Origin of the sequence: Pseudomonas sp. rhizo66, assembly GCF_031931925.1 — a bacterium.
Lineage (GTDB): Bacteria > Pseudomonadota > Gammaproteobacteria > Pseudomonadales > Pseudomonadaceae > Aquipseudomonas.
In genome coordinates, this window is the sequence record NZ_JAUJWZ010000007.1 from 1 (window position 1) to 56668 (window position 56668).

The 56668-nt window shown below is 60.1% G+C and carries 51 protein-coding genes, 2 tRNA genes and 2 pseudogenes (1 of these 55 cut by a window edge); 22 read left to right on the forward strand and 33 right to left on the reverse strand.

What is annotated here, in order from left to right; translation table 11 throughout:
• Nucleotides 1-91 precede the first annotated feature (91 nt).
• From QZR14_RS10170 to QZR14_RS10180, 3 genes are read left to right on the forward strand one after another with little or no spacing between them, the layout of a single operon-like run.
• Nucleotides 92-751, forward strand: coding sequence for a paraquat-inducible protein A (locus tag QZR14_RS10170; protein WP_250606160.1), 660 nt, complete (start codon nucleotides 92-94; stop codon nucleotides 749-751).
• Nucleotides 738-1361 (forward strand): paraquat-inducible protein A, encoded by a 624-nt coding sequence (locus tag QZR14_RS10175; RefSeq protein WP_103520098.1) that lies wholly within the window; start codon nucleotides 738-740, stop codon nucleotides 1359-1361. Before QZR14_RS10170 ends, QZR14_RS10175 begins: the two co-directional genes overlap by 14 nt.
• Nucleotides 1354-3657: a PqiB family protein gene (locus QZR14_RS10180; RefSeq protein WP_311996478.1), complete on the forward strand. Its 2304-nt coding sequence runs from the start codon at nucleotides 1354-1356 to the stop codon at nucleotides 3655-3657. Before QZR14_RS10175 ends, QZR14_RS10180 begins: the two co-directional genes overlap by 8 nt.
• Nucleotides 3658-3865: 208 nt before the next feature.
• Here the strand turns inward: QZR14_RS10180 and mksF are convergent, their stop codons facing one another.
• Genes mksF through mksB form a run of 3 tightly spaced genes read right to left on the reverse strand, consistent with a single transcriptional unit; the run spans nucleotide 3866 to nucleotide 8671 of the window.
• Nucleotides 3866-6706 carry an Mks condensin complex protein MksF gene (mksF, locus tag QZR14_RS10185; RefSeq protein WP_311996479.1) on the reverse strand — a complete coding sequence of 947 codons (2841 nt, stop codon included), beginning with the start codon at nucleotides 6704-6706 and terminating at the stop codon, nucleotides 3866-3868.
• Nucleotides 6703-7404 carry an Mks condensin complex protein MksE gene (gene mksE / locus QZR14_RS10190; protein ID WP_166221109.1) on the reverse strand — a complete coding sequence of 234 codons (702 nt, stop codon included), beginning with the start codon at nucleotides 7402-7404 and terminating at the stop codon, nucleotides 6703-6705. Before mksE ends, mksF begins: the two co-directional genes overlap by 4 nt.
• The gene (mksB, locus tag QZR14_RS10195; protein WP_250606162.1) at nucleotides 7394-8671 is read right to left on the reverse strand and encodes an Mks condensin complex protein MksB; all 1278 of its coding nucleotides are present in this window, start codon (nucleotides 8669-8671) and stop codon (nucleotides 7394-7396) included. Before mksB ends, mksE begins: the two co-directional genes overlap by 11 nt.
• Nucleotides 8672-8889: 218 nt before the next feature.
• On the opposite strand from mksB, the gene QZR14_RS10200 reads away from it, so the two are divergent.
• Entirely contained in the window at nucleotides 8890-9639 is a 750-nt protein-coding gene (locus QZR14_RS10200; RefSeq protein ID WP_250606386.1) for an energy transducer TonB, read from the forward strand.
• Nucleotides 9632-10084, forward strand: a complete 453-nt coding sequence (gene rimI, locus QZR14_RS10205) for a ribosomal protein S18-alanine N-acetyltransferase (RefSeq protein ID WP_007978046.1) — start codon at nucleotides 9632-9634, stop codon at nucleotides 10082-10084. Before QZR14_RS10200 ends, rimI begins: the two co-directional genes overlap by 8 nt.
• A 114-nt stretch (nucleotides 10085-10198) precedes the next feature.
• On the opposite strand, the gene QZR14_RS10210 is transcribed toward rimI, so the two are convergent.
• Nucleotides 10199-10603, reverse strand: a complete 405-nt coding sequence (locus QZR14_RS10210) for a serine kinase/phosphatase (RefSeq protein WP_123589259.1) — start codon at nucleotides 10601-10603, stop codon at nucleotides 10199-10201.
• 141 nt (nucleotides 10604-10744) lie between these two features.
• Here QZR14_RS10210 and can point away from each other — a divergent pair, with 141 nt between their 5' ends.
• Nucleotides 10745-11389 (forward strand): carbonate dehydratase, encoded by a 645-nt coding sequence (can, locus tag QZR14_RS10215; RefSeq protein WP_003228196.1) that lies wholly within the window; start codon nucleotides 10745-10747, stop codon nucleotides 11387-11389.
• A gap of 9 nt (nucleotides 11390-11398) precedes the next feature.
• Here the strand turns inward: can and QZR14_RS10220 are convergent, their stop codons facing one another.
• The 6 genes from QZR14_RS10220 to QZR14_RS10245 all read right to left on the reverse strand — a co-directional run bounded on the left by QZR14_RS10220 (nucleotide 11399) and on the right by QZR14_RS10245 (nucleotide 20234).
• On the reverse strand, nucleotides 11399-11923 hold the full coding sequence (locus tag QZR14_RS10220) for an SET domain-containing protein-lysine N-methyltransferase (RefSeq protein WP_311996480.1): 525 nt from the start codon (nucleotides 11921-11923) through the stop codon (nucleotides 11399-11401).
• Between the two features lie 180 nt (nucleotides 11924-12103).
• On the reverse strand, nucleotides 12104-13276 hold the full coding sequence (locus tag QZR14_RS10225; protein ID WP_311996481.1) for a hypothetical protein: 1173 nt from the start codon (nucleotides 13274-13276) through the stop codon (nucleotides 12104-12106).
• Nucleotides 13277-13395: 119 nt separating this feature from the next.
• Nucleotides 13396-15090, reverse strand: a complete 1695-nt coding sequence (gene acpA, locus QZR14_RS10230; protein WP_311996482.1) for an acid phosphatase — start codon at nucleotides 15088-15090, stop codon at nucleotides 13396-13398.
• A 98-nt stretch (nucleotides 15091-15188) separates the two neighbouring features.
• Complete coding sequence (locus QZR14_RS10235; RefSeq protein WP_311996483.1) at nucleotides 15189-16916, reverse strand: J domain-containing protein; 1728 nt, start codon at nucleotides 16914-16916, stop codon at nucleotides 15189-15191.
• An 11-nt stretch (nucleotides 16917-16927) separates the two neighbouring features.
• A complete protein-coding gene (locus QZR14_RS10240; RefSeq protein WP_250606167.1) occupies nucleotides 16928-18625 on the reverse strand; it encodes a molecular chaperone HscC in 1698 nt (565 codons plus the stop codon).
• A gap of 190 nt (nucleotides 18626-18815) precedes the next feature.
• Nucleotides 18816-20234 (reverse strand): short-chain fatty acid transporter, encoded by a 1419-nt coding sequence (locus QZR14_RS10245; RefSeq protein ID WP_311996484.1) that lies wholly within the window; start codon nucleotides 20232-20234, stop codon nucleotides 18816-18818.
• A gap of 349 nt (nucleotides 20235-20583) precedes the next feature.
• Between QZR14_RS10245 and QZR14_RS10250 the strand changes: the two genes are divergently transcribed.
• The 5 genes and pseudogenes from QZR14_RS10250 (at nucleotide 20584) to QZR14_RS10265 (ending at nucleotide 24810) form a co-directional block, all read left to right on the forward strand.
• Nucleotides 20584-21897: an MFS transporter gene (locus tag QZR14_RS10250; RefSeq protein WP_250606169.1), complete on the forward strand. Its 1314-nt coding sequence runs from the start codon at nucleotides 20584-20586 to the stop codon at nucleotides 21895-21897.
• A gap of 206 nt (nucleotides 21898-22103) precedes the next feature.
• A pseudogene (locus QZR14_RS28045) lies at nucleotides 22104-22790 on the forward strand (PAS domain-containing protein); the annotation flags it as partial.
• Nucleotides 22791-22892: 102 nt separating this feature from the next.
• Nucleotides 22893-23330: pseudogene (locus QZR14_RS28050) on the forward strand (methyl-accepting chemotaxis protein); the annotation flags it as partial.
• Between the two features lie 175 nt (nucleotides 23331-23505).
• Nucleotides 23506-24105, forward strand: coding sequence for a flavin reductase family protein (locus QZR14_RS10260; RefSeq protein ID WP_311996486.1), 600 nt, complete (start codon nucleotides 23506-23508; stop codon nucleotides 24103-24105).
• A gap of 72 nt (nucleotides 24106-24177) precedes the next feature.
• Entirely contained in the window at nucleotides 24178-24810 is a 633-nt protein-coding gene (locus QZR14_RS10265) for a LysE family translocator (protein ID WP_311996487.1), read from the forward strand.
• An 81-nt stretch (nucleotides 24811-24891) separates the two neighbouring features.
• Here the strand turns inward: QZR14_RS10265 and ggt are convergent, their stop codons facing one another.
• Nucleotides 24892-26724, reverse strand: a complete 1833-nt coding sequence (gene ggt, locus QZR14_RS10270) for a gamma-glutamyltransferase (protein ID WP_311996488.1) — start codon at nucleotides 26722-26724, stop codon at nucleotides 24892-24894.
• A 274-nt stretch (nucleotides 26725-26998) separates the two neighbouring features.
• Between ggt and QZR14_RS10275 the strand changes: the two genes are divergently transcribed.
• The 3 genes from QZR14_RS10275 (at nucleotide 26999) to QZR14_RS10285 (ending at nucleotide 29165) form a co-directional block, all read left to right on the forward strand.
• Nucleotides 26999-28108, forward strand: a complete 1110-nt coding sequence (locus QZR14_RS10275; RefSeq protein WP_311996489.1) for a DUF2817 domain-containing protein — start codon at nucleotides 26999-27001, stop codon at nucleotides 28106-28108.
• Between the two features lie 360 nt (nucleotides 28109-28468).
• Nucleotides 28469-28861, forward strand: coding sequence for a helix-turn-helix domain-containing protein (locus QZR14_RS10280; protein WP_311996490.1), 393 nt, complete (start codon nucleotides 28469-28471; stop codon nucleotides 28859-28861).
• A gap of 79 nt (nucleotides 28862-28940) precedes the next feature.
• The gene (locus QZR14_RS10285) at nucleotides 28941-29165 is read left to right on the forward strand and encodes a SymE family type I addiction module toxin (RefSeq protein ID WP_250606176.1); all 225 of its coding nucleotides are present in this window, start codon (nucleotides 28941-28943) and stop codon (nucleotides 29163-29165) included.
• A gap of 68 nt (nucleotides 29166-29233) precedes the next feature.
• On the opposite strand, the gene QZR14_RS10290 is transcribed toward QZR14_RS10285, so the two are convergent.
• Nucleotides 29234-29310 (reverse strand) — tRNA-Met (locus QZR14_RS10290).
• A 115-nt stretch (nucleotides 29311-29425) separates the two neighbouring features.
• Entirely contained in the window at nucleotides 29426-31483 is a 2058-nt protein-coding gene (locus tag QZR14_RS10295; RefSeq protein WP_311996491.1) for a methyl-accepting chemotaxis protein, read from the reverse strand.
• A gap of 332 nt (nucleotides 31484-31815) precedes the next feature.
• Here QZR14_RS10295 and QZR14_RS10300 point away from each other — a divergent pair, with 332 nt between their 5' ends.
• Nucleotides 31816-33033 (forward strand): MFS transporter, encoded by a 1218-nt coding sequence (locus QZR14_RS10300; RefSeq protein WP_250606178.1) that lies wholly within the window; start codon nucleotides 31816-31818, stop codon nucleotides 33031-33033.
• Nucleotides 33034-33213: 180 nt separating this feature from the next.
• On the opposite strand, the gene ychF is transcribed toward QZR14_RS10300, so the two are convergent.
• The 8 genes from ychF to QZR14_RS10340 form a co-directional block, all read right to left on the reverse strand.
• Nucleotides 33214-34314: a redox-regulated ATPase YchF gene (ychF, locus tag QZR14_RS10305; RefSeq protein ID WP_103306068.1), complete on the reverse strand. Its 1101-nt coding sequence runs from the start codon at nucleotides 34312-34314 to the stop codon at nucleotides 33214-33216.
• Nucleotides 34315-34336: 22 nt separating this feature from the next.
• On the reverse strand, nucleotides 34337-34921 hold the full coding sequence (gene pth, locus QZR14_RS10310; RefSeq protein WP_007912902.1) for an aminoacyl-tRNA hydrolase: 585 nt from the start codon (nucleotides 34919-34921) through the stop codon (nucleotides 34337-34339).
• A gap of 171 nt (nucleotides 34922-35092) precedes the next feature.
• Complete coding sequence (locus tag QZR14_RS10315; protein ID WP_250606179.1) at nucleotides 35093-35695, reverse strand: 50S ribosomal protein L25/general stress protein Ctc; 603 nt, start codon at nucleotides 35693-35695, stop codon at nucleotides 35093-35095.
• A gap of 141 nt (nucleotides 35696-35836) precedes the next feature.
• A complete protein-coding gene (locus QZR14_RS10320) occupies nucleotides 35837-36778 on the reverse strand; it encodes a ribose-phosphate pyrophosphokinase (RefSeq protein WP_003171603.1) in 942 nt (313 codons plus the stop codon).
• A gap of 45 nt (nucleotides 36779-36823) precedes the next feature.
• A tRNA-Gln gene (locus tag QZR14_RS10325) sits at nucleotides 36824-36898 on the reverse strand.
• A gap of 36 nt (nucleotides 36899-36934) precedes the next feature.
• On the reverse strand, nucleotides 36935-37786 hold the full coding sequence (ispE, locus tag QZR14_RS10330) for a 4-(cytidine 5'-diphospho)-2-C-methyl-D-erythritol kinase (RefSeq protein ID WP_250606181.1): 852 nt from the start codon (nucleotides 37784-37786) through the stop codon (nucleotides 36935-36937).
• Between the two features lie 3 nt (nucleotides 37787-37789).
• The gene (gene lolB, locus QZR14_RS10335) at nucleotides 37790-38407 is read right to left on the reverse strand and encodes a lipoprotein insertase outer membrane protein LolB (RefSeq protein ID WP_250606182.1); all 618 of its coding nucleotides are present in this window, start codon (nucleotides 38405-38407) and stop codon (nucleotides 37790-37792) included.
• 3 nt (nucleotides 38408-38410) lie between these two features.
• Entirely contained in the window at nucleotides 38411-40135 is a 1725-nt protein-coding gene (locus QZR14_RS10340; RefSeq protein ID WP_250606183.1) for a tetratricopeptide repeat protein, read from the reverse strand.
• A gap of 182 nt (nucleotides 40136-40317) precedes the next feature.
• Between QZR14_RS10340 and hemA the strand changes: the two genes are divergently transcribed.
• The 6 genes from hemA (at nucleotide 40318) to QZR14_RS10370 (ending at nucleotide 45678) form a co-directional block, all read left to right on the forward strand.
• Nucleotides 40318-41604, forward strand: a complete 1287-nt coding sequence (hemA, locus tag QZR14_RS10345; protein WP_007951716.1) for a glutamyl-tRNA reductase — start codon at nucleotides 40318-40320, stop codon at nucleotides 41602-41604.
• Nucleotides 41601-42683 carry a peptide chain release factor 1 gene (gene prfA / locus QZR14_RS10350; RefSeq protein ID WP_250606184.1) on the forward strand — a complete coding sequence of 361 codons (1083 nt, stop codon included), beginning with the start codon at nucleotides 41601-41603 and terminating at the stop codon, nucleotides 42681-42683. Before hemA ends, prfA begins: the two co-directional genes overlap by 4 nt.
• Nucleotides 42684-43514: a peptide chain release factor N(5)-glutamine methyltransferase gene (prmC, locus tag QZR14_RS10355; RefSeq protein ID WP_311996492.1), complete on the forward strand. Its 831-nt coding sequence runs from the start codon at nucleotides 42684-42686 to the stop codon at nucleotides 43512-43514.
• Nucleotides 43508-44263 carry a molybdopterin-synthase adenylyltransferase MoeB gene (locus QZR14_RS10360; protein WP_150693135.1) on the forward strand — a complete coding sequence of 252 codons (756 nt, stop codon included), beginning with the start codon at nucleotides 43508-43510 and terminating at the stop codon, nucleotides 44261-44263. The genes prmC and QZR14_RS10360 overlap by 7 nt, the downstream gene beginning before the upstream one ends.
• On the forward strand, nucleotides 44256-45047 hold the full coding sequence (gene murI / locus QZR14_RS10365) for a glutamate racemase (RefSeq protein ID WP_250606186.1): 792 nt from the start codon (nucleotides 44256-44258) through the stop codon (nucleotides 45045-45047). The genes QZR14_RS10360 and murI overlap by 8 nt, the downstream gene beginning before the upstream one ends.
• Before the next feature lie 112 nt (nucleotides 45048-45159).
• Nucleotides 45160-45678 carry an acyloxyacyl hydrolase gene (locus tag QZR14_RS10370; protein WP_250606187.1) on the forward strand — a complete coding sequence of 173 codons (519 nt, stop codon included), beginning with the start codon at nucleotides 45160-45162 and terminating at the stop codon, nucleotides 45676-45678.
• A gap of 91 nt (nucleotides 45679-45769) precedes the next feature.
• On the opposite strand, the gene QZR14_RS10375 is transcribed toward QZR14_RS10370, so the two are convergent.
• From QZR14_RS10375 to QZR14_RS10430, 12 genes are all read right to left on the reverse strand, one after another.
• The gene (locus tag QZR14_RS10375) at nucleotides 45770-46075 is read right to left on the reverse strand and encodes a YkgJ family cysteine cluster protein (RefSeq protein ID WP_311996493.1); all 306 of its coding nucleotides are present in this window, start codon (nucleotides 46073-46075) and stop codon (nucleotides 45770-45772) included.
• A gap of 53 nt (nucleotides 46076-46128) precedes the next feature.
• Nucleotides 46129-46620 (reverse strand): DUF2878 domain-containing protein, encoded by a 492-nt coding sequence (locus tag QZR14_RS10380; protein WP_250606188.1) that lies wholly within the window; start codon nucleotides 46618-46620, stop codon nucleotides 46129-46131.
• Complete coding sequence (locus QZR14_RS10385) at nucleotides 46613-47878, reverse strand: SAM-dependent methyltransferase (protein ID WP_250606189.1); 1266 nt, start codon at nucleotides 47876-47878, stop codon at nucleotides 46613-46615. Before QZR14_RS10385 ends, QZR14_RS10380 begins: the two co-directional genes overlap by 8 nt.
• Nucleotides 47865-48680 carry a DUF1365 domain-containing protein gene (locus QZR14_RS10390; RefSeq protein WP_311996494.1) on the reverse strand — a complete coding sequence of 272 codons (816 nt, stop codon included), beginning with the start codon at nucleotides 48678-48680 and terminating at the stop codon, nucleotides 47865-47867. The genes QZR14_RS10385 and QZR14_RS10390 overlap by 14 nt, the downstream gene beginning before the upstream one ends.
• A complete protein-coding gene (locus QZR14_RS10395; protein WP_311996495.1) occupies nucleotides 48677-49924 on the reverse strand; it encodes an NAD(P)/FAD-dependent oxidoreductase in 1248 nt (415 codons plus the stop codon). Before QZR14_RS10395 ends, QZR14_RS10390 begins: the two co-directional genes overlap by 4 nt.
• Entirely contained in the window at nucleotides 49921-50703 is a 783-nt protein-coding gene (locus QZR14_RS10400; RefSeq protein ID WP_250606192.1) for an SDR family NAD(P)-dependent oxidoreductase, read from the reverse strand. The genes QZR14_RS10395 and QZR14_RS10400 overlap by 4 nt, the downstream gene beginning before the upstream one ends.
• Nucleotides 50700-51122, reverse strand: a complete 423-nt coding sequence (locus QZR14_RS10405; RefSeq protein WP_250606193.1) for a nuclear transport factor 2 family protein — start codon at nucleotides 51120-51122, stop codon at nucleotides 50700-50702. Before QZR14_RS10405 ends, QZR14_RS10400 begins: the two co-directional genes overlap by 4 nt.
• Complete coding sequence (gene phrB, locus QZR14_RS10410) at nucleotides 51115-52560, reverse strand: deoxyribodipyrimidine photo-lyase (protein WP_311996591.1); 1446 nt, start codon at nucleotides 52558-52560, stop codon at nucleotides 51115-51117. The genes QZR14_RS10405 and phrB overlap by 8 nt, the downstream gene beginning before the upstream one ends.
• Nucleotides 52561-52580: 20 nt before the next feature.
• Nucleotides 52581-53522, reverse strand: a complete 942-nt coding sequence (locus tag QZR14_RS10415) for a MerR family transcriptional regulator (RefSeq protein WP_250606194.1) — start codon at nucleotides 53520-53522, stop codon at nucleotides 52581-52583.
• Nucleotides 53522-54484 (reverse strand): YbgA family protein, encoded by a 963-nt coding sequence (locus tag QZR14_RS10420; protein WP_311996496.1) that lies wholly within the window; start codon nucleotides 54482-54484, stop codon nucleotides 53522-53524. The genes QZR14_RS10415 and QZR14_RS10420 overlap by 1 nt, the downstream gene beginning before the upstream one ends.
• A 213-nt stretch (nucleotides 54485-54697) precedes the next feature.
• Nucleotides 54698-54913 carry a TIGR02450 family Trp-rich protein gene (locus tag QZR14_RS10425; protein WP_250606196.1) on the reverse strand — a complete coding sequence of 72 codons (216 nt, stop codon included), beginning with the start codon at nucleotides 54911-54913 and terminating at the stop codon, nucleotides 54698-54700.
• Nucleotides 54910-55896 (reverse strand): NAD(P)/FAD-dependent oxidoreductase, encoded by a 987-nt coding sequence (locus QZR14_RS10430; protein ID WP_311996497.1) that lies wholly within the window; start codon nucleotides 55894-55896, stop codon nucleotides 54910-54912. Before QZR14_RS10430 ends, QZR14_RS10425 begins: the two co-directional genes overlap by 4 nt.
• 197 nt (nucleotides 55897-56093) lie before the next feature.
• Between QZR14_RS10430 and QZR14_RS10435 the strand changes: the two genes are divergently transcribed.
• On the forward strand, nucleotides 56094-56668 hold the 5' portion of the coding sequence (locus tag QZR14_RS10435; RefSeq protein WP_311996498.1) for a TIGR01777 family oxidoreductase. Its footprint extends 328 nt past the window's final position; the window shows 575 of its 903 coding nt (coding positions 1-575); its start codon is at nucleotides 56094-56096; its stop codon lies off the right edge, out of view.

Sequence of the window (56668 nt, forward strand, 5' to 3'; positions counted from 1 at the left end):
GTTTTTTACTCGCGACAGCGAACAAATTTGCACAGTTATTTTCGAATCAGAACACTAGAATAGCCCCACCTTATTCGGAGCCAGAGCCTTTATGTCAGAGTCGGTTGACGCCCCCGGGCTGTCAGATTTACCGCTGGAAGACTTGGTGGCCTGTCATGAGTGCGACCTGCTGATGCGCAAGCCACAACTTGCCCATGGCGAAAAAGCCCTCTGCCCGCGCTGCGGTTACGAGTTGTACGCCCATCGCCATAACGTGGTGCAGCGCAGCCTCGCCTTGGTGATCGCAGCATTATTGCTGTACATCCCGGCAAACTTTTTACCCATCATGCAACTCAATATCCTCGGGCAATCGTCACAGGATACGGTGTGGAGCGGCGTGTTAGGTCTATTCAACACCGACATGCAGGGCGTTTCGATCGTAGTTTTCCTGTGTAGCATGGCCATACCGCTGCTCAAGTTGCTGTGCCAGTTATTCGTGTTACTGACGATCCGCTTCGATATCGGCCGCAGTTACGGTTTGCTGCTCTATCGCATTTATCACCACCTCAAAGATTGGGGAATGCTTGAGGTCTACCTCATGGGCGTACTGGTGGCGATCGTCAAACTGGCGGACATGGCCGCCATCACCGTAGGCCTCGGTTTGGCGTGTTTTATCGGTTTGTTGTTGGTTCAGGTCTGGCTGGAAGTGGTGATGTCGCCACATCAGATCTGGCAGGCGTTATCAGGAGAAAACGCTCATGCGGGCGATTGATGCAGGCATTTTGATCTGTACCGAATGCCACGAACTGAACAAGCAGGACGCGGACACCGATGAGCAAACCTGCACCCGTTGCGGTGCGCTGGTTCATGCCCGGCGTCCGAATAGCCTCGTGCGCACTTGGGCACTGCTGATAACGGCAGCGATTATCTATATCCCGGCCAATGTCTTGCCGATCATGACTGTCAGTTCTTTGGGTCAGGGTGATCCGAGCACCATCATGTCCGGCGTGATCCAACTAGTGCAGCACGGCATGATTCCGATTGCCGCCGTGGTGTTTATCGCCAGTATTCTGGTGCCGACCTTCAAACTGGTGGGCATCGCGTTGCTGCTGTTTTCAGTGCAACGACGTCAGCCATTGTCCGCCCGTCAGCGCATCTGGATGTACCGTTTTATCGAGTTTATTGGCCGCTGGTCGATGCTCGATATTTTTGTGATCGCCATTCTCGTGGCGGTCGTCAACTTCGGCCGGCTTGCCAGTGTCGAAGCCAATCTTGGCGCCATCGCCTTCGCCAGTGTGGTGATTCTGACGATGCTCGCCGCAGTAACTTTCGATCCCCGACTGATTTGGGATAACACGGAGTCGGACGACGACCATGACTGATTTGCCCGTAGCGAAAACCCGACCGGCTTCGAACTGGTCTGCCATTTGGGTACTGCCTCTGATCGCGCTGATCATCGGTGGCTGGCTCGGCTGGCGTGCCTATTCCGAAACCGGTATCGAGATCCAGGTCCGCTTCGAGAGTGGCGAAGGCATCCAGGCCAATAAAACCGAGGTCATGTACAAAGGCATGCCGGTCGGTAAGGTCAAGGCGCTCAAGCTCGACGATGAAGGCAACTCCAAAGGCGTGATCGCCACCGTCGAGATGAATAAAGACGTCGAGCAATACCTCAAGACCAGCACGCGCTTCTGGCTGGTCAAACCGAGCGTGACCCTGGCCGGCATCACCGGTCTGGAAACTCTGGTTTCGGGTAACTACGTCGCTATCAGCCCTGGCGAAGGCGAGCCGACGCGCAAGTTCAAGGCGCTGGCCGAAGAGCCGCCGCTGTCGGACGCCAAACCCGGTCTGCACCTGACCATCAAGGCTGATCGTCTCGGTTCGCTGAACCGTGGCAGCCCGGTGTTCTACAAGCAGATCAAGGTTGGCCAGATCAAAAGCTACGTGCTGTCGGAAGATCAAAGCACCGTTGAACTCAAAGTCTTCATTGAGCCGACCTACGCCAAACTGGTGCGTAAACACACGCGTTTCTGGAATGCCAGCGGCATCAGCATCGACGCCAACCTGTCCGGCGTGAAAGTGCGCAGCGAATCGCTGGCCAGCATTGTCGCGGGCGGTATTGCCTTCGCCACGCCGGAGAACCGCAAGGACAGCCCGCCGACCGATCCAAGCCTGCCGTTTCGTCTTTATGAAGACTTCGATGCGGCCGCTGCCGGGATTCGCGTGAAGGTCAAACTCAGCGACTTCGAAGGCCTGCAGGCTGGCCGCACGCCGGTGATGTACAAAGGCATTCAGGTCGGCAACCTGAAAGCACTGAAAGTCGATCCGGATCTGAACAGCGCGACTGCCGAGTTGACGCTTGATCCTCTGGCCGAAGACTATCTGGTCGACGGCACCCAGTTCTGGGTGGTCAAACCGTCGATTTCTCTGGCTGGGATCACCGGCCTGGAAGCGTTGGTGAAAGGTAACTACATCGCCGTGCGCCCGGGTGACAAGGGCGCAGCGCCGAAACGCGAGTTCGAGGCACGGCCGAAAGCGCCGCCGCTGGATCTGCGTTCGCCGGGCCTGCACCTGGTGTTGTTCACCGACACGCTCGGTTCGATCGATGTCGGCAGCCCGATTCTGTACAAACAGGTCAAGGTCGGTTCGGTGCAGAGCTATCAGTTCTCCAAGACCCGCAAGCAATTGGTGATCGGCGTTCACATCGAGAAGGAATACGAAAACCTGGTCAACGCCTCGACGCGCTTCTGGAACGTCAGTGGTGTCACGCTGACCGGCGGTTTGACCGGCGGGATTCAAGTGAAGAGCGAGTCCCTGCAAACCCTGATGGCCGGCGGTATCGCTTTCGAAACACCGCAAGCCAAGGCACCGCTGCAGAAACGCATTCCGCGGTTCCGTCTGTTCGCCAATCATGATGACGCCAATCAAAAGGGCGCTGTGGTCACGATCAAAGTCGATCGCGCCGACGGCCTGCGCAGCGGCACACCGGTTCGCTTCAAGGGGCTGGATGTCGGCAAGATCGAAAGTGTCGATCTGACCGATGATCTGCAATCGGTCATCCTCACGGCGCGGATTACCGAAGTACCGGAGAAGATCGCGCGAATCGGCAGTCAGTTCTGGGTGGTCAAACCGGAGCTGGGCCTGATCAAGACAGAAAATCTGGAAACCCTGGTGACCGGAAAATACATAGAAGTGCAACCGGCAGCGAAGAACCTCGGCCCGCAGAAGAACTTTGTTGCCCTGGCCAATGCGCCGGAAGTGACCAAGCAAGAAGCGGGGCTGAGTCTGGTATTGAGCGCGGCCCGTCGCGGTTCGCTGAAACCGGGTGTGCCAGTGACTTACCGCGAAATCACCGTGGGCAAAGTCACCGGCTATGAACTGGGGCAGACCGCTGATCGCGTGTTGGTGCACATTCTGATCGAGCCGAAGTACGCGCCGTTGGTGCGCAGCGGCAGCCGTTTCTGGAACACCAGTGGCGTAGGGTTCGATATCGGTTTGTTCAACGGGCTGACCGTGCGAACCGAGTCGCTGGAGACGGCGATTCAGGGTGGGATTGCTTTCGCCACGCCGGATGGCGAGCGCATGGGTAACCCAGCGCGGGCTGAGCAGACGTTCCCGCTGTTCGACAAGTTTGAGGATGAGTGGCTGACGTGGGCGCCGAAGATTTCGCTCGGTAAATAACCTCCAGATTATTCGGTGTCTGAAAGGACGCCATCGCTGGCAAGCCAGCTCCCACAGTGGTCGGTGGTGCACACAAAATTTGTGTATGACATAAAACCCAGTGGGAGCAGCGATGAGGCCCGCAAAGTCAGCAAAAATCCCAAGCCATAAAAAAGGGCCGCGATCCCAGCAGATCGCGGCCCTTTTTATTGCCGTCAGTTAATACCGATCAAACCGCATCCAGCTCCGGCTCATCCGCTTCAACGTTCAGCGTCGCCTTCACCACATCATGGCGGCGGATGTACTTCCAGTCCGCCTCATCAATGTAGATCCCCGCCGGGCCGCTGCCGCCTTCCAGGTCGATCGCGACACTGGCGCAGACCTGCGGCTTCACACTCGCCAGAATCGGCACGAAGCCCAGTTGCAGACTGGTTTCCAGCAACGCGGCCTGGTTCTTCTCGTCGATGTCCGCCGCTTCATCGAGGTAGTACGGCAGACGTACGCGACCGGCCAGATCGCGATCCATCAAGTGCAGCAACAAATACATGTTGGTCAGCGCCTTGATGGTCATGGTCGTACCGTTGGACGCCGCGCCGTCGATGTCGGTGTGAATCACCGGTTGGCCGTTGACCTTGGTGATCTCGAACGCCAGCTCAAACAAGTCCTTGAGACCGAGCTGGTTGTGGTTTGCCGCCACCAGCCGCGCCAGGTATTCCTTGGCCTCTTCGTTCTTGTTGTCCTGCTCGGCGCTCTGGCTCAGGTCGAACACCGACAGGGTTTCGCCTTCTTCGTACTGACCGGCGCTGTGGATGATCTGGTCGATGTGCTTGAGCGCTTCCTTGTTCGGCGCGAGGACGATGCGGAAGCTCTGCAGGTTGGAGACCTGACGCTTGTTGATTTCGCGGTTGAACAGCGCCAATTGATGCTCGAGGCTATCGTAGTCGCTGCGGATGTTACGCAGGGTCCGGGCGATGTCGGTGACCGCCGCACGACGGGCCTTGCCCAGCGTCAGCGCTTCATCGGTACGGTGCGCGTAAGCGTTGATCAGCAACGACAGGCGGCGTTCCATATCGTCTTCGCTGTCGAACTTGGCCACGCCTTTCAGACGCACCTGCGCGTACAGCGCTTCAATCTGACCGTCGGCACGCAGCAGGCCCTGCCAGCTGTCCTGATAGTCGTTGAGCAGCGGCAGCAGGTTGTCCATGGAATCGTCGACCGGATCCATGAACGGCGTACCGAACGGCAGATCCGCCGGCAGCAACTGACGACGGCGCAGCGCGTCGTCGAGGGTGCGCTGTTTGGCTTCCATATCCGCGATCTGGCGGCCGACCAGTTGTAGCTTGGCGGACAGTTGCTGGACGCGCTCGGTGAACGCATCGCTGGAGCGCTTGAGTTCATCCTGAGCGGCTTCCATCTGCGCCAGTTGCTCGAGCTTGTCGCCTTCTTCGGCGCTCAGGGTCTGGGTGCGCCGGAAGTCTTCCAGGGCTTTCTGCGCGTCCAGCACCTGCTGGTACAGCGCTTCAGTCTGGGTTTTGCTCGCGGCGCGGTCAGCAGCAACGGCCTGTTGGGTCTTGAGCTGTTTCAGCTCTTTTTCCAGACGCTCTTTCTGGTCGCGCAGCGCAGCGCGGTCGGCCAAGGCCTGTAGCGCCGGTGGCTCGATGTGCGAGATGTCGATCGACAGGCCCGGCACTTCGAAGCGCTCGCCTTTGAAGCCATCGAGGATCAGCTCAACCGATTTGACCCACTCGCCTTCCTCGTCGAGGGTGATGCCGTGTTCGCCCAGCGGCAGGCTGAACAACGCGCTATTGAACAGGCGCATCAAACGCTCGACGTCCTGTTGCGAGAACTCTTCGCGCAGGCGGGCGTAGCTGTTGTTGTCGGCGTGATCGAGTTGCTGCTTCACCGACTTCAGGCGTTTTTCCAGGTCGCGCAGGCGCTCTTCCAGATCTTCGGCACTGAACTGGCGGGATTGTGCCAAGGCGCCGGCCAGTTCGTCGTGAGCGTCTTTGGCTGCGAGCAGTTGTTGCTCAAGCACTTTGACGTCATCGACCAGCGCGAAGCGGTTTTTCAATACCGACAACTCGCCGAGCCAGCGCTGGATGCCGGAAATTTCCCGCTCCAGGCGCATCAGTTCCTGAGTGCCACCGCGTTGATCATTTTGCAGATCGTCCTGCTCGCGACGGTAGTGCTCGGCCTGAATGGTCAGCTCTTCCTTGCGCGCATTGGCGTAGTCCGACCAGGTGCCGAGCAGCGAATCGAGCAGTGGCGACAGGCGATGCAGTTTGCCGCGCAGCACGTCGCGCTGTTTCACGCCATTGGCCAAGGCCTCAACCAACGGGCCGGCAGCGACCAGTGAGTTGTAGTCCTGCTCCATGCGGCGTACGTCGCGGAAGGCTTCTTCGCACGCGGCGATGTAATCGACGCTGCCGGAACGCAGGCTGTGCTCGAACGCATCGAGGAACAGCTGCTTGAGTTTGGCTGCCGTGATTTCGCGCATGTGCAGCAGGTTGATGAACAACGCGCGGAAGGTCTTCAGGCTCTGCTCGCTGGTGGAGCGCAGCGGGATCAGGGTCAGGTCCAGCGGGATCGACGTGTGACCGCCGACCAGCAAGCGACGCAGTTCGTCCGGCTTGAGTTCGTAGGCTTTCAGGCCTTCTTTCTCAAGGTTGCTGAACAGCTCTTTCTGACGCAGGCAGGTGTCGTTCTTCTGGTAATGCGCGAGATCGAGCTTGCCAGCGTAGGCAAAGAACTGGTGACCGAAACCACCGCCCGGGCCGCGACCGACCACGCCGATCACGTGCGGGCCGTGGGGCAGGTTCACTTCGACGAGGATGTAGCTGGTGTCGGAGGCGAAGTAGAAGCGCCGCGATTGTTCGAGGCTGTACTTGCCGAAGCTCATGTCCGACATGCGCGCCAGAATCGGGAACTGCAAGGCGTTGATCGACGCCGATTTACCGAGGTTGTTCGCGCCGTAGACCGACAGCGGTTCTTCCAGCGGGAACAGACCGAGGCTGTAACCGGCGGTGTTCAAAAGGGCAAAGCGGCGGATGCCGTAGCGTTCCTGGCTCATGCGTCGGACTCCTGTTCTTCGGCAATGGCGCGGGCCAGTGCGTCTTCTTCGCTCTCTTCTTCAAATTCGGAAAGATCGAGCGGGTCGTCGGTTTCGAGGAATTTGGCTTCGGCCGCTTCGTCGATCAGCACCGGTGCCGGCAGCGGCAGAACGCTGTGCACGCTGGCCGCCAGATCACGGTCCTGCTGCACCGACAGGCACACGTCGAGGAAACGGTGCATCGGCGGGAGGAAGCGGTACACGCCGTTTTCTTCACCGGCAAAACCGAGCTGGGTCATGCGGCGCATGATTTTTTCTTCCAGCTCTTCGACGGTCTGCACTTCGGCCTGGATGAACAGGTCGCGGTACTTCTCCAGCAGCGATGGCAACTCTTCGCGGCCGAGGCTGCCGCCATCGAGCACGGCGATCGGGTCGCGGCCCTGATCGGCCAGGTGCTCGACGAGGATGAAGGTGAACAGCGCCAGACGCTGGGCGGTCTTGTTCACCGCCGCAGCGGCCATGTCCGGCACGAAGTAGTAGAAACCACGGGTGTCGCAGACCAGTTCAAAACCCAGCGCCTTGAACAGCGTGCGGTACTGATCCTGGAAGTTCGACAGTTGCGCGTACAGCTCCGGGTCGCGGCGGCTGACGTGGTAACCCTTGAACAGCTCGCGGAAGATCGGCGCGAGTTGCGACAGTTCGGAAAGATCAAGATGCATTGGATGTGCTCGCGGAATTCTCGGCGGCGGTATCGCTGGCCGAGAGCAGGGCGAAGGAGCGCAGGCTGACCTGGTGCTCGTGAGTGTGGTATTCGCGGCGTTCCAGACGCTCACGCTTGAAGCGTTTTTCCCGCGACAGGCGCGAGAACCAGTAGAGCAATTCGTCGGTGGCGCCGTCCGGTTCCTGCTCCAGCAGCCAGGTCATCAGATCCGGCATCGGCAGGGCTTCTTCGCAACGGTCGACCATCTCGCGCACGGTGCGTGGCGCGCGCGGGGCTTCGCCTTTCTGGGTCTTGTGCGCCTTGGGGAAGCGCGCCGGTTTCGGCTCGAAACGCGCCAATGCATAGACGTAGGCTTCGACCTGACTGGCGCTGCCGAGGAAGGTGCTTTGCGGCCGGGTGAACAGCGGCATCGCCGCTTGCGGCACGGCATCGATGCCTTTACGCCGAATGGCGGCCAGAGCCAGCGCCGCGCCACGGGTCACGGCGTTGTGCCGGCGCGCTTCTTCACGCAGCGGCAGCAGCAGTTCGCGGGCGTGACGCAACGTCAGCTGGGCGCTGGTCTGCATTTCGAGGATGCGCGCGTGGGTGCGCAACAGCATGTCGTCATCGACCAGATGGCCGAGGCGCTGCTGTTCGCTGAGCATCTTCAGCAACACGGTTTCGACCTTGCGCACGCCTTGTTCGAAGGCGCCGTCGGCGTTCACCAGATCGATCATCGGCTCGACGTATTCGTCCCACGTCGCCAGTACTTCGGCGTAACGCTGACGCAATGGAATCTGCCGATCGCTGGTCTTCGCGCGCTCGGCCACGGCGACCAGGGCCTGTTCGTCGTTGTCGAGCTTCTTCAGCACGTCGCGCACGCGCATGTCGAGCAGACGCAACTGGCGGGCGAGGTCGTGGCCGTCGCGGACTTCGAAAGCGTCCTGAATGTAACCGGCCAGACGTTCGAGGTGACGCAGATAAGCTTCGATTTCCAGGCACAGGCCCAAGCGGTGTTCACGCCGCAGGTACGCGAGGAAATCGTGGATCTGTGCGTTCAGCTCGAAACGGTTCGGGCTTTTCGCCACCGGAATCAGGATATCGAGGCGAATCCACACGTCGAGCAGGCTGGTGATGTCCTGCGGCGTGCTGTCCAGTTGTTGGGCGGCCAGTTGCGAGCGCAGTTCGTTGAGGCTCAAAGTGCCTTGGTCGAAGTGCTCACACAGTGGCTCAAGCAGTGCCCAGTGTTCAGCGAGGGCGCGCAAGACGCGCTTGGGTTCGATCATCGGAATGCCCGGCTGGTTGGCAATGAAAAGCGGCGATTGTACTGCATCACGAAGGATGCGATTCACTCTCGGGACGGACTGTCGCTTTCTTTAGATCAAGTCTATCGATCAACAACGGGCGATCTTGAGCGAACGGCGGTAGAATCAGCGCACTTCAGTTATCCACAAGTGGCCGACCCTTGCTTATCGAGTCCCGCCGCCGCGCCTATTTGAACGCCATGCAGGTGGTCAACTGGCTGCCGCGCACCGAATTGCCCTTTGCCGCACCGTCACGGCCCGAGCTGCTGGACATGCCCGAGCCTGAGGTGGAGGCGCCGGTGGTGCCCGCGCCGCAGGCCGAAGCGCCGGTGCAAACGGTTGCCGCTCGTCCGGTCGAACGGCCGAAAATCGAAGTCCCGCGGCCGTCGCTGGCGAGCACCCGCAACGGTGCCAAACCGGTGGAAGTGGTTGACGACACACCGGTCGTCGCCAAACCGGCACCGGTGCCGCCGCCGCGTTTCGCCCTGCAACTGTTGCGCGCCGGGCGTTGCCTGCTGCTGGTCGAGTTACCCACAGGTGAAGCCTTCCAGAGCCGCGATCCGGCCTATCTGTTGCTCAAAGACATGCTGCGCGCCGCCGGTCTGCCGGATGCGCCGCAGATTGTCGGCGAGCCGGTGCGCTGGCCGTGGCTCAATCGCGGCACCATGGATCAAGGCCCGGAGGCGGCGCGCGATTTCGTCCAGGGTTTCCTTTCCGTGCAAATGGAAGCCGCGCCGTGCGCCTGCCTGTGGCTGATCGGTCTGCCGGCGGTGCGTTTTGCCGGTGAAGCGGACGCCGAAGCATTCAATCGTGAATTGCAGATCGAAGGTCTGGGCGCGGCCTGGGCCATTCCCGGTCTGGAATTGTTAATGGAAGAGCCACAGCGCAAGGCCGCTGTGTGGCAAGCCATGCGTCGGCTGATGGCGCGCTGGAAAGAATCGAATGAGTGACGCTGTATCGTTCCGCCCGATGACCGAGGCGGATCTGGAAACCGTGCTGAAAATCGAGTACGCCGCTTACAGCCACCCGTGGACCCGGGGGATTTTTCTCGACGGCCTGGGCAAATACCAGATCTGGCTGATGTTCGAAGGCCAGCAGCAGGTGGGGCACGGGGTGGTGCAGATCATTCTGGATGAGGCACACCTGCTCAACATTACCGTCAAACCGGAAAATCAGGGGCGTGGCCTGGGGCTGACGTTGCTGGAGCATCTGATGTCGATTGCCTACAAGGCTGACGCTCGGGAATGCTTTCTGGAAGTGCGTGACAGCAATACGGCGGCGTTCAAGTTATACGAGCGCTATGGCTTCAACGAGATTGGCCGGCGTCGGGATTATTATCCGGCGGTGGGCGGACGTGAAGATGCCGTGGTCATGGCTTGCACCCTGGTTGACTGATTAACTGCAGGAGCTGCCGAAGGCTGCGATCCTTTGATTTTGCTTCTGCTGTTACGAAACAAGATCAAAAGATCGCAGCCTTCGGCAGCTCCTACAGAGTTTCAGCTCAAGTGATCAGCGATTGCCATCCAGCGGATCGCGCCGCGCCAGTTCCGCCTCATCCAGCCCGTTGCCACCGCCAATATCATCTTCATCAACAATGCTCAGGTCCCAATCGGCCTGATTGCCTTCCCCGGCCTCTTCGGCATCCCGTGCGCCATCTTCATGAATCAGCGTTTCCGGGCTCAGGTCATCGTCGGTGGGTTCATGGTCGGCGGTCGATGCGCCGGTAAACCCGGCCTCGCGCACCCGCTCGTTCGGCATCAACTGCTCGCGTTCACGTTCCGGGATTTCATCACCGATTTTCGCGCTGGGTTCGTCTTCGTCGAAATCCAGCTCATGCACCGAACCCATGCGGTCTTCGTTATCATCGATCGGTTCCGGTTGCACCGCGTCAAAAGGGCGTCGTGAATCAGTCATGGCAAATCCTCATACTGTGGGCCTTACTAAGGTGGACTCATCGGGCACACGAGAATTCCCACGAAATCACTTGCGATTCTGGCGTGACCCCGACCGGCGGTCGTCTGTCAAAGCAGCGCATCTTTCTTGAGGCCTTACAGCATGCACGACTTACAAGACCTGATTGATAACAACGAGCGTTGGGCTGACGCGATCACCAAGGAAGACCCGGATTTCTTCGCCAAACTGGCGCGCCAGCAAACGCCGGAATATCTGTGGATCGGCTGTTCCGACGCACGCGTGCCGGCCAACGAGATCGTCGGCATGCTGCCGGGCGATCTGTTCGTGCACCGCAACGTCGCCAACGTGGTGCTGCACACCGACCTCAATTGCCTGTCGGTGATCCAGTACGCGGTCGATGTGCTCAAGGTTAAACACATTCTCGTCACCGGCCACTACGGCTGCGGCGGTGTGCGCGCGTCGATGCAGGATCGCCAGTTCGGCCTGATCGACGGCTGGCTGCGCTCGATCCGCGATCTGTACTACGAAAAGCGCGAAGAGCTGGCCAAGTTGCCGACCGAAGAAGAGCAGGTCGATCGTCTCTGCGAACTCAACGTGGTCCAGCAAGTGGCCAACGTCGCGCACACCAGCATCATCCAGAACGCCTGGCATCGCGGGCAGAGCCTGTCGATCCACGGCTGCATCTACGGCATCAAGGATGGCCGCTGGAAAAGCCTGAACACCACCATCAGCGGTTTCGAGCAATTGCCGCCGCAATACCGTTTGCGTCCGGTTGGCGCGTTGTAACGAACGCTTTCAACGCAAACCCGAGTGCCGCCAGCGCTGTAGAAAGTGGTAGCCCTCGATGCTGGGTGGTTCGTCGTAACCGGTGATCCACCCTCGGCAGCGTTTGGCCCCGCAGCCGCAGGCAAACTGATGCAGCAGTTTGTCTTCGGTGGCGGCGTAGTCCATGGTCAGCCGCTCCCCCCTGTGGATATCTTTCAACGCCCACAACCACAGCTCGCTCATGTCGAGGAATACGTTGGGGTCGCAGGCGTGTTCGATCAAGCCGCAAAAGCGCGGATCGTAAATATGGATGCCCGTCAGCATTTGTCGGGTCTGTCGGCAGCGATAGGGCAGTAGTTGTCCGGACACCCGGCACATCCGGCGACTTTGTAAAAACTCACGCCGCGCCGCGACCGCCACAGGGCTGCGGTGCGCATCGTGGATGATTTCGAAATCGGCCCTGGCAGGGAACCCCAGGCGCACGGGCAAACCGGCGAAGGGGTAAATACCTTCAGTATCGCGTGGCGCCGATTGCGTCATGGCATGGATGTTCATAACAGTCCTTGTCGCAAAGATTTTGCGACTTCCTTGGGGTGACGTCCTGTCATTGCTGCAACACGTCTATTTGGATCCAATCGTGTCGTATTAGGTATAGCCGGTCTACTGTCAGATCTGACAGGCGATTTAGACGCTTTCCCGCGTCAGCATTGGCTGACACGGGAGCGCTTCAAGCGATTACAGGTGCGGGGCGGGAACGGCGGTGGCAGGCAGCGGTGCCTGCAATTGCTTCAGTTGGGCCTTGATCGGGGTGGTCGCGCACTTGGCGACGGCCTGCTCCGGGGTCAGGTTGCGGATCGAGGTGTAGAACAATTCGCAGGTTTTGACTTTCTGCGTCACCTGCCACGTCTGCGTGCAACTGTTGAGGGTGGCCTGCGCATCGCTGCCCGGTTTGCTGCCCATGCCCGCTTGCCAGCAGGCCGCGCTCAAATCCTGACCCATGACTTTCAGACCCGCAGCATCAGCCTTGGCCTGTGCGTCGTCGCCGGTGTAGCTCTTCGGGTCAGCGGCGTACCAGATGTAACTCGGGTGGTTGGAACCCAGCACCGGCACGTTCACGCCTTCGCTCGGGCTGATGGTCGCCAGGCCCAGGACATTCACGGTGGGCCCGTATTGCTGCTTGATCCAGTTACGCACCGGCGCGCCAAACGCGACCATCGGCAGCGTTGCGCCGCTGGCGGTCTGACTGAACTGTTTGACCAGGGTGGTCTGGTAGTCCTTGAAGTAGTCATACACGCCTTCCAGATCACTGCCGGCGTTGGACGGTGCGGCGATCGGGGCGATGTCGATAATGGTCTGGAATGCCGGTGTCTCGGCGGCCGGGATGCCGTTGTCGGTGAGCAGCGTCGCCCAGCGATCGGTGGTGTTCGAACGCAGATAGTCCTGCGCCTGGGTCAGCGAGTAATCCGGCGGGAAGTGCAGCAACTCGACACTTTTGCGGTTTTCCAACGCCATGCCCAGCGGCAGAAACAGGTACCAGCTGTAAGCCCATTTGCCATCGGCATTGAGTTTGCTCGCACCGGTGTAGGCCAGATCTCCGGCGTCCAGCAGCGCCGACAGCGGTTTGTCGTAATCCTTTGGCACGCCAGTGATCTCAGCGTAGAGCTGGCCGTTGTCGGTCTTGACCAGCACTTTGGCATCGGCATAACCATCGCGTTGCACGCTCTGGCTGAGGTAATGGGCGACGGTCTGTTCCAGCGTCCAGTTGCGGAAGCAGATCACGCTGCAATTGTTGGGGTAAGCGAAGAGGCGGGTGACGCGTTCGGTGCTGCCCAGTTTCAGATCGACATCGGCGTGGGCGGCTGCGCTCAGTGTGAGCGCGGCGAGGGTGAGTCCTGCGAGTTTGAACATGCTCAGATCCTTTTCAGCGTGGGTTCCCCGCGTGTCGGGGGCGCCTCATAGTGGATCAGCCGCGTTTGACAGAGAAGCCATCATTGGCAGATTTTTGCGCAAACTCGCAGGGCTGGTTTTCAGGCCGGAAAATGCAGGGCATTGGTCAAATCGCCCATGGGTTGCTGGCCCCGGGCAACCATCGCCTCGTCGCGTTGTTTGAGACCGTCGAGGGTTTCCAGCTGGAAGACACGGGTGATCAAACGCAGGATCGACGCGGTGTCGTAGACCGTATGATCCACCGTACCCTTGCGCGCGAACGGCGACACCACCAGCGCCGGCACGCGTGAACCGGGCCCCCAACGGTCGCCCTTGGGCGGTGCGACGTGATCCCACCAGCCGCCGTTCTCGTCGACCGTGACGATCACCACCATGTTTTGCCACTGCCGACTTTCGCGCAGCACCTTCAGCGCACGCACGATATGCCGGTCACCGGAGGCCACATCGGCGTAACCGGCGTGCATGTTCAGGTTGCCTTGGGGTTTGTAGAAACTCACCGCCGGCAGCTTGCCCGCCTCGGCATCGGCGAAGAACTTGTTGGTGCTCGACTCATCCCCCAGCCCAGCATCGCGCAGGCGTTTATTGCGCTCGTCGGGGTTCTCCGGGCCTTGCTGCTTGAAGTAGTTGAACGGCTGATGGTGATATTGAAAGTTGGGGATTTTCGGAATGCCGGCGGAATCCTTGTATTGCTCCAGCGTCGCCTGCCACGCGCCGGCATACCACGCCCAATCAATGTGCTTTTTCGACAACTTGTCGCCGATGTGTTCGTGGGTCTGCGGCACCATCACGTTGGGCAGATCCGCTTTCGAATAAGCCGGGCGCTCAGGGTCGCGAATCCACGTCGGCCAGTAGGGCGGGGCGAGGGTGTTGACGCCGAAGCCGTCCGGGGTCAAAGCACTCGGGCCGAACTGTGGCGGGCCACTCATCGCGCTGGCCGGCGATTGCTCCAGCGGCTTGAGGCGCGGGTCGCTCGGATCATCGCTTTGCAGCGCGGCGATCTGCGATTTGGCCACGGAATTGGCGGCGTCAGGATAGAACGGCGCGGTGGCGCTGATCAGGTATTGGTGGTTGAGAAACGAGCCACCGAAAGCGCCCTGGAAGAAGTTGTCGCACAACACAAACTCCTGAGCGACGTCCCACAGACGCAGGGAATAACGGCTCTGCGCGTAGTGGCCCATGGTCAAGCCGCCGGAGTCGGCCCAGGCGACGAAGCCATCGTTCTTGCCGCCATTGATCTGCATCTGGTTCTGATAGAACACGTGCCACAAGTCGCGGGTGACCAGACCGAACGGCAAGTCCTCGCCATTCGGGCCTTTGAGGGCGAACGGTGCGTTGGGCAGGTTTTCCTGAAATTGCGTGGCGCTGGGGTAGGTCACGCCATCGAGGGTTTGCGGGCCGATCTGCAGGACGCCGCCCCAGACAGGCGGCAGGGTTTGCAGCAGCGAGCCGTCGCGATCGCGTTGTTGATAGTCGGCGGGCTTGAGCGCGGCCAGCGGCTGTTCGACACCGGGGAAATCACCGAACAGGTTATTGAAACTGCGGTTCTCGGCGTAGATCACCACCACGGTTTTCACTTGATCGCGCAGGGCCTTGTCCAGCTCGGCGGGCGTCAGAGGGCGCTCGGCCGGTTTGCCCGGTTGATCACCGGCGGTGCCACACCCGGCCAGTGTGGCACCGACACCGAGCACCGCGACGCCGCCGAGGAAGCGGCGGCGACTGGTGTCGGTAGGTTGATTGGATTCAGCTGCGTCAGTGCCGTCTGTGTCGTCTTTCATCGTTCAGCCCGTTTTGCTTAATTGTTTCAGTATGTTTCGGGCGGACGCTAGCAAGGCAATGTGACGGTTGGGTGACAGAGCGTTTTGTCGTTGCGCTCCTAGCCGGGCATGAACTGGGTGAGCGAAAAGCCGAGCCTGCCGGCCGCTGTCATGGCGGTCATGACCAGCAGAAAGAACAATTGCAGCGGACTGAAGTGCGCCCAGTGCAGCGCCGTCAGCCAAGGACGGCGCTGGCTCAGTTCCGGATCGAGCGAGCCGATACGGCGTTCGTGCACCAGCCCGATCAGGAGCGTGCCGACATAAGTGAGCGCCCCCAGCGGCCCGAGCAGCAGCGAAAACAGCAGCACCATCACCCCTTGCGGTACTCCGTGGCGTATCACCAGCCAGCGCGTGTCAGGGTTCCATTTGCGTGGAATCAGCCATTCGGTGAGCCACAGATCCGGCACGATGACATAGGACGTGAGCACCACCCACCAACTCAGGGCAAAGCGGAAAAACCAGACCGGCACACAGGCAAATATCATTGGAATGAAGATGAGGTGCATGGCTGTTTTTTCTTGCGAGGGCAGATGTTGCAGGAACAGCGCCAGGGCAATGGCCGCCCACACACGTACCCAGGTTTCGGCAGCGATGGGCCGTGGAAAAAAACGCCGCCAGTAAAAAACATCGGCGTAGGGCAAACGTGCGAGCAACTCGGGGAAGCGCCACGTGAGTTTTTCCGACAAGTCATGGCAGGCCTGCCATTCATTCTGGCCAAAGCCGTCGATGATCTTCTTCTGCTGCAAAGGCTTGAGCGGGTTGATCAACAGATGCGCCGCCTGAACGTCGGCCGCCCACGTGCGGTCACTTTCCGCCTTGGCGCGCAGATTGTCGTAGAAGCTTTCCTGGTCGCAGCGTTCGATCAAGGCGTCCCAGAGCCAGTCCGGCTGCGGGTGCAGGCCTTTGTTGTGATCCCAGCCGAACAACTGGCCGATGCGGTCGAACAGCGGCACGCTCCACTCAGTGTCATTGAGCAAGTGCAGCAGGTTTTGTTGCCACTGTTCACGGCGATCGAATACCTGCAGCCATGGCTGAGCACTGTAGCGCTTGAGCAAATTGAGGAATTCGCGCTCGCTGTGGCTTTCCAGCAGTGCCTGCAAGGCGTTTCGATAGTCGGACATCAGGCTCTCGGTAAGTCCGTCACGCTGACGATCATTCATCGGCACGTCTTGCCACGGCCCCAGCCATCCAAGGTTTTCGACGGCCCAGTGCAGCAGCGGGCTGCGCAGATGTGGCTGGTCAAAACACCGTTGCAGCAACAGCCTTTCGAACGCCCTGGCGCAGCCTTGCTGTTGCGCCTGATTCCAACGCTCGTCGAGGTTGTCTGGTGACAGGCCTTCGAGCAGTTGCTGCGCGGCTTGCGTTTCAACCGCGTGCGCATCTACATGAGTGTCCGCGGCCATGGGCTCGACACGTCGAACCTCGGCCCTTTCGGGCGGCACGAACGGCTCCGGGGCGGCCGGGCTGACGGGCAGAAACTCAGGGGCGGCAACATCCCACGAAGGGTTTTGCGGGTGGCTGTGTTTGTTTGCCAGCGCAGCATCGAACGCCAGTGCGGCAAAAGTGCTGGAGGCCGTGGCCACGGCGACGTCTTCTTCGTCCGCAGGCTCAGCGTTTTCAAGGCGCCACCGGGCAATCGCCAGCGCTTGTTCGTAGGCTTCGCGCAAGCGCTGGAAACCTTCGGCATCCTCATCGGGGCGGAAGGTTTTCAGCAGGCGCGCATAGGCGCGCTTGATGTCGCGGGCGTCGGCGTCATCGTGCAGGTGCAGCACCGACCAGCAATCCATGGCCAGGCTCCTTATTGCCACGGGGTGCGATCAAGTTCGTTCAGGCGGCGGCTCAAGTCGGTGCGCACTTCACGGATCTGGCGCTCGTCCTGAGAGTCGAGCGCGATCTGGAATTGCTTGGCCCAATCGCCCATCAGATCACGCAGATCGCCCAGGCTTTCCTGATAGAGACGCTCCAGACGGGCACTCAACAGCGTGTTGACCTGTTGCTCGCGCGGATGAATCTTCAGCTGCGCAAGGTTTGCCAGGCGCTGCTGGATCTCTTCGGGCGAGAGCACCCCCGGATTATTCTCGATGACCAGCGAATGCTGCTGCCCGGTCAGGGGGATTTTCACCTGCGCTTCGAGCAGGCCGTTGTTGTCGTAGGTGAAACGCACATCGAGGGCAACTTCACCGGCCTTGCGCTTCGGCACCTTGATGTCCAGCTCGCCGAGCGCCACGTTGTCTTTGACCAGGCGGCTTTCGCCCTGAAAGATCCGCACGACCACCTGTTCCTGATTGTCGTGCAGGGTGTACACGGTCTTGACCCGACTGACCGGGACGATGCTGTTGCGCTCGATGATCGGCAGGTAGTGGCCGCTCTCATAGTTGCGGCCGACCTGGGTGGAGGTCTCGATGCCCAGCGTGTAGGAGCAGACATCGGTCAGCACCACTTCTTCCAGCGCTGCGGCGCGAGCCTTGAGTGCCGCTTGAATCGCCGCGCCCTGGGCCACGACCTGATCGGGATCCAGAGTGATCGACGGAAAGCGGCCGAACAACCCGGCGGCAAGTTTGCGCACCAGCGGCATGCGCGTGGTGCCGCCGACCAACAGAATCTCGTCCAGATCGCTGACGCGGATGCGCGCATCGCGCAGGGCTCGTTCAATCGGCGCGCGCAGGCGCTCGAGCAGCGGCATGTACAGCGTCGCCAGCTGTTGCTGGGTGATGGTTTGCGTCCACTGCCGCTCACCGAGCTGCAAGCGGAATTCGGCGCTGTCGTCCTGACCCAGTGCCTTGCGCACACGCTCGGCCTCGCGACGCAGCGGCTGGATGACGCTGCTGCGCTCAGGGAAATCGGCGGCCGAGCGGTGCTGGCTGATGAAGTGCTCCAGCAGCACCGTGTCGAAGTCTTCGCCACCGAGGAAGTTGTCACCGGCGCTGGCGCGCACTTCCATGACCCCTTCGAACAGCTCCAGAATCGACACGTCAAACGTGCCACCACCGAGGTCGAAGACCAGGAACGAGGTTTCCTTGTCGCGCTGGTGCAGTCCATAGGCGAGGGCGGCGGCGGTCGGTTCGTTGATCAGCTTCTCGACCTTCAGCCCGGCCAGTTCGCCGGCGATGCGCGTGGCTTTGCGTTGCGCGTCGCTGAAGTAGGCCGGGACGCTGATCACAGCTTCGGTGACGGTTTCGCCGAACGCGCGCTCGACGTCTTCTTTCAGGCTTTTGAGCACCAGCGCAGACAGTTCTTCCGGGCGAAACGCCTTGTCGGCCAGATAAATTTCCGTGGCGCTGCCCATGTGGCGCTTGAACAGCGACGCGGTCAGGCGCGGATGCGTGTGCAGACGCTCGCGCGCCGCCTGACCCACCAGAATCCGGCCTTGATCATCCAGACCGACTACGCTCGGTGTCAGGAACTGGCCCAGGGCATTGGGCACCAACTCGGTGGCATCGCCACGCCAGACGGCGACCAGGCTGTTGGTGGTTCCCAGGTCAATCCCTACGATCATTGCAACGAACTCCCTTTGCGCTTGGTAAAAAATGGAAACATTTATGGGCGCGCAGAATATTACCGAGGGAGCGATGCGGTAAAGCAGGATGATGGCTCTGAGCCATTATTTGCGACAGGCAGCCCGACACAGGGCTGTTTCAGGAGAAAAGTGTGGGGCGCGGCCATCATGACTGCGCCCCCGCTTTGGGTTAAGGCATCACTGGCGGTGTATACGCCAGCGTCGTCCCCAACGCCCACAGCAACAGCAGCACCAGCGGCGTGTGCACCAGCAGTTGCACGAAAGAGAAACCGATCAGATCCCGTGCCTTCAACCCGAGTACGCCGAGCAGCGGCAGCATGTAGAACGGGTTGATCAGGTTCGGCAGCGCTTCGGCCGCGTTGTAGATCTGCACCGCCCAGCCGAGGTGGTATTGCAGATCATTGGCGACCTGCATCACGTACGGCGCCTCAATGATCCACTTGCCGCCACCGGACGGGATGAAGAAACCGAGAATTGCCGAATACACGCCCATCAACAGCGCATAAGTGTCGTGGGAGGCGATGCTGACGAAGAACGTCGAAATGTGATGCGCCAGGGTTTGCGCGTCGGTGCCTTTGACCGTGGTCATCAGCGCAGCAATCGAGCCGTACAGCGGGAACTGGATCAACACGCCGGTGGTGGTCGGCACCGCCCGGGCCACGGCATCGAGGAAGCTGCGCGGGCGCCAGTGCAGCAATGCGCCGAGCATGATGAACAGGAAGTTGTAGGTATTGAGGCCGGAAATCGCAGTGATCGCCGGTTTGCTCGAGAACTCGTGAAACAGCCATCCCGCCGCCAACAGCACCAACACGATGATCAGCAGTGGACTGTGCTCCAGCCATTCACCCGGCCGTGTGCGCGGTTGCAGCGGTGGCAGGTTGAAGGCCGGGTCGATGCCGCAGGCCTTGGCGTCGCGCGCCGAGTTCGGCCCGGGTGCGGTGGCGTAGGCGATGATGATCGAGATCACGATCAGCGCCAGCAGCATCACGCCGGACTGCCAGAGGAAAATCGTTTCGGTGAACGGAATCACCCCGGTGATCGACAGGATCGACGGCGGCAGGCTGGCGGGGTTGGCTTGTAACTGCGCAGCCGACGACGACAAACCCAGTGCCCACACCGCACCAAGGCCCAGATAAGCCGCAGCACCGGCGGCGCGGTAATCCATTTTCAGATCGGTGCGGCGGGCGAGGGCGCGCACCAGCAAACCGCCGAACACCAGCGACAGGCCCCAATTGAGCAGGGACGCGACCATCGAGATCAGCGCCACCCAGGCCACGGCGGAACGGCCGTTTTTCGGGATACGTGCCAGGCGATCAATCAGTTTCACGGCGGGCGGCGAGCTGGCGACTACGTAGCCGCCGATCACCACGAAGGCCATTTGCATGGTGAACGGGATCAGACTCCAGAACCCGTCGCCGAACGCCATCGCCGCATCGGTGGGTTTCGCGCCCATGGCCAAAGTGGCCAAAGCGACGATGATCACCGCCAGCGCGGCGAATACCCAGGAGTCGGGAAACCAGCGTTCGGCAAAGCTTGAACAGCGCAGGGCAAAGCGCGCAGAGCGGCTATCTTCGATATCAACGGCCACAGGGAGTACCTCGGATTTTTATGGTTATTGTGGTCCGCGGGAACGCTCGCCGATCTCGACAACACAGAGATCCGTGTGGGAGCGAGCCTGCTCGCGAAGAAGTCGGCACATTCAACATTGAAGTTGGCTGGGCTGACGCTTTCGCGAGCAGGCTCGCTCCCACATGGGTTCACGGCGGTTGGCCGGCGTTGGCGTGGTCCCGCTGGACAGGCATTAACAGTAATTCAACGGCCGACTCTTTGTGAGCCGCTTTTGCAAAACCGGGACTATGGTCTAACGGGTTGTCCATCCGCCCGTTTGCGTAGACCATGGGCGCCTTGGTTTTTTGCCTGATTCAGAGTTCTTTGCCATGACTGCCCAATCCCCGGCCAAACCCGCGCCGTTCAGCCGTTCCGACTACAAGACCCTCGGCCTTGCGGCCCTTGGCGGCGCGCTGGAAATCTACGATTTCATCATCTTCGTGTTCTTCGCCCTGACCCTCAGCCAGTTGTTCTTCCCACCGGAAATGCCCGAGTGGCTGCGTCTGCTGCAAAGCTTCGGGATCTTCGTCACCGGCTACCTGGCGCGGCCGTTGGGCGGAATTCTGATGGCGCATTTCGCTGACAAACTCGGGCGCAAGAAAGTCTTCAGCCTGAGCATCCTGATGATGGCGCTGCCGTGCCTGCTGATCGGGATCATGCCGACTTATGCCCAGATCGGTTATTTCGCGCCGTTGCTGTTGCTGGCGCTGCGCATCCTGCAGGGCGCGGCGGTTGGTGGTGAGGTGCCGAGCGCCTGGGTGTTCGTCGCCGAACACGCGCCGGCCGGCCATCGTGGTTACGCGTTGGGCTTTTTGCAGGCCGGGCTGACCTTCGGTTACCTGATCGGCGCGTTGACCGCGACGTTCCTCGCGCAAGTGTTCACCCCGGCGGAAATCCTCGATTACGCCTGGCGTTACCCGTTCCTGCTCGGCGGCGTGTTCGGTGTAGTCGGCGTTTACCTGCGCCGCTGGCTCAGCGAAACCCCGGTGTTCATGGCCATGGAAGCGCAGCGCGAGGCGCGGGTCGAACTGCCGCTGCGCACGGTGCTTCGCGAGCATCGATTGGCGATGCTGCCGGCGATGCTTTTGACCTGCGTGCTGACCTCGGCGGTGGTGGTATTCGTCGTCATCACCCCGACCATGATGCAGAAAACCTTCGGCATGACCGCCAGCCACACCTTCGCGCTCAGTGCATTGGGCATCGTGTTTCTCAATATCGGCTGCGTGATTGCCGGGTTGCTGGTCGATCGTTTCGGTGCGTGGCGCACGGTCATGCTCTATAGCCTGCTGCTGCCGCTGGGCATCGGCGTGCTTTACGGCTGCCTGATCAGCGGTGGCGAGTGGATTGGTATCGCGTATGCCATTGCCGGCCTGGCCTGCGGCGTGGTCGGCGCGGTGCCGTCGGTAATGGTCGGGTTGTTCCCGGCGCGTATCCGCGTGTCAGGCATTTCCTTCACCTACAACATTGCCTACGCCGCGTGGGCGAGTATCACACCACTGTTGCTGATCGGTCTGATGCCATGGAGCCCGTGGATCTGTGTGATGTTCTGCGCTGTGATGGGCGTGGTGGGGCTGTTGAGTGCCGCGTATTTCGGCTCGCGAATGCCACGCACAGGACAATGTCAGGTCGCCGGAACCGCCTGACAGCGTGCGCTCGAACTATTTTTGACCGACGGGTCGCAAGCGCTCTTCAGAAATTTTTTTCAAGGCCGATGGCTAGGCTGTATCCCGCTTTCTATCCTGCCCATCGGTACTTTCCCATGTTCAACAAACGCCTGAAGCAAGAGCTGGCCACTCTTCGTGAAGAACTCTCCAGCCTTGTGCAAGTGAAGGAAAGCCTGGAAAGCGAGATGCTGGTGCTGAACCTTGAGCCCGACGGGCGCATTCAATCGGTCAACCAGAACTTCCTCACCGAGATGCTCTACAAGAGCCAGGACCTGATCGGGCGGGTGATTGAAGACATCGTCCCGGCTCATGTGAAGACCGACGAATTCCACCACCGTTTCAAAAACGCCATGACCCGCGGCGAGCATTTCGCCGGCGCCGTGCGCCTGTTGCGCGGCAACGGTGAGGAAGCGTGGCTGCGTTCGATCGTGCAACCGGTGCGGTCTTCGGATGGGCGGATCAAGCACATTTCGCTGTTCGCCAGCGACCTGACCCGCACCATCGAAGCCTCGCGTGAACACGAAAACCTGATCGGTGCGCTGGTGCGTTCCACCGCTGTCATCGAATTCGACCTCAACGGCAATGTGCTCAACGCCAACGACCGCTTCCTCAGCGGCATGGGTTACAGCCTGGCGCAGATCAAGGGCAAACATCACCGGATGTTCTGCACGCCGGAGGAATACAACAGCGCTGAGTACCAGAATTTCTGGCGACGTCTGAACAACGGCGAATTCGTGGCTAACCGCTTCAAGCGTGTCGACAGCCATGGCCGTACCGTGTGGCTGGAGGCGTCCTACAACCCGGTGGTCGATGCAAACGACAAACTGTACAAAGTGGTGAAGTTCGCTACGGTGATCACCGATCAGGTCAATCGCGAGCAAGCCGTCGCCGACGCGGCCAGCATCGCCTACAGCACCTCGCAGCAAACCGACAGCACCGCCCAGCGCGGTACCACGGTGGTGACTGAAGCGGTCAACGTAATGCGAGATCTGTCGCGACACATGCAGGCTGCCGGCGAAGGCATTGAAGCGCTGAACGAGCAGTCGCAGGTGATCGGCACCATCGTCAAAACCATCAGCGGCATTGCCGAACAGACCAACCTGCTGGCGCTCAACGCCGCCATCGAAGCGGCCCGTGCCGGCGAGCAGGGCCGAGGCTTTGCGGTGGTGGCGGACGAGGTGCGGCAATTGGCGTCGCGCACCAGTCAGGCGACTGAAGAGATCGTCACCGTGGTGCGGCAGAACCAGGAAATGGCGCGCAACGCCGTGGCCCTGATGACCGACGGCAAACTCCAGGCTGAACAAGGCCTGGCGCTGGCGGCGGAGGCGGGCACGGTGATTGTCGAGATTCAGGATGGCGCGCAAAAAGTAGTGGATGCAGTCGGCCAGTTTGCCAATCAACTCTCCAACTAATCTCCACTGATCCATTGTGGGAGCGAGCCTGCTCGCGAAGGCGTCAGTTCACTCAGCAGTGCTGTTGACTGACACACCGCTTTCGCGAGCAGGCTCGCTCCCACAGGTTTTTCACCCGCCTTCTTTCTGTGGTCTGGCGCTACAATCGGCTCCTTTTCCCCCGGAGCAGATCCCCATGAGCGATTCCCACCGCCGCCCGGTGCCCCTGAACAAAGCCTACCGTTTGCTCAACCACGGGCCGACCGTGCTGGTCAGCGCCGCCCATGATGGCGAGCGCAACATCATGGCCGCCGCCTGGGCGATGCCGCTGGATTTCGAACCGCCGAAAGTCGCCGTCGTCCTCGACAAATCCACCTGGACCCGCCAGTTGCTCGAAGCCTCCGGCACCTTCGTGCTCAATGTGCCGTGCGCCAATCAGGCCGACATCGTGCAAACCGTCGGTAATACGTCGGGCCTGGAAATCAGCCAGACCCAAGGGCAAGACAAGTTTCAGGCCTATGGCCTGCAGACTTTTGCTGGTGAACAAGTCGAAGCGCCGCTGCTTGACGGCTGCGTCGCCTGGCTGGAATGCCGTTTGCTCCCGGAGCCGCGCAATCACGAGCAATACGACCTGTTCCTCGCCGAAGTCATCGCCGCCCACGCCGATGAGCGCGTGTTCAGCGACGGGCGCTGGCATTTCGAGGGGCATGACGGCTTGCGCACCTTGCACCACGTGGCGGGTGGGCATTTCCTGACGATTGGTGATGCGGTGGATGGCAAGACGCTCGCGGTCTGAATGGGCTGATGGCAAAACATTGCCGGATGTTGCAAGGTAGTGGGCATCGTCGAACCAATCAGGCGCATGCCCATGGATCTTGCCCTTTCGAGTTATCTGGCGCCGCTGCTGTCGCTGGCCCTGTTGTGGACAGTCGCGGTGGTCACGCCCGGTCCGAACTTCTTCAACATCGCGCAACTGGCGGTTAGCCGTTCTCGCCGCCATGGCGTTGTCGCGGCGCTCGGCGTTGCCAGCGGAACGGTGTTATGGGGGCTGGCGGGGGGCTTGGGCATTCAGTCGCTGTTCAGCGCGGCGCCAACGCTGTACCTGAGCTTCAAGATTGCCGGCGGCTGTTACCTGATCTACCTCGGGCTCAAGCAGTTCAAGCGCAAGGCGCCGATCGTCCCGGGCGCGCCCGATACCTCGGAGCAGACATTGCTCGGCGCTTACGGGCGGGGCTTTCTGGGCAACATGACCAATCCCAAGTCCGCACTGTTCGTCGCCACCATCTTCGCCACCGCCATGCCGGCTCATATTCCGCCACTGTTGCTGGCGCTGGCGGTGCTGACCATGGCGACGTTGTCGTTCAGCTGGTATTGCTGCGTGGCGCTGTTCTTCGCCAGTCGGCGGATTGCCGGTTTGTATGAGCGTTCGCGACAATGGCTGGATCGCTTGGCCGGTGGTTGTTATTTGCTGTTTGGGGCGCATCTGGTGGCTAATCGCTGAGCCGAGTGATCTCCCGAGTTAATCAGTTGCATGAAAAAAGGCCTACCTCTCGGTAAGCCTTTTTTGTTTTGCGTCCTAGCCTCAATTCCCTAACGCTTCGCCTTCACGCCGTGGATCCGCGCCGCCTTCCAACGACGTTTTCCCCTGCGCATCCTTGACCCGCACGATGGCCTGGGTGCCGCTGGTCATGTCGATTTCATTCACCGCATGCCCTTTGTCTTTCAGCGCCTGAATCAGCGCCGGGCTGAACTGGCCTTGTTCCAGTTCGGTGGGGCCGTTGCGGCTGCCGAAGTTGGGCAGGCTGATGGCGCTTTGCGGGTCGAGGTTCCAGTCGAGCAGGCCGACGGTGGTTTTCGCCACGTATTCGATGATTTGCGAACCGCCCGGTGAGCCAACGCTGGCGAGGAATTCGCCGCTGTGGCGATCGAAGATCAGCGTTGGCGCCATCGACGAGCGTGGGCGTTTGCCGGGTTCGACGCGGTTGGCGACTTTCTGTCCGTTTTCTTCGGGGATGAACGAGAAGTCAGTCATCTGATTGTTCAGCAGAAAACCCTGAACCATCAGGTGCGAGCCGAACGCGGCTTCGATGGTGGTGGTCATCGACACCGCGCCACCAAGGTCATCCACCGCGACCACTTGCGAGGTGGAGATGCGCAGCGGCGAACGGTCCGGGGCGTAGGCCACTTGTACGCCCGGCGGTGTGCCCGGTTTGGCGCTGCCCATGCTGCGTTCACCGATCAGGCTGGCGCGGCTGGCCAGATAACCCGGATCGACCAGGCCTTTGACCGGCACCGGCACGAAGTCGGTGTCGGCGACGTATTGCGCGCGGTCGGCGTAGGCCAGACGTTCGGCTTCGGCGATCAGATGCACAGCCTCTGGCGCCGGTTCGATGCCAGCCGGTTTGTCAGTTTTCACCGGTTTCAGCGGTGTCAGCGAAAGACCTGGATCGCGGGTTTCCAGCGCCTGCAAGATGCCGAGAATCTGCGCCACGGCGATCCCGCCCGACGACGGTGGCGGCATGCCGCAAACCTGCCAGCGTTTGTAGTCGGTGCACAGCGGCGCGCGTTCCTTGGCCTGATAGCGCTGCAGATCGTTCAGCGACAGGCTGCCGGGGTTGGCGTGGCCTTGCACTTTGGCGACGATTTCTTCAGCAATCGGGCCTTTGTACAGCGCGTCGGCACCTTCGTTGGCGATGCGTTTGAGCACTGCAGCCAATGCCGGGTTTTGCAGACGCGTGCCGACGGCTTTGACGCTGCCATCAGCGTTGAGGAAATACTTGGCCATGTCGGGTGATTTGCGGACCACCGGATCTGATTCCAGCAGCGAATGCAGGCGCGGCGAAATGGCAAAGCCTTGCTCGGACAGTTTAATCGCCGGTTCAAACAGCTTGGCCCAAGGCAGGCGACCGTGTTGTTTGTGCGCCATCTCCAGCGCACGCAGTACGCCCGGTGTACCGACTGAGCGACCGCCAATCTGTGCCTGCGGGAACGACATCGGCTGGCCATCGGCACGCAAGAACAGCTTCTCGGTAGCGCCGGCCGGTGCGGTTTCGCGACCGTCGTAGGTGCGAACCTGTTTGCCGTCCCACAACACGATCATCGCGCCGCCGCCGATCCCGGACGATTGCGGCTCAACCAGCGTCAATACCGCTTGCATCGCAATCGCCGCATCAATTGCCGAACCACCCTGACGCAGCATCTCGCGCCCGGCTTCAGCGGCCAGTGGATTGGCAGCGGCGGCCATGTGTTGGCTGGCGTGGCGGGTTTGCAGATCAGTGCGGTAACCGGAAGCGGCTTCCGGGGCCAGCGGCAAGGTCGAGGAGGGCGGGGCGTTGCACGCGGTGAGGGTCAGGGCGCTGATGATTAGCGTCAGGGCTGGCAGGCGAAAGCGGCTCAAGGGCAAGGCTGAAAACACGCGGGCTCTCCGTCCGTGGATAAAAAGTCTCAGGGACTTTATCGACCGCTCGGTCGCGACGCAAACCGGTGGGCATTTTTGTCTTTCTTTTCGGGGCGGATGTTCGCTAGGGTCAACCGCAAATTCATCGAACTGAAATTCGCCCCTGTGGGAGCGAGCCTGCTCGCGAATGCGGCGTGTCAGGCAACCAAATGTTGGATGCACCACCGCCTTCGTCGGAACGCCGCCCGGAGCAGGCTCACTCCTACAATTACAAGATCAACAAGAGACCGATATGCACAGCGAGTTCCCCATCGAATCCAGCTACCGCGATCAACGCGACAAGTTTCTCGCAGCCGCCCATGCCGCTGGCGCCACGCTCACCTCCTACGCACATCCACGTTGCGGCCCTTTTGGCGAACCGCTGAGCACCGACGTCGCCATGCTCGGTGATCCACAGGCCAAACGCCGACTGGTAGCGCTCAGCGGTACCCACGGTGTCGAGGGCTATTACGGCTCGGATTGTCAGATCGATTGGCTGAAGGCATTCGTACCCGGTTCGCTGGCCAATGATGTCGCGGTGGTGATGGTGCACCTTATCAACCCATGGGGCACCGCATGGCTGCGTCGGGTCAATGAAGACAACATCGACCTCAACCGCAATCATCAGGATTTCACAGGACCGCTGCCGGACAACCACGCTTACGCCGCACTGCATGAAATCTACGCCTGCACCGATTTGCACGGCCCCGAGCGCCAACGCGCCGATGCCCTGCTCGATGCGCAGATCGACGAACACGGCTGGCCGGCAGTGATGTCGATTGTCGAGGGCGGTCAGCACAGTCATCCCGACGGATTGTTTTACGGTGGCCGCGCACCGAGCTGGTCGAATCGCACCTTGCATCAAATCATCGAAACGCATTTGGCTGGCGCTGAAACCGTGATGTGTTTTGATCTGCATACCGGCGCTGGCGAATACGGCCATCCGATGTTGCTGACCATCACCCGGGCGCCTTATCCGGCTCTGGCAAAAGCCCAATCGATCTACGGCCCATGGCTTTACACGCTACACACCGGCGCCGATACCTTGAGCGAAACCGGTGTGGCAGCGACGGCTACCGGGTACACCTCGCAGGCATTGCTCAATGCGTTGCCGGACGTGCAGTTGATGCCGTTCGTGATCGAGTGCGGGACGTATCCGGGGCCGGAGGTACATCGTTATTTGCGCGATGACCATTGGCTGCATCTGCATGGCGATCCGCTGGATGCGACGGGGCGGGGGATCAAGTTGAATCTGCTGGAGCAGTTTTATCCGGCTGATCCGGATTGGCGCGCAATGGTCGGTTTGCGCACGCGGCAGATCTGGGCGAAAGGATTGTCGGCATTGGAAAACTGCTCGCAGTAGCTCATCAGTCTCTTTGCTGTCGGCACTTTCCTCCAGGCACAAAAAAACGGCTCACTTTGCGGTAAGCCGTTTTTGCATTTGTGGTGCGCGATTTAATTCATATCTGGATCGAACCTGTTTCCTACAGCGTTTTTTCAACCTGATCGCTCGGTACCGGTTCAGTCGAATGAAAAGGCATTTCGCGCCTGTAGTACTTCGCTCCAGCTTGGCGGCTGTTCCACATTTCTCCTACAGACTTTTCAGGTCGACAACTTACGCTCGGCTGCCTGAGGATGGTTTCTATCGTTTTCTCCAGGATGGATTTCAGATGAAAAGGATGAGTCCGTTGCCATTCAACTCTATGTTCAGTCGGCCATTGTCATGAGTATTTCCAATGAGGATCGCGATTTTCTGGTGGCGATGGGCAGTCGCATCGCTCACTTACGCACAGTGCACGAGATCACCCAGACTCGGTTTGCACGGGCTTTAGGTCTTTCTCGGCAAACCTTTCAGGGCTACGAGGAGGGCACCCGCAGCATGCCGGTCACGACACTGGTGAAGATGGCATTTGCGCTTCGCGTGCCTGTTGAAGACCTGCTCGGGGTTCCCTCGTACACGGAGACGCCCAGGCGCAGCTTGACCTCGACGTGGTATCGACGGCTGCAGTCGATCAATGAGCTTTCGAAGGTCCAGCAGAAGGTCATTGCGCAGATGCTCGACGCCCTGATCGCACAGGCAGCGACCAAAACGAGCAACGAAGAAAAAGAAGTTTGAAGTAACCCAAAGAACGCGGAACCAAGGTGCACGAACACCCTGGCCCCGCTAACCAAAAGCAGCTAGACAGGAGCTAATCATGGCTAAAACCAATCATACGTCATCAACCCCCATCACTGAACGCCGGCTGAAAATCGCCGCAGACTTTTACCCAGTCCACACCAAGGAAAAAGCCTACAGCCCCGCCAAACCGGTGCCCTGGATCAGGCTTCGCGGACTGTGGTTACGACAGGCAGGATTCGAGGTAAACGAGAACGTCAAAGTGCGTGTGATGAAAGGGTGTCTGGTGATTACAGCGGAATAACAGATCACCAAGACTTTTCCAGAGGCATAAAAAAACGGCCTACCTTTCGGTAAGCCGTTTTTAGTACTTGGTGGCTACACAGGGACTTGAACCCCGGACCCCAGCATTATGAATGCTATGCTCTAACCAACTGAGCTATGTAGCCAAGTGGCGCGCATTATTCCCCTGAAATGGAAAAGCGTCAAGCGTAAATTTAAAATATTTCTTCTTATTTTCAACCGCTTATCCTCCGGCCCGCGAAATCCGGGCCGGGTGGGGCTTCAACGCAGCTGAAATCTTGCCGTATTGGCGCTCAAGGCATGGCTGCCCTGACTCAGGGTGTCCGCCGCGAGGTTCACCGCCCTTGCGCCTTCAAGCAAACGCACGGCCGCCTGATCAACCTGCTGGATATTGCCGCTGACCTCGTCGGCGGTGTTCGCCTGTTCCTCAACCGCCGTAGCGATCTGCGCCAGGGTATCGGTGACGCTCTGCACAGCGCTGGCAATTTCGCCCAAACGTTCACCCAGACCGGTGACCGACTCGGCATCGGTTTGCGCCTGGCCGCACGCGGCTTCCATCAGACTCACCGCTTCATTGACCGTGGCGCGCAAGCTGTCGACCGTGCCGGCGATCTGCGCCGTTGACGATTGCGTGCGTTGCGACAAGCTGCGTACTTCATCGGCCACCACGGCGAAACCGCGTCCCTGTTCACCGGCGCGTGCGGCTTCGATGGCCGCATTGAGTGCGAGCAGGTTAGTTTGCTCGGCGACACCACGAATGGTGTCGACGACCAATTGAATCTGCTGGCCTTGCTCGCTGACCCGGCCGAGTGCCGCTGCAGTTTCGTTCAAACGCTGATTGAGCTGCTGAATACTCGCCGTGGTGCGCTGGCTGTCACGGCTGCTGTCGGCGGCGATGCGCCGGGTCTGCTGAGCGCTGCCGGAGGCCTGTTCGCAACTCTGCGCCACGCCTTGCGAGGTGGCGGCCAATTGCGTCGCAGCGGCGGCGATCTGGCTGATCTGCAACTGCTGCGCCTCGACTTCGCCGAGAGCGCCGCTGGAGTGTTCGTTGAGGCTGCGCACGGCATGGCTCAACTGCGAGGTTTCGTGATCGACACCGAGCATGCTCGCGCGCAATTGCACCACGGCAACGTTGAGTGCGGTGCTGATCGCCGCCAGCTCATCGCGGCCCTCCACCGGTACTTGCAGACTGAGGTTGCCATCGCGAAGGGCTTCGGCGAGCAGGGTGATGCCGCTGGCGCTGCGACGGATCGAGGCTTGCAGGCAGACGAACAAATACAGCGCCGCGAGCAGCAGGCAGCCGAAGATCGCCGCGACCATGATGAATTGGCGGATCGCTGAGCTGTGGTAGGCATCCAGTCGTTGGTCCAGCGACACCAGCGACTTCTGGCGCAGAGCGGCGAGGTCGCTCAGCAGTGCATCGAGGCTGCGTTCGAAGTCCTCTGGTTTAAGATTGATGCTGCCGCCGAACACGCCGTCATCCAGCACCTTCAAACCGCTGTCGAGGTGTTTGAGGCTGTCATGGTATTGGCTGGCCCAGCTCTGCTGATCTTTCGGCAGGCGAGCTTCGAGCAGCGTGGCGGTTTTGACCAGTTGCTCGCGGGCATCGCCGATGCGGCTGCGCAAGTCGCGCAATTGCAAGCGGCTTTGCAGGGTGAATTGGCCGGAAACGACTGAGGCCTGGCCGACTGCTGCGAGGCGTCCGACGCGTTCGATCAGGTCCGGCGCGTGCTGCGTGGAGATCTGCGTCAGCAGATAGGTTTCCAGCCACGGTGCGAGGGTCAGGCGATTGTCCATGACGATCTGCTCGCGCAACGCTTGCAGCGCGCTGAGGGCGCTGGTGAAGCGGTCGTAGCCGTCCGGCCACCAACCGACACCGCTGAGGCTTTTCGAATCCAACCCGTTCAGTGCGGTTTGCAGCGCCTGATAGCGGCTGAGTGTTTCCCCCTCGGCACCTTCATTTTTCAGCGCAGCGCCCAAATCGGTGGTGGCTTGCAGGACAGCCGGCTGTACCGCGTCGAACGCGCCCATGGCGGCGAGGGTGGCCGGCGTCGGTTGGCGGTTGGTTTCCGTGGCGCGCCAACGGGCGGCGCGGTCGCGTTGGGCGGCGAGCAGGTCGTCCAGCGCATCGAGTGCGAGCAACTGGCGCACACCGGCGCGTTCGCCGGAAATCAGATTGAGCTTGTCGCGATAGTCCTGGCCGATCATCAACAGGCTGCCGGCCAACGGCAGAATGAACAGCAAAAACAACAACTGGAATTTACCTGCGAAGCCAAACCGCCCCAGCAATTTGATCCCCGGTGAAAGGAAAGCCTGCATGCCCCATGACTCCTCTGGACACCACGCACCATCGGCGTGCATCGCGCTCATTTCGATCGCGACCTGTGCCCTCTAAAAGGCCTCGAAAGTTCACTCTCGCCCGCTCTGTAGGCCGGCTCTGTAGCGAAACTTCCCATTGTCGGTCGCCTTTGTAAGGCGCCCGCGTTCAAGGGGAGAAGCAAGGCAAGATTCAGACCATGGCGTTGCGCTATCACCTTGTAGTCGACGACCAGTCAGTTAGTTAGCTGGCTAAGGGGATGGCGCTGGCGCACCGAAAAATGGCACATTGACGCACTTGCCTGCGTGCACCCATCTGCTGTCCGGAAACTTCCATGGCTATCAGCAACGTTCAGACCGCCGCTGCCTCGGCGCCCGCTGCTCCGCAAAGCAGCCCATTGGTGATGCGTATCATCGGCGCGGTGGCGCTGGCGCATTTGATCAACGACCTGATCCAGTCGGTGCTGCCGTCGATCTACCCGATGCTCAAGGCCAACTATGGCCTGACGTTCACTCAGGTCGGTCTGATCACTTTGACGTTTCAACTGACGGCATCGCTGTTGCAGCCGTGGGTCGGTTATCACACCGATCGGCATCCGAAACCCTGGCTGTTGCCGGCGGGGTCGATTTGTACGTTGATTGGCATCGTGATGATGTCGATGGTTGGCAGTTTCCCCCTGATCCTGCTGGCGGCGGCGTTGATCGGTATCGGTTCCTCGACGTTCCACCCCGAAGCCTCGCGGATTGCGCGGCTGGCCTCGGGCGGGCGCTTTGGGCTGGCGCAGTCGACTTTCCAGGTCGGCGGTAACGCCGGTTCGGCGTTCGGCCCATTGCTGGCGGCGGCGATCATCATCCCGTTCGGCCAGGGCAATGTGGCGTGGTTCGGTTTGTTCGCGGTGTTTGCGCTGTTCGTGCTGTACCGCATCAGTCGCTGGTACGCCCATCACTTGAACCTGTTCAAGCTCAAGGCCGGCCAGGCAGCGACTCACGGGTTGTCGAAGGGCAGGGTGATCAGTGCGCTGGTGGTGCTGGGGCTGTTGGTGTTCTCGAAGTATTTCTACATGGCCAGCCTGACCAGTTACTTCACGTTCTACCTGATCGAGAAGTTCGACCTGTCGGTGGCCAGTTCGCAGTTGCACCTGTTCCTGTTTCTCGGAGCCGTGGCGGCGGGGACGTTCTTCGGCGGGCCGATTGGCGACAAGATCGGCCGTAAAGCGGTGATCTGGTTCTCGATCCTCGGCGTCGCGCCGTTCACGCTGCTCATGCCCCACGTTGATCTGTTCTGGACCACGGTTCTCAGCGTGGTAATCGGCTTCATTCTGGCTTCGGCGTTCTCGGCGATTGTGGTGTACGCGCAGGAGCTGGTGCCGGGCAATGTCGGGATGATTGCCGGGGTGTTCTTCGGTTTGATGTTCGGTTTTGGCGGGATTGGCGCGGCGCTGCTGGGGCATCTGGCGGATGTGCACGGGATTGAGTACGTGTATTTCCTCTGTTCGTTCCTGCCCTTGTTTGGCGTGTTGGCGATTTTCCTGCCGCGCACCAAAAAGGCCTGACCCCACACAATTCCAACTGTGGGCGAGCCTGCTCGCGAATGCGGTGTGACATCCGCAGAGATGTGACTGACACTCCCTCTTCGCGAGCAGGCTCGCTCCCGCAGGGGAAATAGGTTCAGCAGTAAATCTCAGGCACAAAAAAGCCGCGTATCAAACGCGGCTTTTTCTTGGGCGTAACGTTTACACGTTGAAGCGGAAGTGCATTACGTCGCCGTCTTTGACGATGTAATCCTTGCCTTCCAGACGCCATTTACCGGCTTCTTTGGTGCCGGCTTCGCCCTTGTACTGGATGAAGTCGTTGTAGGCGATCACTTCGGCGCGGATGAAGCCTTTCTCGAAGTCGGTGTGGATCACGCCAGCAGCCTGAGGTGCGGTGGCACCGACTTTGACGGTCCAGGCGCGGACTTCTTCGACACCGGCGGTGAAGTAGGTCTGCAGGTGCAGCATTTCGTAACCGGCGCGGATCACGCGGTTCAGGCCAGGCTCTTCCAGGCCCAGGGCCTCGAGGAACATGTCCTTCTCTTCGCCGTCATCGAGCTCGGCGATTTCCGCTTCGATCTTGTTGCAGACCGGAACGACCATCGCGCCTTCTTCTTCGGCAATGGCCTTGACCACGTCCAGGTGCGGGTTGTTCTCGAAACCGTCTTCAGCGACGTTGGCGATGTACATGACCGGTTTGGTGGTCAGGAGGTGGAAGCCCTTGATCACGGCCTTTTCGTCCGCGCTCATGTTCTTCATCAGGCTGCGCGCCGGCTTGGCTTCGGTGAAGTGGGCGATCAGTTGCTCAAGCAAGGCTTTCTGAACCACGGCGTCCTTGTCACCACCCTTGGCGTTGCGCGCGACTTTCTGCAGTTGCTTCTCGCAGCTGTCGAGGTCGGCGAAGATCAGTTCCAGGTCGATGATTTCGATGTCGCGCTTCGGGTCGACGCTGTTGGAAACGTGGATCACGTTGTCGTCTTCGAAGCAGCGCACAACGTGAGCGATCGCGTCGGTTTCACGGATGTTGGCCAGGAACTTGTTGCCCAGGCCTTCACCTTTCGAGGCGCCGGCTACCAGGCCTGCGATGTCGACGAATTCCATGGTGGTCGGCAGGATGCGCTTCGGGTTGACGATGGCCGCCAGGGCTTCCAGACGCGGATCCGGCATCGGCACGATGCCGCTGTTCGGCTCGATCGTGCAGAAGGGGAAGTTCTCGGCCGCGATACCGGATTTGGTCAGGGCGTTGAACAGGGTGGACTTGCCGACGTTAGGCAGGCCGACGATGCCGCAATTGAATCCCATGGTGTTTCCCCTCGGATAAGAGTCAGGCCTTCTGGCTGTGCAGGTTTTTCATCGCGCGGTTCCATTCACCGGCGAGGATATCCGGCAGCACGCCGAGGGCAAAGTCGATGCTGGCATCGAGTTTTTCCTGTTCGGCGCGTGGCGCACGACCCAGGACGAAATTTGAAACCATACTGGCGACGCCCGGGTGGCCAATGCCAAGCCGCAGGCGGTAGAACGTATTCTGATTACCCAATTGCGCAATGATGTCGCGCAACCCGTTGTGACCGCCATGGCCGCCGCCCTGCTTGAGCTTGGCAACGCCCGGAGGCAGATCGAGTTCGTCGTGCGCCACGAGGATTTCTTCAGGCTTGATGCGGAAGAAACCGGCGAGTGCCGCCACGGCCTGGCCGCTGCGGTTCATGTACGTGGTGGGAATCAGCAGACGAACATCCTGACCCTGATGAGAATAGCGCCCGGTCAGGCCGAAATATTTGCGATCGGCGACAAGGTTGACACCTTGTGCGTCAGCGATGCGCTCAACAAAAAGGGCCCCTGCGTTATGCCGGGTCTGGTCGTATTCAGCGCCTGGATTTCCCAGGCCAACGATCAGTTTGATGGCAGTCACGATAGGGGCCCTTCCTTTGAGTGGTGGATAACATCGCCGCGATCAGGGAAAGCGGCGAAAGTGGACGAAAAATGCTCATTTACCATGGATGTAAACTCCGCGTTCTCGCCCGCTTTCTCGCTACGTTCCAGTCCGCGATGTTACTTGCTCACTCAGGCATGACAGAGTGAATTACTCTGCTGCGCCTTCTTCGGTAGCTTCTGGAGCAACACGTGGAGCGTGGACGTTGGCAACAGCCTTGTCATCGCCGTGTGCCAGAGCAACGAACTCAACGCCTTTAGGTGCTTTGAGGTCCGACAGGTGAATGATCGAACCGATTTCTGCTTTCGACAGGTCGACTTCGATGAACTCAGGCAGGTCTTTAGGCAGGCAGGTCACTTCGATTTCCGAAGTAACATGCGAAACTTCGCCGCCTTTTTTCACTGGAGCTTCTTCGCCGACAAAGTGCACAGGCACGATAGCGGTGAGTTTCTGGCCAGCGACAACGCGTACGAAGTCAGCGTGCATCACGTGGCCTTTGGCCGGGTGACGCTGCAGAGCTTTGATGATTACGTTTTGCTTGGTGCCACCAATGTTCAGCTCGATGATGTGGCTGTAAGCCGCTTCGTTTTCGAGCAGTTTGGTAACTTCTTTGGCCAGCATGCTGATGGATTCAGGGGCTTTCTCGCCACCGTAAACTACAGCTGGAACCAGGCTAGCGATACGACGCAGGCGGCGGCTCGCACCTTTCCCCAGGTCGGAACGCACTTCAGCATTCAGAGTAAAATCGTTCATTTTGTATCTCCAAAATAGCCATGACCGAGTGGCGTTTGCGACCAGCGCCGAACACGGTATGGGCAAAAAAGCCCCGCCCCGGCAGGAATGCCGGGGCGGGGCGCTTTTCGTCAACAAGACATTTCGCGAAGGGCAGGGCCCTTAACGGAACATCGCGCTGATCGATTCTTCATTGCTGATGCGGCGAACCGCTTCGGCAACAACCGGTGCGATATCCAGTTGACGGATACGTGCACAGGCTTGTGCTGCAGCGGACAGCGGGATGGTGTTGGTCACCACCAGCTCGTCCAGCACGGAATTTTCGATATTCTCGATGGCCCGACCCGACAGCACAGGGTGTGTGCAGTAGGCAAAGACCTTGGCTGCGCCATGCTCTTTCAGGGCCTTGGCCGCGTGGCACAGAGTGCCGGCGGTATCGACCATGTCATCGACCAGAATGCAGGTACGCCCTTCGACATCACCGATGATATGCATCACTTCAGAGTGATTGGCTTTCTCACGGCGTTTGTCGATGATCCCGAGGTCCACGCCCAGGGATTTGGCAACGGCACGTGCACGCACGACGCCACCAATGTCCGGGGACACGATCATCAGGTTTTCGAAGCGCTGATCTTCAATGTCATCCACCAGTACCGGGGAGCCGTAGATGTTATCTACCGGAATATCGAAGAAACCCTGAATCTGGTCAGCATGCAGATCAACCGTGAGAACACGGTCGATGCCGACTACGGTAAGCATGTCAGCAACGACTTTCGCGCTGATAGCCACACGTGCGGAACGCGGACGGCGATCCTGACGGGCATAACCAAAATAAGGAATAACAGCAGTGATACGAGTAGCCGAGGAGCGGCGGAAGGCATCAGCCATCACTACCAGTTCCATCAGGTTATCGTTGGTCGGAGCGCAAGTCGGCTGAATAATGAAAACGTCTTTACCGCGAACGTTTTCATTGATCTCGGCTGTAATTTCGCCGTCGGAAAACTTGCCGACAGAGATGTCACCGAGAGGGATATGCAGCTGACGTACGACACGCCGAGCCAGATCGGGGTTAGCATTCCCCGTAAAGACCATCATCTTGGACACGCGCAGTACCTAGAGGCTGAGGGTAACCTGGATGAGTATAGAAAATGGCAGGGGCGGCTGGATTCGAACCAACGCATGGCAGGATCAAAACCTGCTGCCTTACCGCTTGGCGACGCCCCTGTATCTGTTGCATCAAGTGCCGAGCACTTGGTTCCTTTAGAGCAGACTTTGCAGCTTGCGGTGCAACATCGAAACGTTGCTGCCTTTGGCTACAAACCCTGTAAGGGTCTCTGTCAGAAGGGCCGAGACTTTATCAGCTTCAGCTTTGCTTGGGAAGCCCCCAAACACACAACTTCCAGTTCCGGTGAGCTTTGCTTCGGTAAATTTACCTAACAAATCCAATGCGTTACGTACTTCTGGATAACGCCTTGCAACCACCGGCAAGCAGTCATTTCGACTGTTTCCCTCGGGAACGGGGCGCACTTTAATGGGCGGCGTGTTACGTGTCAACAAAGGATCGGAAAAAATTTCTGCCGTACTAACAGAGACTTGCGGCACGAGCACCAGATACCACGGTTCTTCGGGATCGACCGGGGTCAGTTTCTCGCCCACGCCCTCGGCAAACGCCGCGTGACCACGGACGAAAACCGGTACGTCGGCACCCAGCGTCAGGCCCAGTTCGGCCAGGCGATCTTCGTCCCAACCCAATTGCCACAAATGATTCAGGCCGAGCAAAGTCGTCGCCGCGTTCGAGCTGCCACCGCCGATGCCGCCGCCCATGGGCAGCACTTTATCAATCCAGATATCGATACCGAGCGAGCAACCGGATTGTTGCTGGAGCATTTTCGCCGCGCGCACGATCAGATTGCTGTCGTGGGGCACGCCTGCGAATTCGGTGTGCAGTTGAATCACGCCGTCATTGCGCACGGCAAAAGTGATCTCGTCGCCATAATCGACAAACTGAAACAGCGTCTGCAATTCGTGATAACCGTCTTCACGGCGACCGAGAATGTGCAGCATCAGATTGAGTTTGGCCGGCGAGGGCAGGGTCAGGCGTGCAGCGGTCATGGGTTATTGCCCCAACTTGCGCGGTTGCCAGGTCTTGATCACCAACGTGACGTCCAGGTCAGTGCCGTGCAACTTGATGCGTTCCGGCAACCAGTAACCGTTCTGCTCGGTGTAGGCGATGTATTCGACTTTCCAGCCATCCTGTTCGAGGTTGGCCAAGCGGCTGTCGGCATCCAGATTCAGGCGACTTTTGCTGTTCGGGGCTGGCAGGCCACGCACCCACCAGGCCAGGTTCGACACCGGCAGTTTCCAGCCTAGTTGCTCTTCAAGCAGCGCTTCCGGCGACTCGGAGTCATAGCGACCTTGATTGGCAACTTCCAGCGAAACCTTGCCCGGGCGCCCGGTCAAACGGGCCGCGCCACGACCCAGTGGGCCGGACAGGCGAATGTCGTAATAGTCCTGACGTTGCAGCCAGAACAGCGTGCCGCTACCGGAATCTTTCGGTGCGCGGATGCCGATCTTGCCGTCGATCTGCCAGCCGTCGAGGCCGGTCAGCTGTTGTTTGTTCGCGGCCCATTGAGCCGGACTGCCGTGGCCCTCGACCGATTCGCGAGTGCCAAAACCCGAGCAGCCGGCGAGCAGGGCGATGAAGCTGAAAACAATAACGTGGCGCAAAAACATGAGTTAAAGAGTCTCGGATCCGGTCAGGCGCTTGATGGTGCTGCGCAGAATGGTGCTGTCGGGCTGATCCTTGAGGAATTTGCCCCAGATTTGTTTGGCTTCACGCTGGTTGCCCTTGGTCCACAAGACTTCGCCCAGGTGCGCGGCGACTTCGTGATCCGGGAAGCGCTCCAGCGCCTGGCGCAGATACTTCTCGGCGTCGTCCAGATTGCCCAAGCGGTAGTTCACCCAGCCGAGGCTGTCGAGTACGGCCGGGTCTTCCGGATTGATCTGGTGTGCCTGCTCGATCAGCGCTTTGGCTTCAGCGTAGCGGGTGGTGCGGTCGGACAGGGTGTAGCCCAGCGCGTTGAGCGCCATGGCGTTGTCCGGATCACGCTTGATGATCAGGCGCAGGTCTTTTTCCATTTGCGCCAGGTCATTGCGTTTTTCCGCGAGCATCGCCCGGGTGTAGAGCAGGTTCAGATCGTCCGGGTATTGCTGCAAGGCTTGCTGCAAGACTTTCCAGGCCTTGTCGTCCTGTTTGTTAGCCGACAGGGTTTCCGATTCGATCAGGTACAGCTGGATCGCGTAATCCGGTTGCTCGTCGCGCTGGGCGGCGAGTTTGCTTTGCGCTTCAGCCGTTTTGCCGTTGTTCATCAGGATGTCGGCCTGACGCAATTGCGCCGGCAGATAATCGTTGCCCGGGCCGACCTGGGCGTACTCGATGAGGGCGCCTTGCGGGTCGTTGCGTTCTTCGGCGATGCGACCGAGGTTCAGGTGCGCCGAATCGACGTGGCTTTCGCGCGCGATCAAGTCTTCCAGATAACCCTTGGCCTCGTCCCAGGCTTTGGCTTCCAGGCAGACCAGGGCGAGCGAGTAACGCAGTTCGTCGTCTTCCGGGTATTGCTGAACCAGGCTGGAGAACTCGGCCTTGGCGTCTTCCATGCGGTCTTGCTCAACCAGCATGCGCGCGTAAGTCAGGCGCAGGCGTTTGTCGTCCGGGTATTTCTTGATGCTTTTTTGCAGCAGGGGCAGGGCTTCGTCGCCACGGTTGAGCAATTGCAGCAGACGTGCGCGCAGCAGGATCGGTGCGATCTCGCCTTCTTCCGGCGGATGGTCTTCGAGCAATGCCAGTGCGGCTTTGTTGTCGCCATCCTGTTGCAACAACAGGGCCTTGCCGAAAATCAGCTGGCTGTTGTTCGGGTGACGCTGCAACAAGCGGTCGAAACTTTTCATCAGACCGTTGCGGGTTTCCTGATCGGTATCCGCTGCCGACAGCGCGAGGAAATCGAAATGGGTGTCGCCCTTGCCCTGCAGGACCTTCTCCATATAGACCATCGAGTCGTCATAACGCCCGGCGCGCGCCAGTTGCACGGCGGCGGCGCGTTGCGCTTCGAGGTCGTCCGGGGCATTTTTCGCCCAGATCAGCGCGGTATCGAGGGCCGGTTGATCGGCGCCCAGATATTCGGCAATACGGAATGCACGCTCGGAGACGCCCGGATCCTGGGTGTTGATGGCCTGGGTCACGTAGTTGTCCAGGGCAATGTCGAAGCGATTGCGCTGGCCGGCGAGTTCGGCGCTCAACAGGCTGAAAACGGTTTCCTCGCTGAACGAGCTGTAAACCTTGGGCTTTTCAGGCGCGGGCGTGGTGTCTTCAACCGACGGCGTACCGTCCGGCGAAACGGGGGCCAAGGCCTGGCAGCCGCTGAGGAAGACAAAAGCGAGGAGCAACGCGGAAGATCTATTCATATAGGAAGAGGACGACTAACCTGCGGTCGGATCATCATGACACAAGCCTTCAACCAAACATAACCGAGACTCAATTGTGCCCATTATAGGGACTGACGATTGGGACAATAGTCAGCGGTAGTTGTTCTGAATCTTTCGAAGTAGGACAATTGCCGGCTTCACGTCACCATCAGCGACCTTGAATGGCCTTCCTTGCACTCGGTATCAACCACAAGACTGCTTCAGTAGACGTCCGCGAGCGCGTGGCTTTTACTCCTGAACAGCTGGTGGAGGCCTTGCAGCAGCTCTGCCGACTGACCGACAGCCGCGAAGCTGCGATCCTCTCCACCTGCAATCGCAGTGAGCTTTATATAGAACAGGATCAGCTTTCTGCCGATATCGTGCTGCGCTGGCTGGCCGATTATCACCATTTAAGCCTCGATGAGCTGCGCGCGAGTGCTTATGTGCATGAAGATGATGCGGCAGTTCGTCACATGATGCGTGTCGCCTCCGGGCTCGACTCGCTGGTGCTGGGCGAACCGCAGATTCTCGGCCAAATGAAGTCGGCCTATGCCGTGGCCCGCGAGGCCGGCACCATCGGGCCGCTGCTCGGACGGCTGTTTCAGGCGACGTTCAATGCCGCCAAACAGGTGCGCACCGACACCGCGATTGGTGAAAACCCGGTGTCCGTGGCGTTTGCCGCGGTCAGCCTGGCCAAACAGATTTTCAGTGATTTGCAACGCAGCCAGGCCTTGCTGATCGGCGCTGGCGAGACCATTACTCTGGTTGCCCGCCATCTGCACGAGCTGGGGGTCAAGCGCATCGTCGTGGCCAACCGCACCCTGGAGCGCGCCAGTTTGCTGGCCGAACAGTTCGGCGCCCACGCGGTGCTGCTCTCGGACATCCCGGCAGAGCTGGTGCGCAGCGACATCGTCATCAGTTCGACCGCCAGTCAGTTGCCGATTCTCGGCAAAGGCGCGGTCGAGAGTGCACTGAAGCTGCGCAAGCACAAACCGATTTTCATGGTCGATATCGCCGTTCCCCGCGATATCGAGCCAGAAGTTGGCGAGTTGGACGACGTTTACCTCTACAGCGTCGACGATCTCCACGAAGTTGTCGCCGAGAACCTCAAGAGTCGTCAGGGGGCAGCCCAGGCAGCGGAGGAGATGGTCTCGGTCGGCGCCGATGATTTCATGGTGCGCCTGCGCGAATTGGCGGCGGTCGACGTGCTCAAGGCCTATCGTCAGCAGAGCGAACGCCTGCGCGACGAGGAGCTGCAAAAAGCCCTGCGTCTGCTGGCCAACGGCGGCAACGCCGAAGACGTACTCGGGCAACTGGCCCGTGGCCTGACCAATAAACTCTTGCATGCGCCCAGCGTGCAATTGAAAAAGCTTTCTGCCGAAGGCCGCCTCGATGCGCTGGCCATGGCCCAGGAACTCTTTGCCCTCGAGGGCTCACCGGATAGCTTTTCGGATAAAAAACCGCAATGAAAGCGTCACTGCTCAATAAGCTGGATGTCCTCCAGGACCGTTTCGAGGAACTCACCGCACTGCTCGGCGACGGCGAAGTCATTTCCGATCAAGTCAAATTCCGCGCCTATTCCAAGGAATACGCCGAACTTGAGCCGGTGGTACAGGGCTATAAAAAGCTGCTCAGCGTACAAAGCGATCTTGAAGGCGCGCAGGCGTTGCTCAAGGACAGCGACCCGGACATGCGGGAAATGGCCGTGGAAGAAGTCCGTGAAGCCAAAGAGTTGCTGATCACCCTCGAAGACGATCTGCAGCGCATGCTGCTGCCCAAGGATCCCAACGACGGCCGTAACGTCTTTCTTGAAATCCGTGCCGGCACCGGTGGCGACGAGGCGGCGATCTTCTCCGGCGACCTGTTCCGCATGTACTCGCGTTACGCCGAACGTCGTGGCTGGCGCGTGGAAATTCTTTCGGAAAACGAAGGCGAACACGGTGGCTATAAAGAAGTCATCGCCCGCATCGAAGGCGACAACGTTTACGGCAAGCTGAAATTCGAATCCGGCGCGCACCGCGTACAGCGTGTACCCGCCACCGAATCCCAGGGTCGGATCCACACTTCGGCGTGCACCGTGGCGGTATTGCCCGAGCCGGACGAGCGCGAAGCCATCGAGATCAACCCGGCGGATCTGCGCGTCGACACTTACCGCTCCTCCGGGGCGGGTGGTCAGCACGTCAACACCACCGATTCGGCGATCCGCATCACCCACATACCGACCGGCACCGTCGTCGAGTGTCAGGAAGAACGTTCCCAGCACAAGAACCGTGCGCGGGCGATGGCCTGGCTGTCGGCCAAACTCAACGATCAGCAAACCGCTGCGGCGGCCAATGCGATTGCCAGCGAGCGTAAATTGCTGGTGGGTTCCGGTGATCGTTCCGAGCGGATTCGTACCTACAACTTTGCTCAGGGCCGGGTTACCGACCATCGCGTCAACCTGACCCTGTACTCCCTCGATGAAATCCTTGCCGGTGGCGTTGAAGCGGTGATCGAGCCGTTGCTGGCCGAATACCAGGCTGACCAGCTCGCAGCGATAGGTGAATAAATGACCATCATTGCCAGCCTGTTGCGCGCTGCCGAATTGCCGGACTCACCGACTGCGCGTCTGGATGCCGAATTGCTTCTTGCCGCTGCACTGGGCAAGTCGCGCAGCTTTCTGCACACCTGGCCCGAGCGCATCGTGCCGAGTGAAGCGGCGCTGGTCTTTGCCGAGTATTTGCAACGCCGCCGCAGTGGCGAGCCGGTGGCTTACATTCTGGGTCAGCAGGGGTTCTGGAAGCTGGATCTGGAAGTCGCGCCGCACACGCTGATCCCGCGCCCGGATACCGAACTGCTGGTGGAAGCGGCGCTGGAATTGCTGCCCGCAACGCCCGCTAAAGTCCTCGATCTCGGCACTGGCAGCGGCGCGATCGCCCTGGCCTTGGCCAGCGAACGTCCGGCGTGGAAAGTCACCGCTGTGGATCGCGTGCTGGAAGCCGTGGCACTTGCCGAACGCAATCGCCAGCGCCTGCATTTGCACAACGCCACCGTGCTCAGCAGCCACTGGTTCAGTGCGCTGGAAGGTCAGCGTTTTCAGTTGATCATCAGCAACCCGCCGTACATTGCCGCTGCCGATCCGCATCTGGTCGAAGGCGATGTGCGTTTCGAACCGACCAGTGCACTGGTCGCCGGTGAAGACGGACTCGACGATCTGCGTCTGATCGTCGCCCAGGCCCCTGATCATCTTGAGGCCGCCGGCTGGCTGATGCTCGAACACGGCTATGATCAAGCCGAAGCCGTGCGCGATCTGTTGCTCACTCGCGGTTTTGAAGAAGTCCACAGCCGCACCGATCTGGGCGGTCATCAACGCATCAGTCTGGGGCGCCTGCCGTGCTGAATGATCAGGAATTGCTGCGCTACAGCCGGCAGATTCTGCTGCAACACATCGACATCGACGGGCAGTTGAAGCTCAAGGCCAGTCGCGTACTGATCGTCGGCCTCGGCGGTCTCGGCGCGCCGGTTGCGCTGTATCTGGCAGCGGCGGGTGTCGGTGAATTGCATCTCGCGGATTTCGATACGGTCGACCTGACCAACCTGCAACGCCAGATCATTCATGACACCGACAGCGTCGGCATGAGCAAGGTCGACTCGGCGCTCAAGCGTCTGGGCGCGATCAATCCAGAGATTCAACTGATCGCTCATCGTCAGGCGCTGGACGAGGATTCTCTCGCTGCTGCCGTGGCGGCGGTGGATCTGGTGCTCGACTGTTCCGATAATTTCTCCACCCGCGAAGCGGTCAATGCTGCGTGTGTGGCGGCGTGCAAACCTTTGGTCAGCGGCGCGGCGATTCGGCTGGAAGGGCAGTTGTCGGTGTTCGACCCGCGTCGTGCCGAGAGCCCGTGCTATCACTGTTTATACGGGCACGGCAGCGAGGCCGAACTGACCTGCAGCGAGGCCGGAGTGGTCGGACCGCTGGTTGGTCTGGTCGGCAGCCTGCAAGCACTGGAAGCCTTGAAGGTGCTGGTCGGTTTCGGTGAGCCGCTGGTGGGCCGCTTGCTGCTGATCGATGCCCTGGGTTCGCGCTTCCGCGAGCTGCGGGTCAAGCGCGATCCGGGTTGCAGCGTCTGTGGTTCGCGCCATGCGTGAAGCGCCGATCGGCGTGTTCGACTCCGGCGTTGGCGGCTTGTCGGTGTTGGCGGAAATCCAGCGGTTGCTGCCCAATGAATCGCTGCTCTATGTCGCCGATTGCGGGCACGTCCCCTACGGCGAGAAAACCCCGGAATTCATTCGCCAGCGCTGCAGCGTGATGGCCGGTTTTTTCCGCGAGCAGGGCGCCAAGGCGTTGGTGCTGGCCTGCAATACCGCGACGGTCGCAGGCGTTGCCGATTTACGACGTGATTTTCCTGACTGGCCGATTGTCGGTATGGAGCCTGCGGTCAAACCAGCGGCAGCCGCGACCCGCAGCGGTGTAGTCGGCGTACTCGCCACCACCGGCACGTTGCAGAGCGCCAAGTTCGCGGCGCTGCTCGATCGCTTTGCCACTGACGTGCGCGTGATCACCCAGCCATGCCCCGGCCTGGTCGAGCTGATTGAAAGCGGCGATCTGCACAGCGCCGAGTTGCGCCAGTTGCTGCAAGGGTATGTCGAGCCACTGCTGGCCAGCAGTTGCGACACGATCATTCTGGGCTGTACCCACTATCCCTTCCTCAAGCCGATGCTCAAATCGATGATCCCTGCGGACATCAGCCTGATCGATACCGGCGCTGCTGTGGCGCGGCAACTTCAGCGGCTTTTGGCGGAGCGCGATTTGCTTGCCGCCGGCCCGAACCGGTCGGTCAGATTCTGGACCAGCGCGGACCCTGCGTACTTCAAAAACATCCTGCCATTGCTGGGACAAAGCGCTGGCGAAGTGCAAAACTTCGACTTGTAAAAAAATTGTGAAATAACTAGAAAAACAGCTGAACTTCTAATCAAGCGCTAGCTTCTATAGCGATGAGTTATCTAGAAAACCAAACGATCGTTCCGGAAAAGGAAGTTTCAACGTGAAGCGACTATTCTGCTTGGCCGCGATTGCGGCCGCACTGATGGGGCAAAGTATTACTGCACAAGCGGCAGGCGTGGAGTTCGCGGTGGGTGCCACCAGCGATTCGACCATGACGTACCGCCTGGGCATGAATTTCGACTGGGACAAGAGCTGGCTGCAAAGTGACGTCGGTCGTCTGACCGGTTATTGGAGCGGCGCTTACACTTACTGGGAAGGTGACAAGACGTCCAGTAACAACAGCCTGTCGTTCTCGCCTGTATTCGTTTACGAGTTCGCCGGTGAGTCGGTCAAACCGTATGTCGAGGCGGGCATCGGCGTAGCCGCGTTCTCCAATACCAAGTACGAATCCAACAATCTCGGCGGCTCTTTCCAGTTCGAAGACCGCCTGGGTTTTGGCCTGCGTTTCAATGGCGGACATGAAGTCGGGATTCGTGCGACGCACTATTCCAACGCCGGTCTCGCCAGTGACAACGACGGCGTAGAAAGTTACTCGCTGCATTACACGATGCCGCTCTAAAAAGATCAAAAGATCGCAGCCTTCGGCAGCTCCTACATGGGAATGATTTCTCCTGTAGGAGCTGCCGAAGGCTGCGATCTTTTGCTTTAAATCAGCGGTAGGCAGTCGTGATGCCTTTGCGTTCTTCAATGCACTCCGGCGCGCCCATTTCGAATTCGCGACAAATCAGCGGCCGTTTCTCATAGATCGTGCACATCATGCTGTCGCGATCCAGCGCCGCGCACCAGCCGTCGTCCAGACGCAACATCACTTCACCGCCCCACTCATCGGTATCGATAAAGCGATCAGGCACGCCAGTGTCGGTGATCAGCATCACTTCGAGCTGGCAACAGCACGCCGCGCAGGTCGAGCAAGTGACCGCCGGTTGCGTGATTTGTTGGTGGGGAATGGTCTTCATGGTCGGCAGTGTAAGGCAGTGGCCGGCGCACGTGTGAAAGGTCTGACGGACGCTCAGCGAGTCAGCCGCCGAGCCATCGTATGCAGCAACGGAAACAGCAGTGCCCAGAGCAGGCCGATGCCGATCAGTGTCGGCAGTTCTCCGTAGGGAAATTGCACCCCGGCCAGGCGCCCGCCAGCGTAATACGACAGCGCGCCGCCGACCGCGCCAAGCACACTGGCCAGCCACCAAGGGCGGGCGCTCCAGGCCAGACAATGACGCAAGGTGGTCGCCAGCAGCGCCCAGAGCAGCATCAGCCACAACGGAATCAGCGGCGACTGATCCTGAAACGCGAACACGCCGGCACCGCGCAACACACTGTCGACCGCGGTGCCGACAATCACCACGCTGAGGATCAAACGCCCCTCAGCCGCCCAACTGCTGATCCAGCGCAGATGGATCACCAGCACCGCCAGCGCGGCCAGCAACCACAGGCTGTTGCCGCCCATCACGCAGATCAGCCAGCCGATCTGGAACAACACGGCATTGGCGACACGCTCAAGCATCGAAGCGTCCGAGCAGCGGCGCGGTCATCGCCGCCGGTTTGGCCAGCAGCAATTGCGCGGTGCCGATGGTGCGTTCGAGGAAACCGCCCTCGCAGTAACACAGGTAAAACTCCCACAACCGCAGGAAATAATCGTCATAGCCCAGTTCGCTCAAGCGGCCGTGGGCGCGGCGGAAGTTCTCGTGCCACAGGCGCAGGGTGCGGGCGTAGTGCAGGCCGAAATCCTCCATGTGCAGCAGGTTCATGTCGGTGTCGCGGCCGACCACTTCGAGCATTTTCTGCACGCAGGGCAGGGCGCCGCCGGGGAAGATGTAGCGCTGGATGAAATCGACGCTACGCTTGGCCTGTTCGTAACGCTGCTCGCGGATGGTGATCGCCTGGATCAACATCAGGCCGTTGCTCTTGAGCAACTGCGCGCACTGTTTGAAGTAGGTCGGCAGGAAGCGGTGCCCGACGGCTTCGATCATCTCGATCGACACCAGTTTGTCGTATTCGCCGGTCAGGTCGCGGTAGTCCTTGAGCAACAGCGTGACGCGATCCTGCAAACCCAGTTGTTCGATGCGTTGCGCGGTAAACGCGTACTGCTCTTTCGACAGGGTCGTGGTGGTCACGCGGCAGCCGTAATGTTGCGCGGCATACAGCGCCATGCTGCCCCAGCCAGTGCCGATCTCCAGCAAATGGTCGCTGTCCTTGAGCGCGAGCTTCTGACAGATGCGCTCGAGTTTGTTCAGTTGTGCCTGTTCGAGGCTGTCTTCCGGCGTAAGGAACTGCGCCGCCGAATACATCATGGTCGGGTCGAGAAACTGCTCGAACAGATCGTTGCCCAGATCGTAGTGCGCGGCGATGTTCTTCTGCGAACCCTTGCGCGTGTTGCGGTTGAGCCAGTGCAGACCTTGCACAAGTGGCCGGCTGAGACGGGCCAGACCGCCCTCCATGGCATCGAGCACGTCGAGGTTGCTGACGAACACGCGGACCACGGCCGTCAGATCCGGTGAACTCCAATAGCCATGGATAAAGGCCTCGCCGGCACCAATCGAACCGTTACCGGCAACCAGGCCCCAAACGGCCGAGTCGAGCACATGGATTTCCCCGAGCAAGGCACTGCCCGGCGTACCGAACATCAGGCGTTCGCCATCCTCGATCACCAACAGTTGGCCGTTTTTCAGCTGAGCCAATTGACGCAGCACGCCACGGCGCAGCAACGATCCGGTCAAACCGTTGGTGCTGAGCCGGCTGACCGACAGACTAGAGGATTTCATGGCGCTGCTCCTTGGGAGGCACAGTGGCGGTTTGAAAACTGCCGTCGGCAGTCTGATGAGCAAAAATCGGTGCGCGTTTGAGCAGCAGTCGCAGCGCTTGCCAGTAAATGGCCAGAGCGGTTTTCGCGGTCATCCACGGAAAGCGCCGCAGGTAACGATGCAGGCTGCGCCGGTCGAGGCTTTCGCGTTGCAGATTGAGCGTCGCGTCGAACAGTTTGTGTTCGCCTTGCCAGTCAGCCATGTGCACGCCGAGTTTTTGCGCGGCGGGGCTGAAGCTCATGCGGTATTCGAGATCGCGCGGCAGGAACGGTGAAACGTGAAAGGCTTTGGCCACGGCAAAGTGCTGATGGAAATCCTGCAGATTGACCGGGGGCCGCGCCGGCAACACATAGTGGTAGCGCTCGCCCCACGGCGTGTTGGTCACTTCGCAGACGATCGCCGCCAGTTGCCCGTCCGCCTCATGGCAGTAAAAGAAACTCACCGGGTTGAACGACAGCCCCCAACTGCGCGCCTGGGTCAGCAGGCAGATCGAGCCTTGCGGTTCGTGGCCGATGGCAAGGCCGACTTGCTGGCGCACCGCATCGATCAAGCGTATGCCACGGCCGGTGAAGGCCTTGAGGTAGTCAGTCTCGCGAAATGAAAACGGCGCAAAGCGGCTGCGTCCGGCCAGCGGCGAGAGTGCAAGTACCGCGTCCTGTTCGCTGAGATCGAGGTAGAGCAAGCCGATCCGGTAACGGAATTCATGGCGGCGCGGCGAAAAACGCCGATGGCCGATCCAGCCGCTATACAGGGCGCTGTTCATAAGCTTTCCCCGAACGCGGCGGCCACGCGCAAGGCGCTGACGACACCGTCCTCATGAAACCCGTTGGCCCAGTAAGCGCCGCAATAATGCGTGTGCTGCGCACCATCCAGTTCACCCCAGCGTTGCTGCGCGGCCACGGCCGCAAGGCTGAACTGCGGGTGGGCGTACGTGTAGCGGGCGAGCGCTTTGTCGGGGCTGATCCCGGCACTCTGATTGAGGCTGACGCAGAACGTGGTGTCGCTCTGAATGCCCTGCAGAATGTTCATGTCGTAAGTGACGGCAGCGTGGGTATGGCCGGCGCCACTGAGCCGATAGTTCCAGCTGGCCCAGGCCAGTTTGCGCGTCGGCAGCAAACGGGTATCGGTGTGCAGCACCACTTCGTTTTCGGCATACGGCAGAGCGCCGAGGATTGCGCGTTCGGCATCGCTAGGGACTGCCAGCAGTTTCAGCGCCTGGTCGCTGTGACAGGCGAATACCACTCGGTCAAAGTGCTCGAGGCCTGCCGGGCTGTGGATAACTACGCCATGCACATCGCGATCAACCCGGGTGACCGGGCAATTGAGCCGAATCCTGTCCTTGAACGCGGCTGTCAGCGGCGCGATGTAAGCGCTGGAACCGCCTTCAATGACTTGCCATTGCGGCCGATCGCTGACTGACAACAGCCCGTGGTTCTTGAAGAACCGCACAAAAAACTGCAGCGGGAAGTTGAGCATTTCTGCCATCGACATCGACCAGATCGCCGAGCCCATCGGCACGATGTAATGCAGGATGAAACGTTCACCGTAGCCGCCAGCCTTGAGGTATTCGTCGAGGGTGGTGTCGGCGGCGATGCGCAGTTCGACGAGGTCGCGCTGAGCTTCTTTGTTGAAGCGCAGGATGTCGCGCAACATGCCCCAGAACCCCGGCGACAACAGATTGCTGCGCTGGGCGAAGAGGCTGTTGAGGTTGTTGCCGTTGTATTCCAGACCGGTGTCTGGGTCGGTTACCGAGAAACTCATTTCCGTCGGTTTGAACGCCACGCCGAGTTGGCCGAGCAAGCGGATGAAGTTCGGGTAGGTCCAGTCGTTGAAGACGATGAAACCGGTGTCCACGGCGTACTGCCGTCCTGCGACGGTGACGTCCACGGTGTGCGTGTGGCCACCGACCCAGTCGCCCGCCTCGAATACCGTGACTTCATGGCGGCGATTGAGCAGGTAGGCGCAGGTCAGTCCGGCGATGCCGCTGCCGACGATGGCAATTTTCATGTCGGATCCGTCAGAGGAGGCGACTTGCGCACCATGCGCTTGCCGATGGCCAATTGGACGCGCGTCGGCAATTTCGACAGCGGCCACAGCGCGGCCATGAACAGCGCCGGGAAGGCGATTTCCAATGGCCGATCTTTGAGTTTGGCGAAGATATGCCGCGCCGCTTTATCCACAGGCCAGCTCAAGGGCATGGGGAAATCGTTTTTGGCGGTCAGCGGGGTCTCCACAAAACCGGGGCTGATGACTGTGACTTCAATGCCTTCGTCGGCGAGATCGATGCGCAGCGATTCGAACAGGTAGCGCAAACCGGCCTTCGAGGCGCCGTAGGCTTCAGCCCGTGGCAGCGGCAGGTAGGTTACCGAACTGGCCATGCCGACCAGGTGCGGCGCGGTGCCTTTGCGCAGCAAGGGCAGGGCGGCCTCGATGCAGTAGCTGCTGGCGAGCAGGTTGGTGCGCACCACATGCTCGATGATCGAGGAATCGAACTGTTTGGCATCCACGTATTCGCAGGTGCCAGCGTTGAGGATCACCGAATCCAGGGAACCCCAGTCGGCGGCGATCTGCTCGCCGATTTCGCGCACTGTCTGGCTGTTGGTCAGATCCCCCGGCACCACCAGAACCTGCCCCGGATAGCGTTGTGACAAGACCTTGAGCGCGGCGACCTGACGGGAGCTGACCGCCAGGTGTGCACCGGTTTTCAGAATCTCTTCAGCCAGCGCCGCGCCGATGCCACTGCTGGCCCCGGTCAACCAATAACGCCGTGGAGGTGTACGACTCATCCCATTCTCCTTTTCAGCCAGGCAATGACCCGGCCCAATACTGGCAAGTGTTCATACAGCAGCGCCCCGGCATCAAAATAATCCCGATGGCGATAAACCTTGTCGTGCCACAGCAAATGCGAGCAGCCGCTGACACGAATCAAACGACCACCCGCCAGGCGCGGGTGGCGATAACTCATGACCCAACGCAGGTAGCCCTCGCAGGCGCCGATCTGGTCGAAACCATGAAAGTCGAAACGCAGTTCGCTGACGTTGGCGTACAGCTCGCCGAAATAGACGCGCAGTTGCGCCAGCCCCTGCACTTCATGCAGCGGGTCGGTGAAGTGAATGTCATCGCTGTACAGCTCGCCCAGGCTTTCCAGGTTGTCTTTGTTCAATGCTGAAAATTGCCGGGCGAAACGGCGCAGGAATTCACTCATCATCACCTCCGGTAGACGTACGCGAAGGCAGACTCTTGAAGGCAGCCAATGCGCGCTGGCGCGAAGTGCTGAGATTGACGATCGGCGACGGGTAATCCGCCGCGCCGAACAAACCACCGACGTCGGCCGGGTTATGCACTTCTTTCTTGTTGAGGGCCGCCAGTTCCGGTAGCCAGTGCTTGATGAACAGGCCTTCGCTGTCGAATTTTTCCGACTGGCTCAACGGATTGAAGATGCGGAAGTACGGTGCCGAATCGGTGCCGGTGGAGGCGCTCCATTGCCAGCCACCGTTGTTCGCCGCCAGATCGCCATCAATCAGGTGACGCATGAAAAAGCGTTCGCCTTCGCGCCAGTCGATCAGCAGGTTTTTGGTCAGGAACATCGCCACGATCATGCGCAGGCGATTGTGCATCCAGCCGGTTTCGAGCAATTGCCGCATGGCCGCGTCGATGATCGGCAGACCGGTGCGCGCCTCTTGCCAGGCGGCAAGATCGTCCGGCGCATCACGCCAGGCCAGCGCTTCGGTTTCCTGGCGAAAGGCGCGGTGCCGCGAGACCCGTGGATAGCCGACCAGAATGTGTTTGTAGAACTCGCGCCACAGCAGCTCGTTGATCCAGGTGACCGCACCGACCTTGCCGCTCTCGAACTCGCCCTGATTGCTTTGCAGGGCGGCGTGCAGGCACTGGCGCGGCGAAATCACCCCGGCGGCGAGGTACGCCGAGAGCTGACTGGTGCCAGGCTTGGCCGGGAAATCGCGTTCGCTTTGGTAGTAGTCGATCTGCGCGTCGGTGAAGGTGTCGAGACGGCGCCGGGCTTCCTGTTCCCCGGCCGGCCACAGATCACGCAGAGCTTGATTCGGAGTGGCGAAGCCTGTGACGGAACCGGGCAGCGGATCGCTGTCGATCTGAAGTTTTGCCTGTTTGCCGGGTGCCGGGATCAGGGCCGGCATCGAGCGGTGCAGACGTTCGTAACAGACTTTGCGGAATTGGCTGAACACCTGGAAATAAGTGCCGGTCTTGGTCAGCACGCTGCCGGGTTTGAACAGCAACTGATCGAGGTAGCTGTGAAACGTGATGCCCTCGGCCTTCAGTGTGTCCGCCACCGAGGCGTCGCGACGGCTTTCATGGACACCGTATTCTTCATTGACGTGAACCGCTTCGACCTTCAGTTGCCGACAGAGCTTGAGCAGTTCCGCTGGCGCTTGATCCCAATGCGCGGCAGTACGGATCAGCAGCGGAATGTTCAGCGCGGCGAGGCTTTTGCTCAGCTCATCGAGGTTGCGCAACCAGAAGTCGACCTTGCACGGCGCATCGTCATGTTCCAGCCACTGCTGCGGGCTCAACAGATACACGGCAACCGTCGGGCCGCGCGCTGCGGCGGCCGCGAGGGCGGTGTTGTCATGTTGGCGCAAGTCGCTGCGCAGCCAGATCAATTGCATGTCGGCACTCACGGTGTCCATTAAATCAACCCACGCTGAACGAGTTCCTGATGGGCCAGAAGCGCGTCTTCAGCCAGGAACACATCAGCCATCTCGGAGGTTTTTACGGACAACTCGGCGTGGTGGATGCATACCGTTGGTCCGACCAGTATTTTCGGGCAATTGACTCCGTTCAGCAGCTTGGGCAACTGCGCAAGGCTCATGGCTTTGCTGGAATACAGCAGTACGCCACGGGCTTGCAGGTGTTCGACCGCCAGCGCCAGTTCCGCGGCCGGCAGCGGCCAGTCAAACACTTGCACCGGACAGTCGGCGCTGCTGATCAGCCATGCGCACAACCACAGATGAGGCTCCAGTGGCAGGTCGGAATGATTGATCAACAACAGCGGAGCGCCCTGTAACTGGCGATTGTTATGGTAGATGCGTGTGCCGAATTTGCTGCGCAGCCACGAATAAAAGAACACCCGCTCCATCTGCGCGCCGAACTGGCCTTGCCAACGCTGCTCCAGTTCCGCCAGCAGCGGCATCAGCAATTGTTCGCACAAGGTGCGTGGCGGGTAGAGCGCCATGGCCTGATTGACGCTGTCGTCGAGGCTGCGTTCATTGAGTTGGGTGACGGCGGTAAGCAGGGTTTGGCGCAAGCGCTGCCAGTCGTTCTCCACCGACTCGCTGAACGCCTGTGGTGCATCGAGCAGCGGTTTGACCTGACTGACGGCAACACCGCGGTTGAGCCAGGTGAGGATGGTCAGAATCTGTTGCACATGTTCGGCCGAATACAACCGATGGCCCTTGGGCGTGCGTTGCGGCACGACCAGCCCGTAGCGGCGTTCCCAGGCACGCAGGGTGATCGCGTTGACGCCGGTCTGCCGCGCGACTTCGCGAATCGGTAGCCAGCCTTCGTCGAGGGCTTTTTTAAAATCCGCGCCGAGGTCTTCCTGGGCGCTGGTATCGATTTGGTCATTCATTAGATTGCGTTTCGCAGGCTGAGGTTTTCCGGGTGCGGTTGCAGGTAAACCTGTTGCGCGATGTACGAATCCGGATGGAGGCGAAAGTGATGCTTGAGCAACGTCAACGGCACCACCAACGGCACGATGCCCTGGCGGTACTGGCCGATGATGTGTTGCATTTCCTGTTTTTCTTCAGCACTGATCGCCTGTTTCAGATAACCGCTGATGTGCAGCAGGACATTGCTGTGGGTGCCGCGCGTGGCGCATTTCTTCAGGGCGGCCATCAGTTCGCTGAAGTAGCGCGGGCCGAGTTCGGCGGGATCGGTGTCGGCCATATTGCCCAACAACTTGCCCAGCGTTTTGTATTGCAGTGGGTTGTGCGCCATCAGCAAGTATTTGTAGCGCGAATGGAATTCGGTGAGGGCGCGACGGCTCAGGCCATTGGCGAGGACCTGTTGCCATTCGCTGTAGGCGAATACACGGGTGATGAAGTTCTCGCGCAGTACCGGATCATTGAGACGCCCGGCTTCTTCCACGGGCAGATCCGGGTGCTGTGCGCAGAACGCCTGGGCATAAATCCCGCGTCCGCCGCCGTTAACCGGGGCGCCGTTGGCGTGGTAGACCTTGACCCGTTCCAGACCGCAGGACGGCGACTGCTGCATGAAGATGTAGCCACAGATGTCATTAAGCTCGGCGGCCATTTTCGTGCCGTATTCGGCCAATGGTTGAGTGACGTTGATCGACGGATTTACCGTGCCCACCGCTTGTGGATGCTCGGCCTCGCCGACAAGGCGGATCGGCTCGCGCGGAATGCCGAGGCCTATCGCGACTTCCGGACACACCGGGACGAAATCGAAATGCTCGGTGAGGGTGCGGCTGCACAGGCGTGATTCCTTGTGTCCACCGTTGTAGCGCACCTCGGCGCCCAGCAGGCAGGCGCTGATAGCGATTTTGGGTTTGGCTGCGCAAGAATCAGACATGGGCACCTCGAATCTATACCTGTACAGAGGTAGATCTCTGTACAACTTTGCTCAGCATAGATTCATGGGTGTACAAGTCAAATGATTTGTATAACTTTTTCCGGTTGATGCATTCCCTTGCAGGCCTTCGCCTGCTCGCGATAGCGGTATGTCATTCAACAAAAAAGGTTGAATGGTCCACCGCCATCGCGAGCAGGCACTCCGACAGGATCTTTATTGCCAGCCCAATAACCAGTGATCGTTGTTCTTGAGGGTTTGCCAATCGAGTCGTTCGGCACGCTTGGTCAACACCGCCTGCAATTCAACTTCCAGCACTGTGCCTTCTTCGTCGCAGAACAGCTCGGTCACCAGAAAGTGTTTCTCACGGTTTTGCGGCTGCGCTGCTGTCCATTTCGACAGCAGCAATTTACGCGGATTGATACGGTTCATTGCAGGTGTTCGTGCAGGCGGCGTGCGGCTTCCTGACCGCTCAGCCATGCGCCTTCGACGCGGCCCGACAGGCACCAGTCGCCGCAGGCATACAGACCCAGATCGGCGTCGGCCAGGGTGCCCCATTCGTGGCCCGTCGCCGGGCGCGCATAGAGCCAGCGGTGGGCGAGGCTGAAACTCGGCGCTGGCATGGCGCTGTGCAGCAACTCGGCAAACGCGCCATGCAGTTGCTCGATCACCGCTTCCTTGGACAGGTCGATGTGCTGGCGACTCCACGCGCTGCTGGCATGCAGCACCCAGGTGTCGAGGGTGTTGTCGCGCCCCGGTTTGCTGCGGTTGCGCGCCAGCCAGTCGAGTGGGCTGTCTTGTACAAAGCAGCCTTCAATCGGGGTGTCCAATGGTGTTTCGAAAGCGAGGGCGACGGCCCAGGTCGGCTCCATTTTCACCCCGGCGGCGGCCCCGGCAAGTTTCGGCGCTGCAGCGAGCAACGCTGTCGCTTGCGGTGCGGGTGTGGCGATCACGACGTGACTGAACGGGCCATGAGTGAAGCCCTCGGCGTCCTGCAGATGCCAGTGTTCTTCACCGCGATAAACCTCGGTGATGCGGCAGGCAAAGTGCACTTCCAGGCCATCGAGCAGTCCACGGGTGATGGCGCTCATGCGCGGCGTGCCGACCCAGCGGGTCTGCTCGTCCGGTGACAGATTCAACTGGCCGCCCTGAAAGGTGTAGAGCTGCGGTTGCCATTCGGCGACCCAGCCCCGACTTTGCCAGCGTTGCACTTCGGTGACGAAACGTCGGTCGCGCGCGGTGAAATATTGCGCGCCCATGTCCAGCGAACCAGCGTCGCTGCGTTTGCTCGCCATGCGCCCACCGCTGCCGCGGCTTTTGTCGAACAGTTGCACGGTGTGCCCGCTCTCTGTCAGAGCCTGGGCGGCGGAGAGCCCGGCGATGCCGGTGCCGATGATTGCGATAGGTACAGTCATAGGGGCCTCGTTTACCTTTCTGTACAGACTACGCCGTCGATCAAACCTGTACAATTTTGTTTTTTGGTATAACTTCTAGCGTTCTCGATCTGACAGCTTGGCCTATGGTTAAACAATAGAGCCTGCCCGATAGAAAAGATCCCTGCTTATAAAAATAGACTAGTGATCCGGGTTAAACGCCACGCGAGGAAGATGTCATGCACATATTGCTGACCGGCGGTACTGGTTTGATAGGACGTCAGCTCTGCCGATACTGGTCGGGGCAGGGGCATCGCTTGACGGTGTGGAGTCGCCAGCCGGAGAAAGTCGCGAAAATCTGTGGCGCACAGGTGCGCGGTATTGCGCGTCTGCAAGACCTTGGCGAAGAGCCGGTTGACGCGATCATCAATCTGGCCGGTGCGCCGATTGCCGATCGGCCGTGGACCCATCGACGCAAAGCGTTGTTGTGGAGCAGCCGTATCACGCTCACGGAAACCCTGTTGAGCTGGCTCGACACGCGAGAGCAGAAACCGCCGCTGCTGATTTCCGGATCAGCCATTGGCTGGTATGGCGACGGCGGTGAGCGTGAGCTGACGGAAGAATCGCCGCCGGTGATCGACGACTTCGCCAGTCAGCTGTGCATAGCCTGGGAGGAAACCGCACTGCGCGCAGAATCGCTGGGTATCCGCGTGGTGCTGGTGCGAACCGGTCTGGTGCTGTCGGCCGAGGGCGGCTTTTTGTCGCGCCTGTTGCTGCCGTTCAAGCTTGGGCTGGGCGGGCCTTTGGGCAACGG

Bases quoted from the DNA above. Each gene is read 5' to 3' on its own strand.
- QZR14_RS10415 (WP_250606194.1), bottom strand. From the start codon at position 53,522: ATGAATGACCAAATCGATACCAGCGCCCAGGAAGACCTCGGCGCGGAT.
- QZR14_RS10385 (WP_250606189.1), bottom strand. From the start codon at position 47,878: ATGAAATCCTCTAGTCTGTCGGTCAGCCGGCTCAGCACCAACGGTTTG.
- QZR14_RS10235 (WP_311996483.1), bottom strand. From the start codon at position 16,916: ATGGATTGCTGGTCGGTGCTGCACCTGCACGATGACGCCGACGCCCGC.
- QZR14_RS10425 (WP_250606196.1), bottom strand. From the start codon at position 54,913: ATGAACCGTATCAATCCGCGTAAATTGCTGCTGTCGAAATGGACAGCA.
- QZR14_RS10275 (WP_311996489.1), top strand. From the start codon at position 26,999: ATGCACAGCGAGTTCCCCATCGAATCCAGCTACCGCGATCAACGCGAC.
- QZR14_RS10285 (WP_250606176.1), top strand. From the start codon at position 28,941: ATGGCTAAAACCAATCATACGTCATCAACCCCCATCACTGAACGCCGG.
- QZR14_RS10225 (WP_311996481.1), bottom strand. From the start codon at position 13,276: ATGTTCAAACTCGCAGGACTCACCCTCGCCGCGCTCACACTGAGCGCA.
- murI (WP_250606186.1), top strand. From the start codon at position 44,256: ATGCGTGAAGCGCCGATCGGCGTGTTCGACTCCGGCGTTGGCGGCTTG.
- QZR14_RS10260 (WP_311996486.1), top strand. From the start codon at position 23,506: ATGAGCGATTCCCACCGCCGCCCGGTGCCCCTGAACAAAGCCTACCGT.
- rimI (WP_007978046.1), top strand. From the start codon at position 9,632: ATGAGTGACGCTGTATCGTTCCGCCCGATGACCGAGGCGGATCTGGAA.
- acpA (WP_311996482.1), bottom strand. From the start codon at position 15,090: ATGAAAGACGACACAGACGGCACTGACGCAGCTGAATCCAATCAACCT.
- QZR14_RS10240 (WP_250606167.1), bottom strand. From the start codon at position 18,625: ATGATCGTAGGGATTGACCTGGGAACCACCAACAGCCTGGTCGCCGTC.
- QZR14_RS10430 (WP_311996497.1), bottom strand. From the start codon at position 55,896: ATGACTGTACCTATCGCAATCATCGGCACCGGCATCGCCGGGCTCTCC.
- QZR14_RS10380 (WP_250606188.1), bottom strand. From the start codon at position 46,620: ATGCTTGAGCGTGTCGCCAATGCCGTGTTGTTCCAGATCGGCTGGCTG.
- QZR14_RS10340 (WP_250606183.1), bottom strand. From the start codon at position 40,135: ATGAATAGATCTTCCGCGTTGCTCCTCGCTTTTGTCTTCCTCAGCGGC.
- lolB (WP_250606182.1), bottom strand. From the start codon at position 38,407: ATGTTTTTGCGCCACGTTATTGTTTTCAGCTTCATCGCCCTGCTCGCC.
- QZR14_RS10390 (WP_311996494.1), bottom strand. From the start codon at position 48,680: ATGAACAGCGCCCTGTATAGCGGCTGGATCGGCCATCGGCGTTTTTCG.
- ispE (WP_250606181.1), bottom strand. From the start codon at position 37,786: ATGACCGCTGCACGCCTGACCCTGCCCTCGCCGGCCAAACTCAATCTG.
- phrB (WP_311996591.1), bottom strand. From the start codon at position 52,560: ATGCAATTGATCTGGCTGCGCAGCGACTTGCGCCAACATGACAACACC.
- mksB (WP_250606162.1), bottom strand. From the start codon at position 8,671: ATGATCGAACCCAAGCGCGTCTTGCGCGCCCTCGCTGAACACTGGGCA.
- QZR14_RS10400 (WP_250606192.1), bottom strand. From the start codon at position 50,703: ATGAGTCGTACACCTCCACGGCGTTATTGGTTGACCGGGGCCAGCAGT.
- QZR14_RS10250 (WP_250606169.1), top strand. From the start codon at position 20,584: ATGACTGCCCAATCCCCGGCCAAACCCGCGCCGTTCAGCCGTTCCGAC.
- can (WP_003228196.1), top strand. From the start codon at position 10,745: ATGCACGACTTACAAGACCTGATTGATAACAACGAGCGTTGGGCTGAC.
- QZR14_RS10220 (WP_311996480.1), bottom strand. From the start codon at position 11,923: ATGAACATCCATGCCATGACGCAATCGGCGCCACGCGATACTGAAGGT.
- mksE (WP_166221109.1), bottom strand. From the start codon at position 7,404: ATGCATCTTGATCTTTCCGAACTGTCGCAACTCGCGCCGATCTTCCGC.
- QZR14_RS10315 (WP_250606179.1), bottom strand. From the start codon at position 35,695: ATGAACGATTTTACTCTGAATGCTGAAGTGCGTTCCGACCTGGGGAAA.
- QZR14_RS10200 (WP_250606386.1), top strand. From the start codon at position 8,890: ATGCAGGTGGTCAACTGGCTGCCGCGCACCGAATTGCCCTTTGCCGCA.
- ychF (WP_103306068.1), bottom strand. From the start codon at position 34,314: ATGGGATTCAATTGCGGCATCGTCGGCCTGCCTAACGTCGGCAAGTCC.
- mksF (WP_311996479.1), bottom strand. From the start codon at position 6,706: ATGAGCCAGGAACGCTACGGCATCCGCCGCTTTGCCCTTTTGAACACC.
- QZR14_RS10395 (WP_311996495.1), bottom strand. From the start codon at position 49,924: ATGAAAATTGCCATCGTCGGCAGCGGCATCGCCGGACTGACCTGCGCC.
- QZR14_RS10295 (WP_311996491.1), bottom strand. From the start codon at position 31,483: ATGCAGGCTTTCCTTTCACCGGGGATCAAATTGCTGGGGCGGTTTGGC.
- hemA (WP_007951716.1), top strand. From the start codon at position 40,318: ATGGCCTTCCTTGCACTCGGTATCAACCACAAGACTGCTTCAGTAGAC.
- QZR14_RS10280 (WP_311996490.1), top strand. From the start codon at position 28,469: ATGAGTATTTCCAATGAGGATCGCGATTTTCTGGTGGCGATGGGCAGT.
- QZR14_RS10265 (WP_311996487.1), top strand. From the start codon at position 24,178: ATGGATCTTGCCCTTTCGAGTTATCTGGCGCCGCTGCTGTCGCTGGCC.
- prfA (WP_250606184.1), top strand. From the start codon at position 41,601: ATGAAAGCGTCACTGCTCAATAAGCTGGATGTCCTCCAGGACCGTTTC.
- QZR14_RS10175 (WP_103520098.1), top strand. From the start codon at position 738: ATGCGGGCGATTGATGCAGGCATTTTGATCTGTACCGAATGCCACGAA.
- QZR14_RS10180 (WP_311996478.1), top strand. From the start codon at position 1,354: ATGACTGATTTGCCCGTAGCGAAAACCCGACCGGCTTCGAACTGGTCT.
- QZR14_RS10420 (WP_311996496.1), bottom strand. From the start codon at position 54,484: ATGTCTGATTCTTGCGCAGCCAAACCCAAAATCGCTATCAGCGCCTGC.
- QZR14_RS10170 (WP_250606160.1), top strand. From the start codon at position 92: ATGTCAGAGTCGGTTGACGCCCCCGGGCTGTCAGATTTACCGCTGGAA.
- QZR14_RS10300 (WP_250606178.1), top strand. From the start codon at position 31,816: ATGGCTATCAGCAACGTTCAGACCGCCGCTGCCTCGGCGCCCGCTGCT.
- QZR14_RS10405 (WP_250606193.1), bottom strand. From the start codon at position 51,122: ATGAGTGAATTCCTGCGCCGTTTCGCCCGGCAATTTTCAGCATTGAAC.
- QZR14_RS10210 (WP_123589259.1), bottom strand. From the start codon at position 10,603: ATGACTGATTCACGACGCCCTTTTGACGCGGTGCAACCGGAACCGATC.
- prmC (WP_311996492.1), top strand. From the start codon at position 42,684: ATGACCATCATTGCCAGCCTGTTGCGCGCTGCCGAATTGCCGGACTCA.
- QZR14_RS10375 (WP_311996493.1), bottom strand. From the start codon at position 46,075: ATGAAGACCATTCCCCACCAACAAATCACGCAACCGGCGGTCACTTGC.